The following is a 56,559-nucleotide window of genomic DNA, read 5'->3' on the forward strand; positions in this document are numbered from 1 at the left end:
CACCCATAGACGCCTCCTCCGGCGACCAGGTCCGGCACCGGCTGTCGAGGGCTGGGAACCGGCAGATCAACCGGACGCTGCACATCATGGCCACCGTCCAGCTGCGCAACGACACCGAAGGTCGCGCCTACTTCGACCGCCGCAAGAGCGACGGGAAGACCTCGATGGAAGCCATGCGCGCACTCAAGCGACGGCTCTCGAACATCGTCTACAAGACCATGCTCGACGACGCCGTGAGAGCGAAGGCGACGGGCCCGGGAGGGCAACGAGGTAGCGACTCTGACTCCAGCGCGCCCGGCTCTCAACCTCCACACCGGCTCTTCGGACAAGCCACTCCGGGGCCCGTCGCCGACCAGCCTAGAACGCCCCTGCCAAAGGTGTCTTGACACAGAGGGGAGCCACGACCGAGCTGCGGCAGAAGCGGACGTCAGACGCCGAGCATGAAGGACAGGGTCAGCGCCGCGAAGCACCAAGCAAGCAGAACTCCGAGCCGCCAACCCACTCGGCTCCAATCCTGGGTCCGGTAGGCACTGACAGCCAGCAGCAGGCAGGGCACCGTGAGCGATGCCGACACGATGACGCGGTAGGCAACCTTGGGCCCCGACGGCTGAGCGTCCAAGGCACTCACGTTGCGTGCGACCAAGTACCACGCAAGAAAGCCGATGAGCGCGACTGAGACCGCGACGACCGTTAGATGCCGCCTCCGGTAACTGCTCACCTTGGCAGCATAGAAGCCCACATCTTCGTTCGCTCATCGTCAGATGGGTGCATGCGGTCGCCAATCGGTTGCTCCCTAAAAGCGCTTGTGTCGGCAGCGCTCGAAAGCCTGGGTCACGGTTGGGTCACGACTCCCGGCGGTGGTGTGGATCTGGCTGTTGTGGGGGTCGGAATGTCGGTGGTCTGGTGTGTGCTGAGGTATGGCGGTTCTCGGGCAGCAGCACCCTCTCGACCGGGTGGTCGAGAGGATCGATGCTGCCCTCGATGAGGGTCATGCGGCGTCGTTGATCGGGCTCGATCAGGCCGCGACGGCGAACCTGCTGCGTGGGCTGGCGCAGGTCGCATCCCGGCTCGATGCGTTGACCGCGACGGTGCTGGCGCATGCGACGCAGGTGCGGGTGGAGGAGACCAACGGCGCGACCACGACGGCGACGTGGTGGGCCGACGCCACCCACCGGACGCGGGCGACCGCGCACCGCGACGTGAAGCTGGCGGTCGCGCTGAGCAGGTTCACCGCGCTGGCCGAGGCGTTGGCGGAGGGGCGGGTGAACACCGAGCAGGCGCACGCGATCGCCCGGGCTCTGGGCGACCTGGAGACCGACGGTCCCGTGGACCTGGAGCCGGTGGTGGTCGAGCAGGCGGAGAAGCACCTGGTCGAGTGTGCGGACGGGTTCGACGCCAAGCACCTCAAGGTGCTGGGCCGCCACGTGTTGACGGTGGTGGCACCGGAGGTGGGTGAGGCGCATGAGGCGAAGCTGTTGGAGGACGAGGAGCGCCGTGCCGCGGAGAAGACCAGGCTGACGTTCGCCTCCGATGGGCACGGGATGGTGCACGGACGGTTCTCCATCCCCGCCCTGCATGGCGCGATGCTGGCGAAGGCGATCCAGGCGCTGACCTGGGCGAAGCAGGACCCGGCCGAGGTCCGCCAGTCGAAGCCGACACCGGTGGCGGCGGGGCAGGCGTTCACCGAGCTGCTGGAGCGTCTCGACGCGAAGGACCTGCCCACCGTGGGCGGTGTCGGGGCGACGGTCGTGGTGACGATGACCATCGACTCGTTGATGGGTGGCCTGGCGGCGGCAGCGTTGGACACCGGGGAGGTCATCTCCGCCGGTGCGGCACGCCGGCTCGCGTGTGAGGCCGGGGTCATCCCCATGGTGCTGGGCGGGAAGTCGGAGGTCCTCGACGTCGGTCGGCGGCGACGGTTCCACACCCGGGCCCAGCGGCTCGCGATCGCTCAGCGTGACAAGACCTGCGTCGTCGGTGGTTGTGACGCACCGCCGAGCAGGTGCCACGTCCACCACGTGATTCCGTGGTCAGCAGGTGGCTCGACCAGCGTCAAGGACGGGCGGCTCTACTGCTCGGCCCACCACGCGATGGTCCATGACCCGAAGAGATCCGGACGGCTGCGCACGTAGGCCAGCCGATCTCAGCCCATCTCACGCACCCAGGCGATGACCTGGTCGGCGACCCGCTCCCAGCCGTGGTCGAGCATCACGTCGTGCCCGATGCCGGGGACGATCACGGCCTCGGTGCCCCAGGCGGCCGCGGTGGCCTCGACGTCGGCGACGCGGAAGATCGTGTCGTCGGCGGCGCCCAGCACGCGGACCTCCGTCGCACGCGGGCCACGGCCCGACGCCGGCCGCGGCCGGTCGAGGGCCAGCATGTCGAGGAACGCGCGGAACGACTCGCCGTGCAGTCGCGACCGCACGGCCGCCACGACGGAGTCGTCGGTGTCGGGGGAGAGGAACATCCGGCGTACGTGCTCGGGCTCGACCACCAGCATGCCCAGGTCGCGGCGCACGTTGGCGGCCAGGAACGTCCCGGTGCGCTGCCGCGCGGTGTCGAGGGTGACCCGCCAGACCCCGGCCGGCGGCATGGAGGCCAGCAGCACGGCACCGCTGAGGGCGGGGCGGTCGATCCGGCCGACGAGGTGCTGCACCACGCCGCCGCCCATCGAGTGCCCCACCAGGACCGGAGGCGGACCGCCGGCCGGGAGACCGCGCAGCACCTCCACCACCGAGTCCACGTAGTCCCGCAGCCTCGGCCCGTGCCGCAGCGAGCGCAGCCGGGCGGCGTCCAGGCGCGAGCCGTGCGCCGGCAGGTCGGGCGTCGTGACCTGCAGGCCCGCCGCCTCCAGACGCTGGGTGAACCCGTCGCGCCAGCACCAGGCGCCGTGCCACGCCCCGTGGACCAGGACGACGTGCGGCAAGGGGGTCTCGGTGCTGCTCATGGCTGACATGATGGCGCAGTGATCCAGCACCACCTGCGCGTCCCGCCCGGCCCGGTCGACCTGGGGGAGTGGGCCACCGACGCCACTCCCGGCTTCGACGGCGACAAGGAGGAGGGCAAGGCGACCCTCGAGGAGGTTGGTGCCGAGCTCTCCGAGCTCCAGGAGCGTCTCTACGCCGAGGGTCGTGTCGCCGACGACGCTGACGACGCTGACAGCAAGCCCGGTCGCGGGGTGCTGCTGGTCCTGCAGGGCATGGACACCTCGGGCAAGGGCGGCGTCGTGCGCCACACCGTGGGGCTCGTCGACCCCCAGGGCGTCGACATCACGGCGTTCAAGAAGCCCACCGAGGAAGAGCTGCGCTACCACTTCCTCTGGCGCATCCGCAAGGCACTGCCCGGCATGGGCCGGATCGGCGTCTTCGACCGCTCCCACTACGAGGACGTGCTGATCGCCCGGGTCCGCGAGCTGGCCGAGCCAGACGTGATCGAGCAGCGCTACGACGAGATCAACGACTTCGAGGCCGAGGTGCTCGCCTCGGGCGTCCGGGTGGTCAAGGTGATGCTGCACGTCTCGCCCGAGACCCAGAAGGAGCGGCTGCTCGAGCGCCTGGACCGGCACGACAAGCACTGGAAGTTCAACCCCGGCGACATCGACGAGCGACAGCGGTGGACCGACTACCAGCGGGCCTACGAGATCGCCCTGGAGCGCACCAACACCGAGGTCGCGCCCTGGCACGTCGTGCCCGCGGACCGCAAGTGGTACCGCAACCTCGCGGTCGCGATGCTGCTGCGCCAGACGCTCCAGACCATGGCGCCGGCCTGGCCCCGCGTCGACCTCGACGTCGAGGAGCAACGTCGACGGCTCGAGCAGGAGGACCCGCTGCAGTGAGTGCGTTGGACCGGGTGCGCGTCACCCGCTACGTCACCCCGCTGCGCGAGGGAGGCTCGCTCCCGGGCATCGTCGAGGCCGACGACCTCGGCACCTACGTCTGCAAGTTCCGCGGCGCCGGCCAGGGGCTGCGCGTCCTCGTCGCCGAGGTCATCGCCTCCGAGCTGGCCCGACGTGTCGGGCTGCGCACCCCGCGCCTGGTCGTGCTCGACCTCGACCCCGCCATCGCGCGCTACGAGGCCGACGAGGAGGTGCAGGACCTCCTCAACGCCAGCGCGGGCGACAACCTCGGCATCGACTTCCTGCCCGGGGCCTTCGGGTACGCCGACGGGGAGGCGGGCACCCCCGAGGACGCCGCCCGGGTCCTGTGGCTCGACGCCTTCATCGCCAACGTCGACCGCTCCTGGCGCAACCCCAACCTGTTGGTCTGGCACGGTGACCTCTGGGTCATCGACCACGGCGCCTCGCTGTACTTCCACCACGCCTGGCCGGGTGGCTCGCTGACCCGCGACGGGGCGGCCCAGCGCTTCGCCGACCAACCGTGGGACCCTTCCGACCACGTTGTCGATCCCGCCGAGGTCGACCTGGGCGCCACCGATGCCGCGCTGCGCGCCGACCTCGGGCCCGAGGTGTTCGCCCAGGTCCTCGACCTGGTCCCGGACGCCTGGCTCGAGCCCGTCCCCGGCGCGGAGACGCCGGCGCGGGTGCGGGCGGCGTACGTCGACTTCCTCAGCGCGCGTCTGGCCTCGCGCGCCTGGCTCCCGGGAGGCGCGGGTGCCTGAGCTGCTGCCCTACCAGTACGTCGTCATGCGCTGCGTCCCGCGCGTGGAGCGTGAGGAGTTCGTCAACGTCGGCGTCGTGCTCTACAGCCAGGCTGCCGACCTGCTGGAGGCCGCCTGGCACGTCGACACCGACCGGGTGCGGTCGCTCTTCCCCGCCCTCGACGTCGCCCGCCTCTGCGACGCGCTGACCTTCGTCGAGGGGGTCTGCGCCGGTGACGAGCGCGGTGGATCGGCCGCGGCCCAGTCCCTCGGCCAGCGCTTCGGGTTCCTCAAGGCGCCGCGCAGCACCGTGCTGCAGCCCGGCCCGGTCCACGGCGGACTGACCGTCGACCCCCGGGCCGAGCTGGAGCACCTGCTGGAGCGCCTGGTGCGCTGAGTCCTGGTCGAGCCGGCGTATCGATACGCCGGCTCGACCAGGAAGCGCGGGTCAGACGGTGCAGGTCAGACGGGGACGAGCTCGACGGCGCCGACGGCGTAGCGGGCCAGCACGACCCGCGCGACCTCGGGGTGGGCACCCAGCGGCGCGGAGACCGCGACGGCACCGGCCTCGAGGGCCAGCTCCGCAGCGCGGTCGGGCAGGAAGCCCGGCGCGAGGAAGAGCGAGGCGACCGCGATGTGGCGGCGACCCTCGGCGCGGAAGGCACGCACGGCCTCGCCGGTGGCCGGCGGGGCGGCCGAGGCGTAGGCAGCGGTGACGGGCAGCTTGTGGTGGCTGCCCCACACCCGGGCCAGGCGCGCGACGGCCTGGTTGGCCAGCGGGTCGCTGGTGCCGGCGGCGGCCAGCACCAGGGCGTCGAGCTCGCGGACGCGGGCCGCGCGCAGCGCCTCGCGCAGCCGCTCGTCGAGCACCTGCAGGAAGCAGGTCTCCAGGCCCAGCACGTCGGTGGCCTGGATGCGCACCTGCGGGTGCCGCTCGGTGGCCTCGGCGATGGCGGCGGGCACGTCGACGGTGGCGTGGTGCGCCTCGGTGAGCAGGAGCGGGACGACGACGATCTCGTCGTGGCCGGCCTTCACCAGCCGGTCGACGACCGTCTGGAATCCGGGGCGGGAGAGCTCGAGGAAGGCCGGCTCGACCTTGAGGTCGGGACGGACGGCCCGGACCTCGTCGACGAGGGCGCGGATCGTGGCGGCCGAGCGGGGGTCACGGCTGCCGTGGGCGAGGGCCACGAGGGCGGGAGCTGCCATCGGGTGCCTCCTTCTCTGCGATCTTCACTGCTTCTGTGTGGGGGTCGAGCTCGCGGTGCGACGCTGCACTCGCGGGTGGTGCTGGCGGTCCGGGTGGACCGCCGGGACGGCTCACATGTGGATGCCGCACTCGGTCTTGTTCGTGCCGGCCCAGCGCCCGCTGCGGACGTCCTCGCCGGGGGCGACGCGTCGGGTGCAGGGTGCGCAGCCGATGGAGGGGTAGCCGTCGTAGACCAGCGGGTTGACCAGCACGCCGTTCTCGGCGATGTAGGTCTCGACCTGCTCGTCGGACCAGCGGGCGATGGGGGAGACCTTCACCTTCTGCTTCTTGGCGTCCCACCCGATGACCGGCGCGATGACGCGGTTGCGGGTCTCGGCCCGTCGCAGGCCGGTGGCCCAGGCGTCGTACCCGGACAGCGCCTGCTGCAGCGGCGCGACCTTGCGCAGCGCGCAGCAGCGGTCGGGGTCGGTGCGGAAGAGGTCCTTGCCCTCGGTCGCGTCCTGCTCGGCCACGCTCTGGACGGGCGTGATGGTGAGCAGGTTGACGTCCATCGTGGCCTCGACGGCGTCGCGGGTGCCGATGGTCTCGACGAAGTGGTAGCCGGTGTCGAGGAAGACCACGTCGATGCCGGGGACGACCTTCGCGGCCAGGTGGGCCAGGACGGCGTCACCCATCGAGGAGGTGATGCAGAACCGGTCGCCGAACGTGGCGGCCGCCCACTCGATGATGGTCTCGGCCGGGGCCAGCTCGAGCTCGGCGCCCCAGTGGGACACCAGCTCGCGCAGCTCCTCCGGCGAGCGGCCCTCGGTGTGGGTGGCGCGGTTCTCCCGCGCGGCACGTGTGGTGGCGGACGTCATGAGGCTCCTCCCGACTGCGGCGGCCGGGCCAGGTGCCCGATCAGCCGCAGGGAGAAGGCGCGCCGGCAGGCGTGGCATTCCCACGTGCCGTGCTCCGCGGCGTGGGGACGCAGGTCCTCGTCACCGCAGTAGGGGCAGTGGAAGGGCACGGCGCGCTCGGACATCAGGAACCGCCGCCCGAGGCGGCACCGTCGAGCACCTTGTCGCCCTTGAGAAGGGCCTCGTCGGCACGGTGCACCCAGTCGGCGAAGCTCTCGCCCTCGGTGCGGTCGGCCAGGAAGTTGGTGACCACGACGGTCACGTAGTCGTCGAGGCCGGCGCTGGTGACCTTGTGGGCGCGCAGCTTGCGGCCGAAGTTCGCCTTGAGGCCGGTGGCGCCGCCGAGGTGCACCTGGAAGCCCTCGACCTGCTGTCCCTCGTGCATGACGAGCTGACCCTTGAGGCCGATGTCGGCGACCTGAGTGCGCGCGCAGGCGTTGGGGCAGCCGTTGACGTTGACCGAGATCGGGGTGTCGAGGTCGGGGAACCGGCGCTCGAGCTCTGCGACGAGGTCGCGGGCGCGGTTCTTGGTGTCGACGATCGCGAGCTTGCAGAACTCGATGCCGGTGCAGGCCATCGTGTTGCGGCGCCACTGCGAGGGCCGGGCCGAGAGGCCGATCTCCTCCAGGCGGTCGAGGAGCTCGTCGACACGGGCGGGGTCGGCGCCGATGAGCACGATCTTCTGGTACGCCGTCAGGCGGGCGCCCGCGAGCCCGAACTCCTCGATCAGGCCGGCCAGGTCCAGCAGCAGCGTGCCGGACACGCGGCCCACGACGGGTGCGACGCCGACGTACTTCAGCCCGTCCTTCTGGTCGTGCACGCCGATGTGGTCGCGGAAGCCCACCGGGGACTCGGGGGAGGGGCAGGAGGCGAGCGGAGCACCGAGGTACTCCTTCTCCAGCACCTCGCGGAACTTCTCGATGCCCCAGTCGGCGACGAGGAACTTCAGCCGGGCCCGCGAGCGCAGCCGGCGGTAGCCGTAGTCGCGGAAGATCGAGGCGACGCCGGCCCACACGTCGGGGACCTGGTCCAGCGGGATCCAGACGCCCATCTTGGCGGCCAGCATCGGGTTGGTGGACAGCCCGCCGCCGACCCAGAGGTCGAAGCCGGGGCCGTGCTCGGGGTGGACGGTGCCGACGAAGGACACGTCGTTGGTCTCGGGGGAGACGTCGTGGTCGGGGTGGCCGGTCAGCGCGGTCTTGAACTTGCGGGGCAGGTTCGAGAACTGCTTGTCGCCGATGTAGCGGCGCTTGATCTCCTCCAGCGCGCTGGAGCCGTCGATGATCTCCTCGGCGGCCACGCCGGCCACGGGCGAGCCGAGGAACGGGCGGGGCGAGTCACCGCACGCCTCGATCGAGGACAGGCCGGCGGCGTCGAGCTTCTCCCAGATGGCGGGGACGTCCTCGATCCGGATCCAGTGGTACTGGATGTTCTGCCGGTCGGTGACGTCGGCGGTGTCCTGGGCGAAGTCGCGACCGATCTCACCGAGCGCGCGGACGGCGGCGGCGTCGAGCAGGGCGCCGTCGGAGCGGACCCGCAGCATGAAGTAGCGGTCGTCGAGCTCCTCCTCCTCCATCGAGCCGGTGCGGCCGCCGTCGATGCCGGGCTTGCGCTGGGTGTAGAGCCCCATCCAGCGGAACCGGCCGCGCAGGTCGGCGGGGTCGATGGAGTCGAAGCCGCGCTTGGAGTAGGTGTTGAGGATGCGGTCGCGCACGTTGAGCGCGTCGTCGTCCTTCTTGGACTGCTCGTTCTTGTTCAGCGGCTCGTTGAAGCCCAGGGCCCACTGACCCTCACCGCGCTTGGGGCGCGGGATCTCGGTGTGCTGGGGGCGGGTGCCGTGGAAGCGCAGGTCGGGCATGACTGACTCGGGTGTCCTTCGCTGAGGGCGCGGCCGGCGGGCCGCAGGAGGAGGTGGGTGCTCGGGTGCTCAGCGGGGTCGACACATCGCGCTGCGGGTGCGCCCGAGGTCCACGTGGCGGCGTACCACGAGCCAGGCGTGCGTGGCGGCGAAGGTCATGTCAAGGAGTCTCAGCCCGCGGACCCCGGTCCCGCCACCGTTCATCTCATGAAGTGAGATCACGATCCCGACATCTGGGATACCGGTGGCATGTGGTGAGCGTGGAACGGGTCCTCGGTGCGGCGCACGTCACACCGCTCGCGCGGCGCGGTCCAGCCCACCGACCTCCTGGGCCGAGCCGTAGGCTGTGCGCCATGACCGACGTCTCCCGCCTCACCAGCAGCGCCTACAGCCAGGCCCTGGAGGTCATCGCCTCCGTCGAGCCCCGCATCGCCGAGGCCACCCGTGCCGAGCTCGCCGACCAGCGCGCGTCCCTCAAGCTCATCGCGAGCGAGAACTACGCGTCCCCGGCCGTGCTGATGACGATGGGCACCTGGTTCAGCGACAAGTACGCCGAGGGCACGGTCGGTCACCGCTTCTACGCCGGCTGCCAGAACGTCGACACCGTCGAGTCCCTGGCCGCCGAGCACGCCCGCGAGCTCTTCGGCGCCGAGTACGCGTACGTGCAGCCGCACTCGGGCATCGACGCCAACCTCGTCGCCTTCTGGTCGATCCTCGCCCACCGCGTCGAGGGTCCCTGGCTGGAGAAGGCCGGGTCGAAGAACGTCAACGAGCTGACCGAGGAGGACTGGGAATCGCTGCGCCGCGAGCTGGGCAACCAGCGTCTGCTCGGCATGAGCCTGGACGCCGGCGGTCACCTCACCCACGGCTTCCGCCCCAACATCTCCGGCAAGATGTTCCACCAGCAGCAGTACGGCACGGACCCCGAGACGGGCCTGCTGGACTACGACGCGGTCGCCGCGAAGGCTCGCGAGTTCAAGCCGCTGGTCCTCGTCGCCGGCTACTCGGCGTACCCGCGCCGGGTGGACTTCGCGAAGATGCGCGAGATCGCCGACGAGGTCGGTGCCACGCTCATGGTCGACATGGCCCACTTCGCCGGCCTGGTGGCCGGCAAGGTCTTCACCGGCGACGAGGACCCGGTCCCGCACGCCCACGTCGTCACCACGACCACCCACAAGTCGCTGCGCGGCCCCCGCGGCGGCATGGTGCTGGCGACCGAGGAGTACGCCCCCTCCGTCGACCGCGGCTGCCCGATGGTGCTCGGTGGCCCGCTCTCGCACGTGATGGCCGCCAAGGCCGTCGCCTTCGCCGAGGCCCGCCAGGACGGCTTCCGCGCCTACGCCCAGCAGGTCGCCGACAACGCCCAGTCGCTCGCGCAGGGTTTCCTCTCCCGTGGTGCCGACCTGGTCACCGGCGGCACCGACAACCACCTGGTGCTGCTCGACGTCTCGAAGTTCGGCCTCACCGGTCGCCAGGCCGAGTCCGCGCTGCTCGACGCCGGCGTCGTCACCAACCGCAACTCGGTGCCGAACGACCCCAACGGCGCCTGGTACACCTCCGGCATCCGTCTCGGCACCCCGGCGCTGACCACGCGCGGCTTCGGCCACGACGAGTTCGACACCGTCGCCGACCTCATCGTCACGGTCCTGCAGAACACCGAGGCCGGCACCACCAAGGCCGGGGGGCCCTCCAAGGCCTCCTACGCCCTGGGTGACGGCGTCGCCGACAAGGTGCGGGCCGCCTCGGCCGAGATGCTCGACAAGCACCCGCTCTACCCGGGCCTCGACCTGGCCTGACCTCAGCCTGTCCAAGCGCTTCGGAGGGGCGCGGGCGCTGGCCCAGGTTCCCGAGCGCTCGAGGCCCGCGGGCTCAGACGGTGGGGGTGGTCCGAGTCACCACCGCGCCCAGGTCGCCACCGTCCAGCGCGCCGAAGACGCCCTCGGCCGACGGGCCGAGACGGGATGCGCAGAAGATGTCGGCGACCTCGGCGGGTGCGTGACGCACGAGCAGCGACCCCTGCAGCACGGCTGCCATCCGGCCGGCGAGGCGGCGGGCCTGACGCTCGAGCTGGTCGGGCTCGCCCATCAGAGCACCGATCATCGCGAGCGTGTCCTCGATGGCGCGGTCCAGGCGGGCATCGCCGCCGCGGGCCCTGCCGACCTCGGTGATCCAGGCGTCGAGCACCTCGGGCTCGCGACCCAGCGCCCGCAGCACGTCGAGGGCGTTGACGTTGCCCGAGCCCTCCCACACCGAGTTCAGCGGCGCCTCCCGGTAGAGCAGCGGCATGCCCGACTCCTCGACGTACCCGTTGCCGCCGAGGCACTCCAGGGCCTCGGCGACCATGAAGGGGGTGCGCTTGCAGACCCAGAACTTCGCCAGCGGCAGCGCGATGCGGCGCAGCGCCCGCTCGTGCTCGTCGTGCGGCGCGTCGACGGCCGCGGCCAGGCGCATCGCCAGGGCGGTGGCCGCCTCGGTCTCCACGTGCAGGTCGGCGATGACGTTCTGCATGAGCGGCTTGTCGACCAGGCGCGAGCCGAAGGCCGAGCGGTGGGTGACGTGCCAGGAGGCCTCCGAGACCGCGCGGCGCATCAGGGAGCTGGAGCCCAGGACGCAGTCGAGGCGCGTCGCGGCCACCATCTCGATGATGGTGCGCACCCCGCGGCCCTCGTCGCCCAAGCGGTGGGCGACGGTGCCGTCGAACTCCAGCTCCGAGGAGGCGTTGGAGCGGTTGCCGAGCTTGTCCTTCAGGCGCACGACGTCGAGCTGGTTGCGGGTGCCGTCGGCCAGCACCCGCGGGACGACGAAGCACGTGACGCCGCCCTCGGTCTGTGCCAGGACGAGGAAGACGTCGTTCATCGGGGCGCTGGTGAACCACTTGTGGCCGTGCAGGGTGTAGGTGCCGTCGGCGCCGGGCACCGGGACGGCGCGGGTGACGTTGGCCCGGACGTCGGATCCGCCCTGCTTCTCGGTCATGCCCATGCCGGCCAGCGCACCGACCTTGTCGGTCAGCGCACGGACCCCCGGGTCGTAGCGTCGCGACGCCAGCAACGGCGTCCAATCCTTGGCCAGGGCGTCGTCGGCCCGCAGCGCCGGCACGGCGGCGTATGTCATGGAGATGGGGCACCCGTGGCCGGGCTCGGTGTGCGACCACGCCATGAACCCGGCGGCGCGACGCACGTGGGCGTGGGCAGCGCCGTCGGCCTGCTCCTCCCACGGTGCGGCGGCCAGGCCGTGCCCGACGGCGCGCTCCATCAGCCAGTGCCAGGACGGGTGGAAGCGGACCTCGTCGACGCGGTGGCCGTAGCGGTCGTAGGGGGTGAGCTCGGGGTGGTGCTCGTTGGCGAGCATTCCGTGCTCGCGCGCCTCCGCGGAGCCGGCCTCGGCGCCGAGGTCGACCAGGGAGTCCAGCACCTCCTGGGACCCGTGCCGCAGGACGGCCTCGACGAGGGCTGCGTCGGCGGTGACGACGTTGTAGCCGGCGAGCGGCGGGGCCTGGTTGGACACGACGCGCAGGTCGGCACGAGCGGGGGTGCGGGGCTCCATGTGGCTACCGTAGTTCCATGCCCTCGGTCAGCGGTCGCGCCCTCGACGGCGACCGGGTCCGGGAGGCCTCCCGGCACGTCGCGCACCAGGTGTGGCGCCTGGTCGTGACGACCGTCGCTTCCTGCCTGCGCTACCGGGTCACGGGGCTGGCCGCCGAGGCCGCCTTCTTCGCGGTGCTGTCGGTGCCGCCGCTGGTCTTCGCCCTCGCCGGGGGCATCGGCTACGTGACCGACCAGTTCACCCCCGCGCAGGTCGAGGACGTGCGGGCCGGGGTCCTGGAGTTCTCCTCCCGCGTGCTCACCGACCGCGCGGTGAGCACGGTCATCGAGCCCACCATCGACGACGTGCTCGAGGGCGGTCGGTTCGACGTCATCTCGCTGGGGTTCGTGCTGGCGCTGTGGTCGGGCTCCCGGGCGCTCAACGTCTTCGTCGACACCATCACGGTGATGCACGGCCTGGGCGGGGAGCGCGGGATCGTCCGCACCCGCGCACTGTCCTTCGTGCTCTACGTGCTGGCGATGATCACCGGCATCGTCTCCATCCCGCTGGTGGTCGCGGGGCCGACGCTGGTGCGGCAGGTGCTGCCCAACCGCGTCGACATGCTGATGACGTTCTACTGGCCGCTGGTGGTGGTGCTGAGCATCTGCTTCCTGGCCACGCTCTACCACGTGTCCGTGCCGGTCCGCACGAACTGGTCCTTCAACCTCCCCGGCGCCACCTTCTCGCTGGTGGCCTGGGTGCTCGGCTCCTACGCCCTGCGCTGGGTGCTGACAGTCACCGCCGCGGACTCCCGCTCCATCTACGGCCCGCTCGCCGCACCCATCGCCGTCCTGCTGTGGCTCTACCTGGTGGCCATCGCCGTGCTCATCGGCGCGGCGGTCAACGCGGCCTTCGACACCGTCTTCCCGCAGGCGGCCACCACCCGTGCCCGGGCCCGTCGTACGTCGGAGCGTGCCCGTGTCCAGTAGGTTGCTGCTCCGGTGGTCGGCCCGTCGGGCCGGCGAGCGCGCGGACCGAGACGTGGTGGGGGCATGGTGAACGAGGACGACGGGGTGCCCCGGCGCGTCCCCAACCTCGTCTCGCTGCCCGAGCGCGTCCGGTCGCCGTGGTTCGAGCTGAGCCGTCGACTGCTGCTGGCGCTGGGCATCCTGGTCGGCACCGTCCTGCTGGTCTGGATCGACCGCGACGGCTACGTCGACAACGGCGACCCGGGCTCGGGGGTCAGCCTGATCGACGCCATCTACTACACGACCGTCACGTTGAGCACGACCGGCTACGGCGACATCGCCCCGGTGGAACCGCACGCGCGGCTGATCAACGCCTTCGTCATCACCCCCGCCCGCATCGCCTTCCTGGTCCTGCTGATCGGCACGACCCTGGAGGTGCTGGCCTCCCAGGGCCGTGAGATGTTCCGGGTCGCACGCTGGAGGAAGCGCATGGGCAAGCACGTCGTCGTCATCGGCTACGGCACCAAGGGCCGCAGCGCGGTCGAGACGCTGGTCAACAACGGCACCGAGCTCGAGGACGTCGTGGTCGTCGACCCGAGCCCCGTGGCGATGCAGGACGCCCACGCCGACGGACTGGCCGTCGTCACCGGTGACGCCACCCGGCGCGAGGTGCTGCGTCGCGCGGGGGTCGCCGACGCCGAGCAGGTCATCATCACCACCGACCGTGACGACTCCAACGTGCTGGCGACCCTCACGGTGCGCCAGCTCAACCCCGATGCGTGGATCGTCGCGGCGGTGCGCGAGCAGGAGAACGCGCCACTGATGCGCCAGTCGGGCGCGGACTCGGTCATCACCTCCTCCGACGCCGTCGGTCGCCTGCTGGGTCTCTCGACCGTCTCGCCGACCCTGGGGTCGGTCATGGAGGACCTGCTGACCTACGGCGACGGTCTGGAGGTCGCCGAGCGCGAGCTGCTGGTCTCCGAGGTCGGCCAGCAGCCGCAGCGGCTGCCCGACCAGGTGATCGCCGTGGTGCGCGACGAGAAGGTCTACCGCTACTTCGACCCCGTGGTGACCCAGCTGGCCCGGGGCGACCGGCTCGTCGTCGTACGGCCCGCCAAGGAGCTGCCGTGGGCGCCGCGACCCGGCACGCACGGCGAGGACCTGGCCGAGGACGCCTGACCTGCGTCGACCGAGCCTCTGCTCGAGAGCCGTGGTCGAACAGGTGTTCGAACCTGTGGCACGATGGTCCGGTGGCCGGCGGAATGGTGAAGCGGGGGAGTGGCATCCCCCTGCGTGACCGCGTGCGCACCGGCGGCGTGCCGTCGGGAGCGGCGCCCCTCGGGCCGCGCTGTCCCGCCCGGCACTGCTGGGTCGCCGACGCTGTGGACGGCGACGGGGAGAAGCGGCCGGGCCTACTTCTGGAGTGGCGTCAGCGCGACAGGCGCTGGGAGGGCCTGGTGGTGTACGCCGCACGCATCCGTCCCCACGGCTGGGGCTTCGTGCAGGAGTGGATCCCAGCCGAGCTGCTGACGCCGGTCTGACCCCGGCCCGACGTCGGTGGCGACTTATCTGTGGGACAGGTCACGCCCGCGCAGGTATTTCTATAACCTGTTCTAGTGAGCACCGGGTTCAACCTCTCGTCCGTCTTCGCCACCGTCGCCGCCGCCGTGCCCGAGCAGGAGGTGCTCGTCCACGGCGACCTGCGGCTGACCTACGCGCAGGTGCAGGCGCACGCCGACGGGTTCGCCCGCTTCCTGGCCTCCCGCGGCCTGGGCTGCCACACCGAGCGGGACGACCTAGCCGGGCACGAGTCCGGTCAGGACCACGTGGGGCTCTACCTCTACAACGGGCCGGAGTACCTCGAGGCCATGATCGCCTCCTATCGCGCTCGGGCGGTGCCGATCAACGTCAACTACCGCTACGTCGCCGAGGAGCTGGCCTACCTCCTGGTCGACGCCGGGACCCGGGCGCTGGTCTACCACTCCTGCTTCGCCGAGCAGGTCGCCGCCGTCCGCGCGCAGGTGCCGACCCTCGACGTGCTCGTCCAGGTGCCCGACGAGTCCGGTGCGGACCTGCTGCCCGGGGCAGTGTGGTGGGAGGACGCCGTCGCCACTCCCGAGGACGCGGCCGTGCTGCCGGAACCGACCGGGGACGACCTCTACGTCGTCTACACCGGCGGCACCACCGGCATGCCCAAGGGCGTGCTGTGGCGCCAGGACGACATGTACGTCACCTCGATGGGCGGGACCCCGTTCGGCACGACCGAGCCGTACTCGTCCTACGAGGCAATCGCGGAGAACGCGCGCAACGCCGCGGGTGGCATGACGCTGCTGATGGCGCTGCCGTTCATGCACGGCGCAGCCCAGTGGTCGACGTTCCACATGATCACCAGCGGCGGGAAGATCGTGCTGCCCGAGGACGTGAAGAGCTTCGACGCCGACGCCGTCCTGCGCACCGTGATCCGCGAGGGCTGCGTCTCCCTGCCCGTGGTGGGCGACGCGATGGTGCGCCCGATCATCGCGGCGCTCGAGGCCGGCGACTACGACCTGTCCGGCCTGGCGGCCGTCAACAACGGTGCGGCGCCGCTCTCGCCCGCGGTGCGGGCCCGGCTGATGGAGCTGCTGCCGCACATCCTGGTGATGGACGCGGCCGGCTCCTCGGAGACGGGCCTGCAGATGAGCTCGATGAGCCTGAAGGGCATGGAGGCCGAGGCGGCGACGTTCACCCCGGTCCCGACCACGACGGTGGTGGCCGAGGACCTCTCGCACGTCCTCTCGCCCGACGAGGCGCAGGGGGCGGGCGGCGGCTGGCTGGCTCAGCGCGGCCGGGTGCCGCTGGGCTACCTCGGCGACGCCGAGAAGACCGCGCGTACCTTCCCGATGATCGACGGCGAGCGGTTCTCGGTGCCCGGGGACCGCGCCGAGATGCTCGCCGACGGCCGGATCCGGCTGCTGGGCCGGGACGGGGTGACCATCAACTCCGGCGGGGAGAAGATCTTCGCCGAGGAGGTCGAGCGGGCCGTGGGAGCGCACCCGGCCGTGCGCGACGTCGTGGTCGTGGGGCGACCCTCCGAGCGGTGGGGGAGCGAGCCGGTCGCGATCGTGTCGCTCAGCTCCGACGTACCGGACGACGAGCTGCTCGCCACCGCCGCCGAGCACATCGCCCGTTACAAGCTGCCCAAGGACTTCCTGCGGGTCGACCACGTCGTCCGCTCGCCCAGCGGCAAGGCGGACTACCGCTGGGCCAAGGAGCAGGTCGGCGGCTGACCACCCCCCCGGCCTCGGGAGGTCATGCGTCCCGAAGGAGGGGACGTCCTGTCCGTATGACGTCCCGCCGCTCCCGCGCGCCTCGGCTCAGCCGGCCAGGACGCGGGTCAGGAAGGAGACCTGGTGGGACGAGGCGGCGTCGAACCACTGCTTGCCGGGCCACACGTCGAAGTGGTCGCAGGGGTAGTGACGCACCTCGGCGCGCGCGTTGAAGGCGGCCTTGGCGGCCGCGCGCGGGGGAGCGCTGCGGTCGAAGTCGGCGATCTGGACCAGCATCGGCACCCGCAGCTGCTTGGCGGCCTTCGCGGCGTCGCGCGAGCCCAGCTCGAGGGCCACGTCTGCGTCGACCTCGTTGACCCAGGTCGGGCCCGCGATCGAGAGGTAGTCCTCGTAGCAGCCCTCGAGGGTCAGGGCGCCGACCTCGCCGGGCCGCGCGACGACGGGCATCGTGACCGGCCGGCCACCGCGGGCCCCGCTCACCCTGCTGCGTACGCCGGAGACGGTCGAGCGCAGCATGGTGCTCGGGCGGTGGTGCCCCACGGCGTGGCGGGCGGCGGCGAGGCCGTCGACGAGCGGGGTGAGGCTGACGACCGCGGCCACGTCGTCACGTCCGGCGGCCACCTGCAGCACGTGGCCGCCGGCCAGCGAGACGCCCCAGAGCACGACGCGCGAGGCGTCGACCCCGGGGAGTCGCTGGGCGGCGGTGACCGCGGCGCGGTAGTCGTCGACCTGGTCGGCGACCCGGACCCGCTGGCGGGGAGAGCCCTGGGAGGCGCCGAAGCCGCGGTAGTCGAAGGCGACCACGTCCATCCCCGCCTCGGCCAGCGCCTCGGCGAAGGGAACCAGGCCCGAGTCCACGGTCCCGGCGAGGCCGTGCGCCATCACCACCACCGGACGCCCCGCGTCGGACTCCAGCGCGGAGCCGACCCCGGTCCAGTGCCGGGCCGCGCAGGCGGTGCCGTGGGAGTCGAAGGTGATCTCGTCGTGCTTCATCGCTGCTCCTGGGCGGGGGTCTCGGGGGTCTCGGGGGTGGGGCCGAAGAGCGTGCGCACCCAGATCGCGACGATCGTCTCGACCAGGTCGGAGCGGGGCAGGTCGCCATGGACCAGGCGCTCCAGCGCCCGGTCGTTGAGCTCGAGCAGCATGGTGGCCAGCGCGAGCGCGTCGGGGCCCTCGGTCGCCCGGCCGGCGGACCGTTCGCTGCGGACCAGGTCGGCGACCATCGCGGCGAAGGAGGTGCGGTCGGCGTCCCAGAGCTGCCGCAGGGTCGCGCTCTGGCCCCGCGCCTCCAGCGTGGCGCGGAAGAGGTGGTGGTTCTCCTCCACGGAGTCGAAGAGCGTCTCGACCATGCCGCGGACGCGCTCCTCGGGGGCGAGCACGGGGTCGGCGAGACGCTTCGTGGCGGCCAGCGCACCGACGTACACCTGCTCCATCAGGGCGGCGACCGCGAGGTGCTTGGACTCGAAGTAGAAGTAGAACGCGGAGCGGGTCAGGCCCGCGCGCCGCGAGATGTCGGCGATGTTGATCTCGTCCAGCGAGCTCTCGCGCAGCAGGGTGTCGAGGGACTCCAGCAGCGCGGCGCGCCGCTGGTCGCGGACCTTCACGACGCGGCACCCACGCGGGCGCCGGAGCGGGAGCGAGCGCGGGCCAGACCGGCGGGGATCTCCTTGGCGCGCAGGTCGTGCTCGTAGATGAAGTAGTCCAGCTGCTGGGTGTGTCGCGGACGGTCGAGCACGTGGCCCATGTACTTCTCGTGGTCGGCGTCGATGACCTCCTCCATCTCGGCGGCCGAGGGCGGCTCGTAGGCCCCGACGGCGTACGCCGCCAGCAGGCGGGCCTGCGCCTCGACGAACGGGAAGAGCGTCGGGGTGGCCTGGGCGAAGCCCATGAAGACCGTGTCGCGGCGCTCGGGGAGGAACATCCGCTTGAAGAGCCGGATGTTGTTCTCGGGGGCGGAGATCACGTCCTGGTCGAAGAACGGGAAGGTGATGTTGTAGCCGGTCGCGTAGACAATGGCGTCGAAGTCTGCGCTGGTGCCGTCCTCGAAGTGCACGGTCTCGCCGTCGAGTCGGGCGACGTTCCCCTTGGGGGTGATGTCGCCGGAGCCGAGGCGCAGCGGCAGCTCGACGCTCTGGGTGGGGTGGGCCTCGAAGAACTTGTGGTTGGGCTTGGGCAGGCCGTAGAGCTCGGGGTTGGACCCGGTCATGAACTGCATCTTCTGCACGAACCAGCGCTGCCACTTCAGCGGCAGGTGCGGGGAGGTGACGTAGTACTTGTCGGCCGGGAGGCCGTAGGTGTACTTCGGCACGATCCAGGCGCTGGAGCGGGTCGAGAGGGTGACCTCGTTCTGCAACGACCTGCTGGACAGCTCCACGGAGATGTCGGCGGCGGAGTTGCCGATGCCGACGACGAGGATGCGCTTGCCCTTGAGGTGCAACGGCGTCTCGGGGTCGATGTAGCGGTGGGAGTGGATCGACTCACCCGTGAACTCGCCGGGGAAGTCAGCCATCCGGGGGTCCCAGTGGTGGCCGTTGGCGACCACGAGCAGGTCCACCTCGTCGGTGCTCCCGTCCTGCAGGGCCAGGTGCCAGCCGCCGCCCTCGCGCGGGGTCGCCTTCTCGACGCCGTTCTGGAACGAGATGCGCTCGAGCAGGCCGAAGGCCTCGGCGTAGGAGTCGAGGTAGGCCTTGATCTGGGTGTGGTGCGGGAAGTCGGGGTAGTCCTCGGGCATCGGGAAGTCCTTGAAGGACAGCCGGTGCTTGGAGGTGTCGATGTGCAGCGACCGGTAGGCGCTGGAGTGCCCGTTGGGGTTGCCGAACGCCCAGTTGCCGCCGACCCGGTCCGAGGACTCGTAGCAGGTGTAGTCCACCCCGTAGTCGCTGAGCATCTTGCCGGCGGTCAGGCCGCTGATGCCGGCCCCGATGATCGCTGTGCGCACTGGTCCTCCTGGGGGGCAAGGCTCGGTCCCGGTCGGGCCACGCCCCTTGACGGCGTGACGTGCGGCACACTAGAACGTGTTTTGACACGCGTCAACGAATGAAGGTGGAGCCATCATGAAGACCCGGCTGAGCTGCCCGTGCGGCACGGTGATCAAGGGGACCGACGAGGACGAGCTGGTCGAGAAGACCCAGGAGCACCTCGCGGCGGAGCACCCCGGCATGAGCTACGGCCGGGACGAGATCCTCTTCATCGCCACGTGACCGGCGACGTGACCGGCGACGTGAGCGGGGGCGGCGTGGGCACGCGCCGGGCCGTCGTGGTCGGTGGCGGCTCGGGGATCGGTGCGGCCTGCGCCGTACGCCTGGCGAGCGACGGGTACGCCGTGGTCGTGGCCGACCGGGACCTTGCCGCGGCCGAGTCGGTGGCGGCCGGGCTCGCCGGCGACGGTCACGTGGCCCGTGAGGTCGAGGTGACCAACGAGACGTCGGTGGCCGCGCTGTTCGAGGGCCTGGACGTCGTCCACGCCGTCGTGAACTCCGCCGGCACCAGCACCCTCGGCCAGGTCAAGGACCTCCCGGTCGACCAGTTCCGCGCGGTCGTCGACGTGAACCTGGTCGGCGGGTTCCTGGTCCTCCAGCAGGCCGCCCGGCACCTGGTGCGCGGGGGAGCGGTGGTCAGCCTGACCTCCCTCAACGCCCGGCAGCCCGGCGGCGGCATGGGCGCCTACTGCTCGGCGAAGGCGGGCCTGGCGATGCTCACCGAGGTCGCGGCCCTCGAGCTGGGGCCCGCGGGCATCCGAGTCAACGCCGTCTCGCCCGGCCTCGTGGTCACGCCGCTCACCGCTCCCGCGATGGACATCCCTGGCGTCAAGGACGACTACGTCGCCAACACCCCGCTGGGGCGCCCGGGGACGCCGGAGGAGGTGGCCGCCGCGGTGTCGTGGCTGTGCTCGGAGGAGTCGTCCTGGATGACCGGCGAGGTCATGGACCTCAACGGCGGCGCGCACACCCAGCGCTACCCCGACCTGCTCGGGCACGTGAACCGGATGCTCGGCACGTGAAGGGCCTCTCGTGAGGGGCCCGGACTTCGCCGGCCAGCACGCGATCGTCACCGGTGGTGGCTCCGGGATCGGGGCGGCGCTGTGCCGCGCGTTCGCGGCTGCCGGAGCGAGTGTCGTCGTCGCCGACGTCGACCTCCCGGCCGCGCAGCGGGTCGCGGACTCCCTGGGCGACCGCGGGACGGCCCGACGGCTCGACGTCACCGATGCGGCCGACGTGCAGGCGTGCGTCGACGAGGTCGTGGCCGAGCACGGTCGCCTCGACCTGATGGTCAACAACGCCGGGATCACCTGGGGCTCGCGCACCGAGGAGCTCACGGTCGAGCAGTGGGACCGGATCATCGACGTCAACATCCGTGGCGTCACGCACGGCGTGGCGGCGGCGTACCCGCTGATGGTGCGCCAGCGCGGCGGCCGGATCGTCAACACCGCCTCGATGGGCGGGCTGATGCCGGCGGGCCTGATCACGAGCTACTGCATGACCAAGCACGCGGTCGTGGGCCTGAGCCTGAGCCTGCGCAGCGAGGCCGTCCACCACGGCGTCGGCGTCACCGCCGTGTGCCCCTCGGCGGTGGAGACCCCGATCCTCGACTCCGGCCAGCAAGGTGGCTTCGACGGACGCCGCTACTACCTGACCGGCCAGGGCATGTCGAAGGCCCTGGACCCCGACGAGCTGGCCGGCGCCGTGCTCCGCGGCGTCGCCCGCGACGAGGCCCTGGTGATCGCGCCGTCGCGTTCGAAGGTGACCTACGCCGTGGGGCGCCTGGCCCCCGGCTTCGCCCGTCGGATGACCGCCCGCTTCGTCGGGCAGCAGATGGAGGCCATGAGGTGAGCCCCGTGAGTCCAGGGACGGCAGTGCAGTACCCCGAGCTGGCCGGCTACGGCCTGGCCGGCCACACCGACTCCCCGCGCGACGTGGTCGCCGAGGCGCGGCTCGCCGAGGAGATCGGGCTCGGCTCGCTCTTCCTCTCCGAGCGGTTCAACGTCAAGGACGCCGGGGTCATGGCCGGTGCGGTCGCCGGCGTCACCGAGCGGCTCGGCATCGCGACCGCGGCGACCAACCACGTCACCCGGCACCCGCTGGTCACGGCCACGATGGCCACCACGGCCCACCGGATGAGCGAGGGCCGCTACGCCCTCGGGCTGGGGCGCGGGTTCGACGTGCTCTTCGAGCTGATGGGCCTGCCGCGCATCACCGGCGCCCAGATGGAGGACGCGATCGGCATCTACCGCCGGCTGTGGCGCGGCGAGTCGGTCGTGGGGCACGAGGGCCCGGCGGGCAGCTACCCCTACCTCAACCAGGACAGCAGCTTCGACGAGCGGATCCCGGTGCTGATGATGGCGATCGGCGACAGGTCGCTCGAGCTCGCGGGCCGGGTGGCCGACGGGGTCGTCCTGCACACCTTCCTCACAGACGAGGCGCTCGCCCGGATGGTGCGGGTGGTCCGCGACTCCGCCGAGCGCGCCGGTCGCGACCCGGCGTCGGTGCGGGTCTGGTCGGTGCTCGCGACCGTCGAGGACTCCATCGACGAGCAGGCGCGGCTGCGAAAGCTGGTCGGGCGGCTGGCGACGTACCTCCAGGGCTACGGCGCCGTGCTGGTCAAGGCCAACGGCTGGGACCCCGAGGTGTTCCGCCGCTTCCGGGAGGATCCCTTCGTGACCGGGTACGCCGGTGCGTTCGACGCCATCGGCACCACCGACGACCTGCAGCAGCTCGCGGACCGGCTGCTGCCCGCGGAGTGGCTGGCCGCCTCGGCGACCGGGTCCGCGCAGCAGTGCGCGGCCCGGATCCAGGACCAGCTCGACGCCGGCGCGGACTCCGTGGTGCTCCACGGCGCGACCCCGACCGAGCTGCGCCCGGTCGTCGAGGCGTGGGCGTCGCTGCGCCCGGCCGGCCTCGATGTGCTGCCCGCCAACCCGGGGTGGATGTCGTGAGCGGGGCTCCGTCGTGGGCGGTCTCGACCGCAGAGGACGTCACCCCCGACTGGCTCACCGGCCTCGTCGGGCTGCCGGTGGACTCGCTCGACGTCGCGCAGGTCGGCACGGGACAGATCGGCACCTGCTACCGGATCCGTCCCACCGGCGACCCGGGCCTGCCCCCCAGCCTGCTGCTCAAGCTGCCCGACCCGGGCTCGCGCGAGCTGCTCGCCGGTGCCTACCGGATGGAGTTGATGTTCTACGACCGGATCGCACCGACCCTGGCGTGCCGGGTGCCCTCCGTGCACGGGTCCCGCATCGAGGAGGACACCGGTCACTTCGTGCTGCTGCTCGAGGACCTCGCTCCCCTGGAGCAGGGTGACCAGGTGGCCGGTGCCAGCCCGGCCCAGGTCCGTGACGCGGCGGTCAACCTCGCAGGCCTCCACGGGCCCCGCTGGTGCGACGAGACGCTGCTGGAGCTGCCGGGCCTGACGCTCAACGACGAGGACAGCGTGGCGCTCCTGGAGGAGATGTACCCCGCCACGATGGACCTGTTCCTCGACGGCCTGGGCGACCTGGTCGACGCGGCGACCGTCGAGACGCTGCGTGGGTGCGTGTCCGGGACCCGGGACTGGCTGCTGAGCAGGCCCGGACGCTTCGGCCTCGTCCACGGCGACTACCGCCTCGACAACCTGATGTTCACCCCCGGCGGTGGCCACGGGGAGGTCGCGGCGCTCGACTGGCAGACCCTCTCGCTGGCGCTGCCCGCCAGGGACCTGGCCTACCTCGTGGCCACCTCGCTGGAGCCCGAGGTGCGACGGTCCTGCGAGGAGGCGGTCGTGACGGCGTACCACGCCAGGCTCGTGGAGCTGGGCGTCGAGGACTACGACCTCGCGACGTGCTGGGACGACTACCGCTTCGCCCAGCTGCAGGCGCCGCTGGTCGCCTCCTTCGGCTGCGCCTACGGTCAGCGCACCGAGCGGGGGATGAGGATGTTCGCCGCCATGGTGCGTCGTGCGGCTGCCGCCATCCGCGACCTGGGGACCCTGGACCTGGTCTGAGCAGCGCGAGCCCACCCGCTCACCCCTCCGGGGGTTCGGTCGCCGCAGCGGGCTTCGGAGTCCCCGAGGTGATGAGATGTCCCAGTGAATGCCCACGACGCCGGGGGACCGGCCGGCCCCGACGTCGAGCAGGTCATGTGGCAGCTGGCCGTCGACGCCGCCGGGATCGGCGCCTTCGACTGGGACCTGCGCACCGGCGAGCTGCGCTGGGACGACCGGCTGCTGGCCGTCTTCGGGATGACCCGCGAGCAGTTCGGCGGGACCATCGAGGCCTTCAACGACGCCCTGCACCCCGACGACCTCCCGCACGTGAGCGCTGCGCTCGAGCAGGCGATCGCGACCTGCGGTGAGTACGTCGCGGAGTACCGCATCGTCCCGCCGAGCGGTGAGCAGCGCTGGGTGGCCGCGCGGGGGCGGGCCATCGCGGGGGAGGACGGGGAGGCCGGGCGACTGATCGGGGCGGCGTACGACACCACCGCTTCCGTCGACGCCGAGGCCCGGGTCACCAGGACGCTGGAGTCGATGCCGACCGCGTTCGTCCACCTGGGGCGCGACTGGCGCTTCACGATGGCCAACTCCGAGGCGCTGCGGCTGCTGCAGGTGCCGCGCCACGAGCTGATCGGCTCGGTCATCTGGGAGTCGTTCCCCTCGGCGGTCGACAGCGACTTCGAGCGGCACTACCGCAAGGCCATGGAGTCAGGTGAGCCGGTCGGCTTCGACGCCTACTACCCCGAGCCGCTGGAGGCCTGGTACGAGGTGCGGGCCTGGCCCAGCCCGGACGGGCTGGGTGTCTACTTCAACGACGTCACCGCCCGACACCGCGCGCAACAGCAGATGCGGGTGATCGCCGAGCGCGACGAGCTGCTCGCCCGGGTCACCACCGAGCTCACGGGCACCTTGGACCCCAGCGAGGCGCTGCACCGCCTGGCGCGGCTGCTGGTCCCGCGGCTGGGCGCCGCCGCCGCGGCCGCGCTCGTGGACACCGCCGCGCTCGACGGTCGCTTCGTGGTCCTGCGGCAGGTCGGTGTGTGGCACGTGCAGGACGAGACCGACGTGCGGGGACGCAGCGGTGCCGGCTCGGTCCAGTTCCTGCCCCGCGAGCTGATGGCCTCGCTGGACCGCGACCGCGTCGTCACCGACGTGACCGACCCGACGCTGCGCGCCGCGCTGGTCGCCGACGCACTGCCCGACGTCACCGGCCCCGTCGTCGCTCTGCCGCTGCGCGGCCGCGAGCGGCTGGTCGGGGTGGTCGTGGTCGCGGCGCGACCGGACATGGAGTTCAGCGAGGAGGAGCTCGACACCCTGACCGCGATCGCCTCCCGGGCCGGTCTCGCCATCGACAACGCGCGGCTCTTCGCCGAGCAGCGCGACCTCGCCGAGGGCCTCCAGCGCAGCCTGCTCAGCCGTGCCCCGCACCCCGAGGGCCTCGAGGTCGCGGTCTGCTACGAGGCGGCCGCGCACACCGCGCAGGTCGGCGGCGACTGGTACGACGCCTTCGTGCTCGAGTCCGGCGACACCGTGGTGGTCGTCGGTGACGTGGTCGGGCACGACACCGAGTCCGCGGCGGCGATGGGGCAGATGCGCAGCCTGCTGCGCGGCATCGCCGTGCACTCCGAGGAGGGCCCCGCGGACCTGCTACGCGGTGTCGACAAGGTGCTGCACCGGCTGGGGTCCCAGACGACGGCGACCGCGCTGGTCGCCCGCATCTCCGCCGAGGACGACGAGACCGGGGCGCGGACCGTGCGGTGGTCGAGCGCGGGTCACCCGCCCCCGGCGGTGCGCGGCGCGGACGGGGACTGCCGCCTCCTGGAGAGCGGCGCCGACGACCTGCTGCTCGGGCTGGACCCGACCGCCGAGCGCACCGAGTCCACGGCGGTGCTCGCGCACGGGGCGCTGCTGGTGCTCTACACCGACGGCCTGGTCGAGCGTCGCGGTGAGGACCTCGACGTCGGCCTGGAGCGGTTGTGCGGGACCGCCGGATCGTTGGAGCTCGACGATCGGGTCCCGCTGTCGACGTGGAGCGACGGGCTGGTGGCCGCGATGGTGCCCGCCGACAAGCGCGACGACGACGTCGCCCTCGTGGCCGTGCGGGTGGGGGAGGAGCTGCCCCGGGCGGAGGTCGAGCCCGACCGCGCTCCGGCGCACGAGCACGCCACCGCGGTGATGCTGCCCGCCGACCCGACCAGCGTCGGTCGAGCCCGCCGGGTGGTGCGCGAGGCGATCGCCGAGCAGGGCACCGTGGTGGTCGACCGCTCCGGTGAGGTCCAGCCCGTCGACGACGAGGCGATGCTGGCCACCTCCGAGCTGGTCACCAACGCGCTCGTGCATGCCGGCACCTCCGTGCTGCTGAGGGTCACCGCCGGCCCGCGCGGCGTCCGCGTCGAGGTGCAGGACGGCAGCGCCCACAGCCCGGTGCCGCGCGCCCACTCGGTGACCTCGGCCACCGGTCGCGGGCTGCGGCTGGTCGACTCCGTCGTCGACCGGTGGGACGTGTCGCGGCACCCCGACGGCAAGACGGTGTGGTTCCAGCTCGGGGTGCCCCCGGGTCTCGAGGTCGCCCCCGACGAGCCCGCGACGGGCTCGGTCCCCGGTCGGCGCGTCGTGCTGCAGCGGGTGCCGCTGCTCATGCACTGGGCCTGGCAGGAGCACGCGGCGGCGCTGCTGCGGGAGTACCTCCTCATGGACCTGGCCGAGGACCCCGCGGCCCTGGAGACGCACGCGGCCGCCAGCGACGCGCTCGACCTGCTGCGCGAGGGGGTGCCGGCGCCTCCCTCGGCCGAGGGAGGACCGGACGCCGTGCTGTCCATCGCCGAGGACGGTCCCGAGGCAGCGGCCGAGGTGGTGCTGGAGGTGCCCGAGCACTCGGTGGCCAGCTTCGCCGCGCTGGACCGCACACTGGCAGCGGCCGTCTCCGCCGCCCGTGCCGGCCGGTTGCTGGGGCCGCCCACGCAGCCGGAGATCGAGCAGTTGGGCGAGTGGCTGTGCGGCGAGGTGGCCCGGCAGGCGGTGAACGGCGCCGAGCCGCAGCCCTGGCCCGGGACCGTCGCGCCCAGCGGCGTACGACGGGTGGTGGAGGAGGGCGTGGGCGCCGACCTGCTGGCCGACGCCGGTGCCGCGCTGCTCTCGGACGAGGAGTCGGTGCTGGTGGGCGTGACGCGGGAGGCGCTCGCGCTGCTCGGCTACGCCGACGAGCGCGACCTCCTGGGTCGCCCGGTGCTCGCGGTGGTGCCGCCGAGGTTCCACCAGGCCCACGTCGCAGGCACGACGCTGCATGCCACCAACGGCCGCGACATGCTGATGGACGTGCCGTTGCAGGTGCCGGTGGTGCACGCCGACGGTGAGGAGCGCGTCCTCGGCATCCGGGTGACCGCCCACCGCACGAGCAGCCAGGCCTACTTCCTGGCCAGGCTCAGCCCCGCTGTCGCACCTCCGGGCTGAACCGTCCGCCGAAGGCGCGCAGCGGCAGGTCGGCGCTGGTGATGATGCCGGCGCGTGCCTCGTGGACGGCGCGGATCGAGTGCAGGGCCGGCATGCCTGTGACCGTCATCCCCAGGGACGCGAAGTCCTCGGGCCTGGACAGGTCGTTGCCCGGGCCGGGGAAGACCATGTGCTTGTTGTAGATCTGCGGGTCGCCGGTGACCTGCGTGAGGTAGCACCCCTTGATGTCCCAGCTGGGGTCGGTGTGCGGCGTCATCTGCCACTCCAGGTGGGTCTCCACGCGCGGCACGTCGTCGACGACGCCGACGAACTTGATGTAGCTGCCGCCGAGCGACCCCTTCGGCAGGTGGTACCACCCGAGGTCGACGTCCTTGGTGCAGGCGCCGAGCTCGTACTCGAAGCGCACCTCGTCGAGCTCGAGCCCGAAGCAGTCGGCCATGAGGTGGACCGAATCGGCGAAGACCTCGGTGAACTTCTGCAGCATCGCGGGCAGGGCGGGGTCGTCGACGGGTCGCCCGTAGCCGACCTCGCGCCAGGTGTCGGCGGAGTGGTGGCAGGAGACGTCGACCGACTCGATGGTCGTGACGTTGGTGATGTCGGCGACGTCGGCAGTGCAGACGACGCCGAGGACCTGGTTGAGCCCGGGGTTCATGCCGGTGCCGTAGAACGTCGAGCCGCCTGCCTCGCAGGCCGCCGCGATGACCTCGCTGACCTTGCGCCCCGACGGATGCGGGTGGTTGGTGTCGCGGTGGTAGCCGGTGATCCAGTCGGCGGTGGTCACGACGTCGATGCCGGCCTCGAGCACCGTCACGTAGAGGTCCTCGTCGGGGAAGACGCCGTGGAAGGTGAGCACGTCGGGCCGCGCGGCGATGATCTCCTCGACGGTCCCGGTGGCGATGACGCCGATCGGGTCGCCACCCACGATCTCGCCGGCGTCGCGCCCGATCTTGTCCGGCGTGTAGCAGTGCAGACCGACCAGCTCGAGGTCCGGGTGGCGCTGGATGCGGCCGATCATCTCGCTACCGAGGTTGCCGGTGGCGACCTGGAAGAGGCGGATGGGCTGGCTCATGCGGAGGTCTCCTCGGTGTGCTGCTGGGCGGTGCCGGCAGGTGGGTAGAACTGCTGGGCCCAGCTGCGCAGGGCGGTGAAGCCGGGGTACTCCCCGCGCGACAGGGCGGCGGGGGAGGCGTACTTCTGGTGCGACCAGATGACCAGGTCGGCCTCGACCTGCTCGATGACGCCACGCGCGTGCTTGTCGGCGCGCTCGGAGTGGTCGGTCTCGCCAGGCACGTGCGCCTCGTCGCGGCCGATCCACACGCTGAAGCGGACGTCGCAGGTCGAGTCGTCGACCGGCGTCGTGGCCAGCACGGTGCGGTTGTCGATCATCCCCCAGGACTTGGTGACGGCCAGGCCGACGCCGCAGTTGAGGGCCTCGACGCCGGAGTCGATGTCCTCGATGGAGCCGCCGGCGTCGCGCTCGTCGAAGGTGATGGTGAAGTCGACGAAGGCGATCGGGTCCTCGAACTCCTGGCGGGTGAACTTCGGGACGATCGGGACCTGGTGGACGTACTTGAAGTGGGCGAAGTCCACGCCGTTTTCCAGGACGTACTGCGGGTGCAGCTCGAGGCCGGTGTCGAGCAGACGGGCGTGCTCGCACAGCGGGTAGTAGGCGTCGGGGCCGGCCCCGTCCACCTCGCTGGTCCCGTCGCTGGTCCCGTCGCTGGTCCCGTCGCTGGTCCCGTGGCTGGCCCCGTCGCTGGCGAAGCCGGCGAACACGTCGGGGACGTCGAAGTGCGGCGGGCGGCGGTCGACGTCGTGCCAGACGTAGATCGACTCGTTGCGCTCGACCACCGGCATCGTGTTGATCCGCTTGCCGAGGTTGGGTCGGTCCTCGTAGGGGATGCAGTGGTTGCGCCCCTGCTCGGTCCACTCCCAGCCGTGGAAGGGGCAGCGGATGCGGTCCTCCACGACGGTGCCGCCGTAGCCGAGGTGGGCCCCGAGATGCTCGCAGTAGGCGTCCATCACCGTGACCCGGCCGGAGTGGCCACGCCAGGCGACCAGGTCGCGGCCGAAGTAGCGCATCCGGTGCACCTCCCCGGCCCGGACCTCGTCGGACCAGGCGACCTGGAACCACCCGGTGGGGTTCATCGGGAGCGTGGGCTTCACGGCGGCGTCCTCGTGCTCGTCCTCGTGTGTAGAGTCAACGTTCTGCTGAACAGAACCACTGTTCTGCGCGGGTCGTCAAGGGGTGAGGAGGTCTGTGGTGACGTCGGACGCGACGGCCACGTCGGCCACGTCGGTCGCCGAGGAGCGCGCCGCCCTCTACCGCGAGCGGGTGCTGGACGCCGCCGAGAGGGAGTTCGCACGGGTCGGGTACGCCGACGCACGGATGCCCGACGTCGCCCGGGAGGCCGGGCTGTCGCTCGCCACGGTCTACAAGACCTGCGCCGGCAAGGCCGAGATCTGGGACGAGCTGCAGGGCTCGCGGATGGCCGGGCTGCTCGAGGCGGTCGCGGCGGCCACCGCCGGCCGGGTCGGCCTGGAGCGGCTGCTCGCCGGGGTCGGGTCGACAGCGTCGTACCTCATGGAGCGGCCGGACTACCTCGCGATGAGCCTGAGGGTCGGCACCGCGTGGGCCAGCGCCGAGGGTGTCGGGGTGCAGCGCACGGTGTGGTCGGACGGGCTGCGCACCATCGAGGAGGGGTACGCCGCCGCGGCGCGCGCCGGCGACGTGGCTCCGCTCCGTCCGGCCGTCGCCGCGGGCCTGGTCGTCTCCGCCCTCCAGGTGTGGCTCTCGGACTGGCTGCGCTCGGGGCAGGACCGCCCCGCCGCCGACGTCGTCACCGAGCTGGTCGACCACCTCGAGCGGTCACTGCGTCCCTGAGTCCGCGGCCGACGGCTCGACGTCCAGCAGGTCCAACAGGGCACGGCCGTCGAACAGCACATCGCGACCCCGGGTGGTCGAGCAGCGAGGAGCGCCAGCGACGAGCGGGCGTCGAGACCACGCACCTCAACGACGCGGCGTCGTGGTCCGGTGGTTGAGGAGGAGCGCGGCGCCGTCTCGAAACCCGATCCCCTACCGGAGGTCACAGTCCGGAGCAGGTGCCGCCCAGGACCTCCAGATCAGGCTGGGCGATTCGCGGCGCCGTCCGTCAGCACCGCCCGCATCGCTCGGTCGAGCCGGCGTATTGATACACCGGCTCGGCGGAAGGTCAGGGGCGGTCGGCGCGGATCGCGCAGGCGATGCACAGGGCCGCGGCCGGTCGGGCGCGCAGACGGCCAGGAGCGATCGCCTCACCGCAGGCGGTGCAGACCCCGTACGTGCCGGCGGCGACGCGGGTGAGGGCGGCGTCGACCTCGGCGATGCGCTGCAGGAGCTGGCGGGACATCGAGCTCAGCTGCGAGCGCTCGAAGGCGATCGTGGCGCCCTCGGGGTCGTGCTCGTCGTCGGCGTTGGAGTCCAGCGACGCCGCGACGGTGTCGTCGAACTCCGATGCCAACCCGGCCAGTCGTCGCTGCAGGACGCGTCGTTCCTCCCGCAGGGCGGCGTCGGGAGGGACCGAGGAAGGGCGGTCCGAGGAAGGGGAGGGCATCATCTGATGGTGCATCGAGGGCCGGTCCCGCCCCTCACCCGGGCGTGTCTTGTCTTGATCTGTTCAAGAAAAGGTGGCATGGTGCGAGCCATGACCCACCACGACCACGAGACGATGCTCCGGGACGCGCAGCTGCGCGTGACCAAGCCCCGACTCGCGGTCATGGCGGCGGTGGCCCAGCGACCCCACCTCGACACCGATGCGGTGATCAAGGCGGTCCGTGACGACCTCGGCATGGTCTCGCACCAGGCGGTGTACGACGTCCTGCGCGCGTTGACCGAGGCAGGCCTGCTCCGACGCATCCAGCCGTCGGGGTCGGTGGCCCGCTACGAGGCACGGGTCGGCGACAACCACCACCACGTGGTGTGCCGCGGTTGCGGCGTGATCGCCGACGTCGACTGTGCCACCGGAGAGGCCCCGTGCCTCACCGCGTCCGACGACCACGGCTTCTCCATCGACGAGGCCGAGGTCGTCTACTGGGGCACCTGCCCCAGCTGTGCAGCGTCCTGAACTCCGACACCTCTCGAAAGGCAGAGAATTGAGCGACAACGAGCTGCGGTGCCCCGTCGACCACGCCGGCAGCGGCGTGACCGGCGAGGGCAGTGAGAGCGAGAACCCGGGGATCCCCACTCCGGAGCCCGCGGTGGACAACCCCCGCACCAACAACGACTGGTGGCCCAACCGCCTCGACCTCTCCCCGCTGCGCCTGCACTCCTCGAAGGGTGACCCGCTCGGCGGTGAGTTCGACTACGCCGAGGCCTTCGCCGGTCTCGACGTCGACGCGCTGAAGGCCGACGTCGTCGAGGTCCTGCGCACCTCCCAGGACTGGTGGCCCGCCGACTTCGGTCACTACGGCGGCCTGATGATCCGCCTGAGCTGGCACGCTGCCGGCACCTACCGGCTCTTCGACGGCCGCGGCGGCGCCGGCCAGGGCATGCAGCGCTACGCCCCGCTCAACTCCTGGCCCGACAACGCCAACCTCGACAAGGCCCGCCGCCTGCTGTGGCCGGTCAAGAAGAAGTACGGCCAGAAGATCTCCTGGGCCGACCTGCTCGTCCTCGCCGGCAACGTCGCGCTCGAGGACATGGGCTTCGAGACCTTCGGGTTCGGCTTCGGCCGCGCCGACGTCTGGGAGCCCGAGGAGGTCGTGTGGGGCTTCGAGCAGGAGTGGCTCGGCGACGGTCGCTACACCGCCGACGGCACCATGGTCGAGGATCTGGGCGCCACCGAGATGGGCCTGATCTACGTCAACCCCGAGGGGCCGGCCGGCCAGCCCGACCCGGTCAAGGCGGCGTACTTCATCCGCGAGACCTTCGGCCGGATGGCGATGAACGACGAGGAGACCGTCGCCCTCATCGCCGGTGGCCACACGTTCGGCAAGACCCACGGTGCGGCCAACGCCGAGGACCACGTGGGCCCCGAGCCGGAGGCGGCCGACCTGGCCGAGCAGGGCTTCGGCTGGACCAGCACCTACGGCACCGGCAAGGGCAAGGACGCCATCACCTCGGGTCTCGAGGTCACCTGGACCCGCACCCCGACGCAGTGGAGCAACGACTTCTTCGAGCTGCTCTACGGCTACGAGTGGGAGCTCGTGAAGAGCCCCGGCGGCGCCTGGCAGTGGGAGGCCAAGGACGCCGAGGCGATCATCCCCGGGCCCACCCCGGACTCGCCGAAGCGCAAGCCCACCATGCTCACCACCGACCTGGCTCTGCGCATGGACCCGGAGTACGACAAGGTCTCGCGGCGCTTCCTGGAGAACCCCGACCAGTTCGCCGACGCCTTCGCGCGTGCCTGGTACAAGCTGCTGCACCGCGACATGGGCCCGGTCGACCGCTTCCTCGGTCCCTGGGTCCCCGAGGCGCAGCTGTGGCAGGACCCGGTGCCGGCCGTCGACCACCCGCTGGTCGACGAGTCCGACATCGCCTCGCTCAAGACCACCCTGCTCGACTCGGGCCTCACCGGCGCCCAGCTGGTGAAGACCGCGTGGGCCTCGGCAGCGTCGTTCCGCAAGACCGACCTGCGCGGCGGCGCCAACGGTGCCCGCATCCGCCTGGAGCCCATGAAGGACTGGGAGGTCAACGAGCCGGCCGAGCTCGCGACCGTCCTGGAGAAGCTCGAGGCGATCAAGGCCGACTTCGACGGTTCTCAGGAGAAGCAGGGGAGCGAGAAGAAGATCAGCCTGGCCGACCTCATCGTGCTCGGCGGCGTCGCGGCGATCGAGAAGGCTGCCAAGGACGGCGGCGTCGAGGTCACCGTGCCGTTCCGCCCGGGCCGCACCGACGCGTCGATCGAGCAGACCGACGTGGACTCCTTCCGGTTCCTCGAGCCCCGCGCCGACGCCTTCCGCGGCTACCTGCGCTCGGGGGAGAAGAACCGTCCCGAGGAGCTCATGGTCGACCGTGCCTACATGCTCGACCTCACCGCTCCGGAGATGACCGTGCTGCTCGGCGGCATGCGCACCCTCGGTGCGACCTTCGGCGGGTCCAAGCACGGCGTGCTCACCGAGCGGCCGGGCGTGCTCTCGACCGACTTCTTCGTCAACCTGCTCACCCCGGGCAACACGGTCAAGGCGTCGAAGGACGAGGAGAACGTCTACGAGATCGTCGACCCCAGCGGTGCCACCGCCTGGACGGCGACCGCGGCCGAGCTGATCTTCGGCTCCAACTCCGAGCTGCGGGCGTTGGCCGAGGTCTACGCCAGCGACGACGCCACGGAGAAGTTCGTCCACGACTTCGTCGCCGCGTGGGACAAGGTCATGGAGGCCGACCGGTTCGACCGCTGAGCCCGAGCCCCGTGGCTCACGCTCGGCCCTGACCGGCCCTGACTGGCCCGTCGTCGCCCCTGCTCCGCGAGGATCAGGAGGCGGCGGCGGGCCAGCGTCGTTCCACGGCCTCCCACGGGTCGGCGTGGGTGCGGCCCGTGCCGGCGTACGGCGACCGGCGCACGGCCAGCGCATGCATCGGTGGGCCCACCAGGCGCAGCAGGTAGCGCTTCCAGCCGATCTGCTCGCGGATCTCCTCGAGCAGCTGTGGCCAGCTGACCCGCTGGAAGTCCAGCGCCTCCTGGGCGCGAGCGGTGTCCATCCAGTCGGTGGCGAACCACGCCGCGTCGTCGTCGGGGTCGCCGGGCAGACCCTCGGGCACCGCTCCGTCCATGCCCAACGCCTCGGTGTAGCCCACGGCGATGTCGCGCTGCACCAGCCGGTGGCTGGCGTCCCCTCCGATCATCAGGATCTCCCCGGCCACGTCGGCGTCGACGGCCGCGGCGAAGGCACGGGCCACGTCGCGCACGTCGACGGTCTGGATGCGCCCGTCGTCGGGCAGCGAGGCGGAGAAGTAGGACGTGTCGCGGTCGTTGCCCGCGCTGCTCACGTCGGTCGTCATCACGCCGCCCAACCGGAGCACGGTCCAGGGTGTCTCGATGGCCCGCACGATCTCCTCCGCGGCCGCCTTGTGCCGGCCGTAGAGGTCGCTGGGCGCCAGCCGGGTGTCCGCGCCGAGCAGGCCCAGGCCGCGGTGCGGGTTGCGCGAGCCGTGCACGGCCACGCTCGAGGCGTGCACGAAGCGAGCCTGCGGGGCGTGGTCGACGACCGCCTCGGTGAGGTTCCGGGTGCCGCCGACGTTCACCGCCTCGGCGACCCCGGGGTTCGCGTAGCAGGCGGGTGGGATGACGGCGGCGAGGTGGACGACGGCGCGCGGGGCACTGGCTTTGACGAGACCGCGCGCCTGCTCCGGCGACGTCAGGTCCGCCCAGCGCCACGCCAGGTCGCGGTCGGCCGGCAGCGAGGCGGCGTGCTCGCGGTTGGCCTTGGACCCGAGGTCGGTGGCCACGACGGGAAGTCCGCGGGTCCGCAGGGCGGCGATCGTGGCACGGCCCACCAGCCCGCAGGCGCCGGTGACGAGGACAGGTGCTTCGGAGAGCAGGGTCACGGGGTCAGGGTAGGAGAGGTCTCGGGATGCTGGGGCGATGCCCGCGTCACACCGGGAAGATCGGCAGCGACCGGCGCGGCTCGAACTCGAACGCCGAGCCACTGCTGAATCGGGTGACGGCCACCTCGTCGGCCTCCTTGGCCGGGGCACCCACCACCAGGCGCGCGGTCCACTCCTCCTGCGTGCCCTCGACCTCGACGTCGAAGCGGTCGTCGACGGCCCGCACCGCCGCCTGCAGGGCGGTGACCTCGCCGGGCCCGCACAGCGAGATCCAGGCGCCGTCGGCGTGCGCGTCGCTCGGCAGCACGTCGAGACGGCCACCCTCCGGGTCGACCGACGCGACGACGTACGCCGCGGGGTTGAGCAGCGGGTGGAGCGCCAGCACCTGCAGGGCGCCGGCCTCGGTGGAGGGCAGGCCGAGCAGCCGGTGCAGCCGTTCGGCGGCGATCCCGGAGATCCCCACGAGCTGCTTGCGGCAGATCTCCCGCGTCTGCTCCTCGGACTCGCTGCGGGCCCGCACGGCCAGCACGAAGGAGAGGTTGAGCAGGTGCATCTGCACGCAGACCTCGTCGGCCATCCGCACCAGCGCGGAGTGGCTGAAGTCGGCGAAGTCCAGGTCCGAGAGCAGCGGACCGGTGTAGTCGCCCAGGCCCTCGTCGTCCGGGACGATCGGCGCCAGCTCCAACGAGGCGGCGCGCGTCCGCACGATCTCGAAGTACGGCGCCAGCGGCTCGACCGGCGGGTGGGACTCGTCGATCGTGACGGTCCAGGCGCAGTGGGGGTTGCGGTCCGCGGGGACCCGCGGCGGGCGGTGGATCGGTCGCACCTGGGCGCGGGCGTTCGTGGCGACCGCCGTCGCGTCGAAGGTCGGGTCCTCGATGTCGTGGCACATGGCCTTGACGTAGTCGGGGCCCATCGGCTCGACGTCCATCAGGGCGCCGCAGTGGTCGAGGCGGAACTCGCCGTGCCACGGGTCGTGGACGGTGTAGCGGAAGTCCATGAACTGCGGGGGAGCGCCGATGTCGAGCTGCAGCCCCTTGAAGATGGTGACGACGTCGCCCTGCCCCTCGACCTCGGGGGCGTAGCCGAGCGCACGCTGCATGCGGCGGGTGTAGATGGGGGAGGACCCCGCCCACTCCTCGATCGCGATGTCGGTCATCATCTGGCGCCCGAAGGACTGGATGCACCAGGCCATGCCGGAGCGGTCGATCAGCTGGCCGATGAGCAGCAGCTCGGGCAGCAGCCGGGCCAGCTCCTCGCGGCTGAGCGCGGCGTACCTGCTCGTGCCGGTGTGGCTGCCGGGTCGGTCGGTGGGGCTCATCAGCCACCTACTCCTGAGTTGATGAGGGAACCGCACATGAAGTCCCCGGGGGAGGTCTGCGACCACGAGCCGCCCTTGAGCTGGAACATCTTGACGCAGCCGGGCGTGGTCTTCGCGCCGATCGCCATCGGGGCGTGGATGCCGTTGGAGTCCCAGTCCTTGACGCCCTTGAGCGCCTGGACCAGGGCGGGCCGGGTAAGGGCACCGCCGAGCTCGGTCGCCTTCTGGACGAAGAGCCGGGCCGCGGACCAGGCGAAGAGCCCGTAGTAGTTGGGGGTCGAGCCGGGCGCGACCCGCTCGAGCCACTGCCGGTAGAGCACCATCTCGGGGATCGAGGTGTCCTCGAAGCGCTGGATCACCGAGTAGACGTAGGTGCCGTCGACGGTGCTGCCGCCCTGCTCGACGTAGTTGCGGTCGTAGACGGTCGGGTCGGTGAGGAACACCGCGTCCACGCCCTGCTGCTCCATCGCCTCCTGCAGGCGGATCGTGAACTGGAGCGGGCCGTAGTACATGACGAAGCCGATGCCCTCGGACTTCATCTGCTGCGCGTACGGCGCGTAGTTGAACTCGGCGGTGTCGATGCCCTGGACCCGGGTCACCTTGGAGCCGTTCTTCTCGAACGCCGCCGCGATGCTCTTGGCGTTGACCTCGGCGGCCGGGACGTTGACGTAGTAGATCCCGATGTTCTGGGTCGCCCGGGGCTCCTTCTTCTTCCAGTGGTCCAGGTTCGCCTTCGGGATGAGGTTGGGCGCGATGGAGTAGGCGGAGAAGCACGTCACGCAGCCCGACCGCTGGGGCGTCACGGTGAAGGCACGCAGGTCGGGGATCCCGCAGCTCTCGGCGGTGCCCGCTCCACCCTGGTCCTGGGAGGAGACGGACCCGACGGCCGCGAACGCCTCGTCGCAGGCCCGCGTGTAGGCCTGCTGGTCGCCTGCGGAGTCCGAGCGGGTGTCGAGGGCGGACAACTTCAACGAGCGTCCGCAGATGCCGTCGGGGTTGGAGGCGTTGTAGTAGGCGACGAAGGCCTTGGTCGCGTCCTGGGCGGACTGGAAGAGGCCGGGCACCGGCCCGGAGATGTCGGCGATGTTGGCGACGGTGATCTCGGAGTCGGTGATGCCGGTGGAGTTCTTGAAGCCGTCGCACGACCCGGCCTTCACGCCGCCGTCGGCCGAGGTCTTGCCGTTCCCGCTCGGGCCGCTGCCGCTGCCGCCCCCGCTGCCCCCGTCACCACCGGTCGAGCCGCTGCCGCCGGACGAGCCGCGGCGCCCACCGCGACGCCAGCCTGGCCGTTGAGCCTGGCCATCGTGTCGGGGTCGACCTGGGAGCCGCATGCGCTCAGCGCCAGGGCGGCGACGAGGGCCGCCACCCGCACGGACAGGTGGCCGGGAGGGCGCCCGAGGCGCTCGGGACGCCCGGTGGGACGGGGCCGGAGGGTGCGGGTCATGCGGACTCCGTGGGTGACGGTGGGGGACCGGGTGGTGCCTGTGACAACGAGCACAATGAGGCCGGGTCACGGCTCGTGTCAACAGTGTTGACACCCCGGGTCGTCCGGGTCCGTCGCGGTCGCCGAGGTGCGGCTACGCGTGACTCGGAGGGTCCACCAGCGCCTGGATCGCCGCGCCGTAGGTGCGCGCGAGGAGGGCGGGATCGACCGAGACCAGCACCGGGTCCTCCACCAGGGACATCTGGTCCAGCAGGCCCGCCACCTGGGCGCCGATGAGGCGGGCACGGAGCTCGGCGTCGGGGCCGGGCAGGCGGGGGGTCAGTGGTCCGACGAACATCTCCTCGAGCGCGTCGAGCAGCCGCGCCCGCACCAGCTCGGAGTCCGAGGCGCGCACCATCGCGCGGTACGCCGAGAAGCGCACGTCGCGCCCGGGCCCGATCAGCGTGGCGACCAGCCGCTCGCCGAGCTCGTCGAGGGGGCCCAGGGTGGCGCCGCCGAAGTGGCCCTGCAGGTCCATGGTGTCGAGGAAGAGCTTCTCCTTGGATCCGAAGTGCCGGATGACCAGGGCCGGGTCGACGCCGGCCTCCGCGGCCACCGCGCGCACCGAGGTGCCGGTGTAGCCGTGCTGCTCGAAGAGCTGGCCCGCGGCGCGGGCGATCGCCTCGCGCGTGGTGAGGGTGACGGTCACGCGGGGCAGTCCACAGTGTTGACCCCGTCTGGTCAAGGTGCTTGCGCTCGGCTGGAACACGTTCTAAGTTGGACACGTGTCCAGTCAGGTGTCCATGGTCGCGCGTCAGGCCGTCGACGGTCGTCGCGCGGAGACCCTCGAGAAGCTGCTCGAGGCAGGTGCCGAGGAGCTGCGCGCCGTCGGCCACGAGGCTCTGACGGTCCGCTCGGTGGCCGCGCGCGCCGGGGTGTCGCCGGCGACGGCGTACACCTACGTCGCCAGCAAGAACCACCTCTTCGCGGAGCTGTTCTGGCGCTACCTCGACTCCGGACGTCCCGAGGCCGCCGGCTCCGGGGCCCTGGAGCGGCTGCGGGCGACGACGCGGGGGATGGCCACCCAGCTCGCCGAGGCCCCCGAGCTCTCGGCCGCCGTCACCCCGGCGCTGCTCAGCTCCGACCCCGACGTGGAGCGGCTGCGGTTGCGGATCGGTGCCGAGTTCCTCCAGCGCTTCGCCGACGCGATCGGCGACGACATCCCGGCCGAGCGCCTCGACGGCGTCCTCGACGCGCTCGTCCTCGCCTTCTCCGGCGCCCTGCTGCAGGCCGGCATGGGCCTGATCACCTACACCGACCTCGGCGACCGTCTCGACTCGGTCGTCGCCGCCATCGTGGAGGGCCACCTGTGAATCCCGCCGTCAGCCCCACCGTCAGCCCCACCGCCAGCACCGCCGTCAGCCCCGGTCTCGACCTGGCCGGCTTCGACATCTACGACCACGCGGTCCAGGACGACCCACTGCCGTGGTACGCCGCGCTGCGGGAGCAGGCGCCGCTGTTCCACAACGTCGAGCACGACTACTGGGTGCTCAGCCGCCACGAGGACGTGCACTGGGCGACCCGGGAGGACGCCGGGCTGTCGAACCGGATGGGCGTGACGCTGGACGCCAGCGCCTGGAACGAGCACGCGCACCTGGTGATGAGCTTCCTGGCGATGGACCCGCCGGAGACCACCCGGCTGCGACGACTGGTGAGCCGCGCATTCACGCCCAAGCGGGTGCGGGAGCTGGCGCCCACGGTCGAGGCGCTGACCGAGCGCTACCTCGACGAGGCGCTCGCGGAGGGTGGGTCCTTCGACTGGATCTCCGAGGTCGCCGGACGCATCCCGATGGACGTCATCAGCGACATGATGGGCGTGCCCGAGGCCGACCGCGCCGAGGTGCGCCGGCTCTCGGACCTGCTGGTCCACCGGGAGGACGGCCTGCGTGACGTCCCGGCGGTCGGCATCGAGGCGTCGATGAAGCTCTTCGAGTACTACGCCGGGATGCTCGCCGACCGCCGCAGGCAGCCGTCCGACGACCTCACCAGCGCGCTGCTCAACGCCGAGGACGAGTCGGGGCGCATGACCGACGCCGAGATCACGGCGTTCCTCTTCCTCATGGTCGTGGCGGGCAACGAGACCACCACCAAGCTCCTCGGCAACTCCCTGTTCCACCTCTCCCGGCACCCCGATCAGCTCGCGGAGGTCCTCGCCGACCCCGAGGGCGGGCTGGTCGACGCCTGGGTGGAGGAGACGCTGCGCTACGACGCGTCCACCCAGTACGTCGCCCGGCTGGTTACCGAGCCGTTGACCCGGCACGGGGTGACCGCGCCCGTGGGCAGCAAGCTGCTGCTGGCGCTGGGGGCGGCCAACCACGACGAGCGGGTCTTCACCGACCCCGACCGGTTCGACGTGCACCGCAGCGCCGACGAGCTCGGCGACCACCTCAGCTTCGGCGGCGGCCGGCACTTCTGCCTGGGCGCCAACCTGGCCCGGCTGGAGGCACGGCTGGTCCTCAGGGCGCTGGTCCGTCGGGCCCGGCACCTCGAGGTCGACCACGCGGGAGCCGTGCGCTTCTACTCCGCCAACGTGCGCGGCTTCGCGCACCTCCCGATCACCGTCACCGAGCGCTGAGGAGCACCCCTGCGATGGGACGCGAGAAGTACGCCCGGCCCGACCGTCGCCCGGCGGTCGTCACCGGTGCCTCGTCCGGCATCGGCGAGGCGACCGCGCTCACCCTGGCCGCCGGTGGCTACCCCGTCGCCGTGGGAGCCCGCCGCGAGGACCGGCTCACCGCACTGGTGCAGCGCATCCGCGACGCCGGCGGCGAGGCCGTCGGCCACGTCCTCGACGTGTCCTCCACCGAGTCCGTCGAGGAGTTCGCCGCCAAGGTCACCGCCGACCTCGGCGACGTCGAGGTCGTCGTCTCCGCGGCAGCGCAGCTGGCCCCCGGCACGATCCACGAGATCGACAGCGACCGCATCGCCCGCGAGCTCGACGTCAACGTCGTCGGGACCCACCGGCTGGTCCGCGCGTTCGTCCCCGGCATGGTCGAGCGCCGCCGCGGCGACCTCGTCATCGTCTCCAGCGACGTCGCGGTGCGGGCCCGCCCCTTCATGGGCGCCTACACCGCCGGCAAGTGGGGCCTGGAGGGCCTCGCCCACGCCATGCAGATGGAGCTCGAGGGCACCGGTGTGCGCTGCTCGATCGTGCGGCCCGGTCCGACCTGGAGCGAGATGGGCATGGACTGGGACCCCGACGACGCGGCGAAGGTGCTCACCGGCTGGGGCAAGTTCGGCCATGCGCGACACAGCCACTTCCTGCAGCCCAAGCCGCACGCCGACGCCATCAAGGCCATCGTCGACGCCCCGCGCGGCGTCCACCTCAACCTCATCGAGGTCTCGCCCGAGGCCCCTGTCACGGATCCTGCGGAGGACTGACCCATGACCGTCACCCACGAGCGCCCCGACGCGATCGCCGACATCCCGGAGGTGTCCATCGCGGTCCCGGACGACAACGACTGGGGCCACCTGGCCGAGCTGCGCACCGACCCGGTCGCCCTGCTCGACCGCGTCCACGCCGAGTGCGGCGAGATCGGTCGCTTCCGGCTGGTCGACAAGGACGTCGTGATGGTCACCGGCGCCGAGGTCAACGAGCAGTTCTTCAAGGCTCCGGACTCCACGCTCGACCAGGCGGCGGCGTACCCCTTCATGACGCCGATCTTCGGGCAGGGCGTGGTCTTCGACGCCTCGCCCGAGGAGCGCCAGCAGGCGCTGAAGAACCAGGCGCTTCGCGGCGACCAGATGCGCGGTCACGCCACCACCATCGAGCACGAGATCAACCGGATGGTCGCGGAGTGGGGTGACGAGGGCGAGGTCGACCTGCTCGACTTCTTCGCCGAGCTGACGATCTACAACACCGCCGCCTGCCTGGTGGGGCTGCCGTTCCGCGAGGAGATCGACGCCCGCTTCGCCGAGGCCTACCACGGCCTGGAGCGCGGCACCGACGCGCTGGCCTACGTCGACCCCTACATGGAGGGCGTGGAGTCCTTCGAGATCCGCGACCGCTCCCGCGAGACGCTCGTCGCGCTCGTGCAGGACATCATCGACCGCCGCAAGCAGCGAGGGAAGGTGGCGCGGGAGGAGCGCGACCTCCTCGACGTCCTCATCTCGCTGGACATGAGCGCCGACTACATCACCGGCGTCTTCATCTCGATGCTCTTCGCGGGGCACCACACCTCCTCGGGCACGTCGGCCTGGACGCTCATCGAGCTGATGCGCCACCCGGACTGGATGGCGAAGGTCGTCACCGAGCTCGACGAGCTGTACGCCGATGGCTCGGAGATCTCCTTCCAGGCGCTGCGCTCGATCCCGCAACTGGAGTCGGTGATCAAGGAGACCCTGCGCCTGCACCCGCCGCTGATCATCCTGATGCGTCAGGTCCAGGAGGAGATCGAGCTCGCCGGCCACCTGATCCCGCCCGGCACGATCGTCGCCGCGTCGCCCCGCGTGTCCAACCGGCTGGCCGAGGACTTCCCCGACCCGGACGTCTTCGACCCCGGCCGCTACCTCGACGGTCGCCAGGCCGACCTGCAGAACCGCTGGACCTGGATCCCCTTCGGTGCCGGCAAGCACCGCTGCGTGGGCAACGCGTTCGCGATGATGCAGATCAAGGCGATCTTCTCGGTGCTGCTGCGCGACTTCGAGTTCGAGCTCGTCCAGCCGTCCGAGACCTACCGCGACGACTACTCCAAGATGGTCATCCAGCTCCAGCGCGCCTGCCGGGCGCGCTACCGCCGTCGCGCGAAGGCCGACGGCTGATGGGGTTCAAGGTCGTCGCGGACCGCGACATCTGCCAGGGCCACCAGATGTGCCAGGCCGAGGCGCCCGACGTCTTCGGCTTCGACGAGGACGCCGACGTGGTCGAGGTCCTGGACGAGCACCCCGAGGACTCCCTGCGCCCGCAGGTCGAGTCGGCCGTGACGTACTGCCCGGCGTTCGCGCTGAGCATCGAAGAGAACCAGGAAGAGGACTGATGAGTGACCTGACCAGGGCTGAGATGGAGGCCTTCTGGGCCGAGTGGCTCGACGTCAACCGCGAGGCCGAGCGCTCCGGCGACTGGCGCGTGATGGCCGAGATGTACGCCCAGGACGCGACGTACGGCTGGATGTACGCCCCCGACGAGCACTTCATGGCCGTCGGGCGCGACCAGATCCGCGACTGGGCGATCGGCATCGAGATGGACGGCCTGGACGGCTGGCACTACGACTACCAGTGCGCGGTCATGGACGAGCAGAAGGGCATGGTGGTCGGCTTCTGGAAGCAGAAGTCGGGCATCACCGACGACGCGACCGGCCAGGAGTACGAGATCCTCGGCATCGGTGGCTCGTGGTTCGGGATCGAGCGCCAGGGGCCGGGACCGGACGAGGGCCTGGTCAGGATCGCCTGGCAGCGCGACTGGTTCGACATGCCGTCGACGGCGCACACGTTCATGGAGATCATCAAGGCCGACAAGGCCCCCGACACCCTGCTCAAGCGGATGTCGGTCGCCGGCCACGGTGTCCCCGGGCACTACCACTACAAGGACATGCCCTCGACGGTGTGGCCGCCGCCGGTCGAGGCGGGGGAGTACATCACCGAGGCCGCGACGGAGGCCCAGGCATGAGCCGCCTGACGATCTCGTTGCCGCCGGCCCAGCAGCTGGTGGACGGCAAGCTCACCGGGGCCTCCGACGGCGCGACGTACCCGATCCTCGACCCGGCCACCGGCCAGGAGATCGGCGTGGCCCCCGACAGCACCGACGCCGACGTCGACGCCGCGATCGCCGCGGCCCGCCGCGCCTTCGACGAGTCCGCGTGGGCCACCGACCGCGACCTGCGGGTGCGCTGCCTGCGCCAGCTGCACGCGGCGCTGACCGAGGAGGCCGAGGAGTTCAAGGCGCTGACCACCGCCGAGGTCGGCATGCCCGGGTTCATGATGACGGCCGCCGGCTTCGACGTCCCGGTCGAGGGGCTGCGGTGGGTCACCGACCTGCTGGAGTCCTACGAGTTCGAGACCGACCTCGGGGAGGCGCAGCCGATGGGCATCCCCACGCGGCGCACGGTGCGGCGCGAACCGGTCGGCGTGGTCGCGGCGATCTCGCCCTGGAACGTGCCGACCCAGATCAACCTCGCCAAGATCGGCCCCGCGCTCGCGGCCGGCTGCACCGTGGTGCTCAAGCCGGCTCCGGACACCCCCTGGATCGCGGCCGAGCTCGGGCGCCTCGTCGCCGAGCGGACCGACATGCCGGCCGGCGTGCTCAACGTCGTGACGCCGCGCTCCAACGAGGTGGCCTCCCAGCTGACCTCCGACCCCCGCGTCGACATGGTCTCCTTCACCGGCTCGACGAACACCGGCCGGGCGATCATGGCCGCGGCGGCCCCGACGTTGAAGAAGGTCTTCCTCGAGCTGGGCGGCAAGTCCGCCTCGATCGTGCTGGACGACACCGACGTGGCCGCGGCAGCGGCGGGCACCGCCTTCACGGTGTGCATCCACGCCGGACAGGGGTGCGCGCTCACCACGCGGCTCGTGGTGCCGCGCGAGAAGTACGACGAGGCCGTGCAGTCCGCCGCGGACACGATGGCCGCGATCGGCACCGCCGACCCCGCGGACCCCTCGGCGATCTGCGGCCCGGTGATCTCGAAGGTTCAACGGGACCGCGTCGAGGCGTACCTCCGGCTGGCCGAGGAGGAGGGCGGGACGTTCGCCACCGGTGGCAGGGTCCAGGTCAAGGAGGGCGACCTGGCCGGCGGGTTCTGGGTCGAGCCGACCGTCATCGCGGGGCTGGACAACTCCTCGCGCCTGGCGCAGGAGGAGATCTTCGGACCCGTCCTCGTCGTCATCCCCCACGACGGCGACGACGACGCGGTCCGGATCGCCAACGACTCCGAGTTCGGTCTCTCCGGCTCGGTCACCGGTGGCGACCTCGAGCGCGCCACGGCGGTCGCGCACCGCATCCGCACCGGCACCATCGCCGTCAACGGCGGCGTGTGGTTCAGCCCCGACGCACCCTTCGGCGGCTACAAGCAGTCCGGCCTGGGCCGGGAGATGGGTGTCGCCGGCTTCGAGGAGTACCTCGAGACGAAGACCCTCGCCTTCCCCGCCTGAGACCGCCTGGGCGTGAGCCTGCGAACGCCCAGGGACGAGGTCGAAGGTTGAGGAGCGTCGGCGCTGACCGAGCTTGCGAGGGACGCGCGACGCGTCTCGAAACCCAGTCAGAACCACAGAGACAGTGAGAGAGCCAGCAATGAGATTCCAGGACAAGGTCGCCGTCGTCACCGGCGCGGCGCAGGGCATCGGCGAGGCCTACGCGAAGGCGCTGGCGGCCGAGGGGGCCGCGGTCGTCGTGGCCGACCTCAACGCGGACGCCGGCGAGCAGGTCGCCGAGCAGATCGAGGCCGACGGCGGCCGCGCGATCTTCGTGTCCACCGACGTGTCCAGCCACGAGTCGGCGGCCGCGATGGTGGAGGCGGCCGTGGCGGCGTACGGCGGCATCGACCTGCTGGTCAACAACGCCGCGATCTACGGCGACATGGCCTTCGACCTGCTGATCAGCGTCGACTGGGACTACTACAAGAAGTTCATGAGCGTGAACATGGACGGCGCGCTGGTGATGACCCGCGCGGTCTACCCCGAGATCGCCAAGCGCGGCGGTGGCGCGATCGTCAACCAGTCCTCGACCGCGGCCTACCTCTACTCCGGCTTCTACGGCCTGGCGAAGGTCGGCGTGAACGGGCTGACCCAGCAGCTGGCCCACGAGCTCGGCGGCCAGAAGATCCGCGTCAACGCGATCGCCCCGGGCCCGACCGACACCCAGGCCACGCGCACCCAGGCCGGCGACGCCGCCAAGGACATCGTGCGCAACAGCCTGGCGCTGAAGCGGATGGGCTCGGTCGACGACATGGTCGGCGCCTGCCTCTACCTGCTCTCCGACGACGCGTCCTGGGTGACCGGGCAGATCCTGGCCGTCGACGGCGGCCAGACGTTCCGACTGTGACCGGGACAGGGAGTGAGCCGGTGAGCGCGCCCGTGAAGGTCGGCTTCGTCGGTCTCGGCAACATCGGCAAGCCGATGGCGCTGCGGCTGGCGGCCGCCGACGGCATCGACCTGGGGGTCTACGACGTCGCGACCGTCCCGCTCGAAGAGCTGGCCGCCGCCGGGGCCCACGTGGCCTCGTCGGTGGCCGACCTGGCCGCCGGCGTCGACGTGCTGTGCGTGATGGTGCGCGACGACGACCAGGTCCGCGACGTGATGGGGCAGGTGCTCGGCGTGGCTGGTGACCGGCTGACGGTCGTGGTCCACTCCACCGTCGCACCCGACACCCCGCGCCAGCTGGAGATGAGTGCGTCACGGCACGGGGTGAAGGTGCTCGACGCCCCGGTCTCCGGCGGCGGTATGGGCGCAGCCGAGGGCACGCTGGCGATCCTCGTCGGCGGCTCGGACGAGGCCTTCGCCGCGGCGCGTCCGGTGCTCGACGCGATGAGCACCAAGGTCGTCCACGCCGGTGCCATCGGTGCGGGCACGAAGCTCAAGCTGGCCCGCAACCTGATGCACTTCGTCGCGTTCACCGCCGCCACGGAGGCCCAGCGCCTCGCCGAGGCGGCCGGGCTGGACCTGCGGGCGCTGGGTGACGTGGTCCGTCACACCGACGCCGTCACCGGTGGCCCCGGCGCGATCATGCACCGCGAGACCACGGCGCCGATCGCGCCCGACGACTTCTGGTTCGGCGTCTTCGAGCACGTGGTGGCGCTGGGGGAGAAGGACCTGACCTTCGCGACCGCGCTCGCCGACGAGCTTGGCGTCGACACTCCCTTGGCCAGGCTCGCCCTGGAGCGCCTCGCTCCCGGGTTGGGCATGCCCCACTCCGCACTCGTGAGCGAGGAGAACGCATGAGCAAGTTCGAGGGTCTCCCCGAGATCCGCCGCAAGGGCCTGGAGAAGATGGAGCAGGTCTACGGCTTCGAGATGTCCGACGGCGAGGGCGACTTCTTCCGCTACACCGCCGACCACCTCTTCGGTGACGTGTGGAACCGCCCCGGCCTCTCCGACCGCGACCGCCGACTGCTGCTGATCGGCCTGCTGGCCGGCAAGGGGTACGCCGACGTGCTGGGCATCCAGGTGCCGGCCGCCCTGGCCAACGACGAGCTCGACGCGCAGGCGCTGCGCGAGATCGTCATCATGGTCTGCCACTACGCCGGCTGGCCCGACGGCGCCAAGCTGAACGCGGTCGTCGAGGACGCCATCGGCAAGGCGGAGCGGGCCAAGGCGAAGGCGGCTGCCGCGGAGTGAGGACTGCCGATCTCGAGCCGATCCCGGCCGGTGACCACCGGCTCCACGGAGCGCGGGCGCCCCTCGACCTGGCCGCAGCGGGCTGGGACGAGGAGGAGTGGACCGCCTCGGGAACGGCCGCGTCCCCGAGCGGGGCCGAAGCGGCGTACGCCGTCAGGGTGCTCGTACGCCGACCCGCCGCAGCCTCCGCGAGCGGGACACTGTGCGCGGAGTGGCTCAACGTCAGCTCCGGCGCTGAGGCGGCGCCGGAGTGGACCTACCTCGCTGAGGAGCTGGTGCGCGCGGGGCATGCCTGGGCCGGTGTCTCGGCGCAGGTCGTCGGTGTCTCCGGGGGCGCCGGCTCGGTGGCCGTCGACGGGGGCGCGCCGCCGGCCGCCCCGGGGTTGGTCGGCGCGGACCCGGAGCGCTACGGCCACCTCGTCCACCCGGGTGACGCCTGGTGCCACGACATCTACGTGCAGGTCTCCCGTGCCGTGCGGGACCTGGTCTCGGCCAGCCTGGTGCTGGCGGTCGGCGAGTCGCAGTCGGCCTGCATGCTGGCGCGGCACCTGGTGTCCGTGCACGGACTGGAGTCGCCGTTCGGGGGGTACCTCGTGCACTCCCGCGCCGGGTCGATCCCACGCCGGGTGCCGGAGGCGACGCAGCACACGATGGCCGACGTGCTGGCACAGCGGCCGGGCCGGCTGCCCGACGACCTGGTGCCGACCCTGGTGGTGCAGACCGAGACCGACGTGATCGGGCGGATGCGCTCCCTCCCGGCCCGGCAGCTCGACGGGCCGATGCTGCGGACCTGGGAGGTCGCCGGCACCGCGCACGCCGACAAGTTCCAGATCGACGCCTTCGAGGACCTGCTCGGCTGTCCCACGCCGGTCAACCGGGGGCAGCAGGTCTACGTGCTCCGCGCCGGGTTGCGTGCGCTGGAGGAGTGGGCGCGTGACGGCGCCCCGCCGCCCGCGGCGCAGCCGCTGGTGGTGGAGGGGGGCAAGGGTGCTGAGTCCTACGCCGTCGACGACCTCGGCAACGTGCTCGGTGGCGTGCGCACACCGGCGGTCGACGCGGCGGTCGAGCGGCTCAGCGGGTTCGCCCCGGAGGGCGCGTCCCTGATCTGCCAGCTCTTCGGGTCGACGACGCCGCTGCCGGTCGAGTCGCTGCGGTCGCGGTGGGGGACCGCGGAGCAGTACCTCGCGGCGTACGCGCGGGCGACGGAGGCGATGATCGCGGCCGGGTTCGCCTGTCCGGAGGATCGACAGGCGATCCTGTCCGAGGCGCGGCCCGGGGCCTTGACCGGCAACCAAGACCCTTCTTGAATCGCCGGGTGAGCGCTGTGACCTACGACACCATCTTCCGCGGCGGCCTGTGGTTCGACGGCACGGGTGCCGAGCCGGCCGTGCGCGACCTCGGCATCCTCGACGGCCGCGTCGCCGCCGTGTCCGCGACCCCCCTCGAGGCAGGGCCCGACACCGAGGTGGTGGAGGCCGCCGGGCGCTGGGTGATGCCGGGCATGGTGGACATCCACACCCACTACGACGTCGAGGTCCTCGAGGGTCCGGGTCTCTCGGAGTCGCTGCGGCACGGGGTGACCACGCTGCTCCTCGGGTCGTGCTCGCTCTCGACGGTGCACGTCGACCCGGTCGATGCCGGTGACCTGTTCGGCCGGGTCGAGGCGATTCCGCGCCAGCACGTCATCGGCGCGTTGCAGCGCATCCGCGAGTCCGGCGAGGGCTGGGACGGCCCGTCGTCGTACGTCGCCGCGCTGGAGCGCCGGGCGCTCGGCCCCAACCTGGCGGCGTTCGTCGGCCACTCCGACCTGCGCACCGCGGTGATGGGGCTGGACCGGGCGACCCGCAAGCAGGTGCGGCCCAGCCGCGCCGAGCAGCGGCGGATGGAGCAGATGCTCACCGACGCGCTGGACTCCGGGTTCGTGGGGATGTCGGCCCAGCAGCTGCTCTTCGACAAGCTCGACGGCGACCTGTGCCGCTCGCGCACGTTGCCCTCGACGTACGCGAAGGGCCGCGAGATGCGACCGCTGCGCTCGATCCTGCGTCGGCGCGGTCGGGTGCTGCAGGCCGGACCCGACGCCAGCCACCCGCACACCATCGTCACCCAGGCGCTCGGGTCGATCGGTTGGGGCAAGCAGAAGCCGCTGCGCACCAGCCTGCTCTCAGCCGCCGACATCAAGGCGATCCCGTTCATCATCCACCTGATGAACCTGCTGGGCGGCGTCGTCAACCGCCTCGGCGCCGACTTCCGCTGGCAGCACCTGCCGGTGCCCTTCGAGGTCTACGCCGACGGCATCGACCTGGTGATCTTCGAGGAGTTCGGGTCCGGGGCCACCGCGCTGCACCTGCAGGAGCAGGCGGCCCGTGAGGAGCTCTTCCGCTCCGAGGACTACCGGCGCGCCTTCCGCAAGGACTACGAGTCGAAGTACGGCCCCCGCGTGTGGCACCGCGACTTCTTCGACGCCGAGATCGTCGCGTGCCCCGACGCCTCGGTGATCGGCAAGTCCTTCGGGCAGGTCGGCCTGGAGCGCGGGGGGCTGCACCCCGTCGACGCGTTCCTCGACCTGGTGATCGAGCACGGCACGGCGATGCGCTGGCGCACCACGATCTCCAACCACCGCCCGCGGATCCTGCAGAAGATAGCCCAGAGCCCGCACGTGCAGATGGGCTTCTCCGACGCCGGCGCGCACCTGCGCAACATGGCGTTCTACAACTTCGGTCTCCGGCTGCTCAAGCACGTCCGGGACGCCGAGCGCGCCGGTCGTCCGTTCCTCACCGTCGCCCAGGCCGTGCACCGGGTCACCGGCGAGCTGGCCGAGTTCTACGACATCGACGCCGGGCACCTGCGCGTCGGTGACCGCGCCGACGTGCTCGTCGTCGACCCCGAGCGGCTCGACGCCTCTCTGGAGAAGTACGCCGAGGAGCCGGTCGCCCAGTACGGCGGGCTGTCACGGATGGTCAACCGCAACGACGCCACCGTGCCGTTGGTGATGGTGGCCGGTCAGGTCGTCGTCCGCGACGGCGTACCGACCTCGCTGGTCGGGACTCAGCGGACCGGGTCGTTCCTCCGGGCCGGGCAGCGCTCGAGCATCCCGGCGAGAGCGGAGGCCTCGGGGTCGTCCACGGCCAGCGACCAGGCGTCCTTGACCGCGACCCAGGTCAGCGCGTAGTCGCACTGGAGCTCCTGCTTCGGGAGCCAGGCGGCGGGGTCGTCGTCGCCCTTGGACTGGTTGACCGCGCCGTCGGAGGCGACCAGCACGCCCAGGTCGTTGGCGTAGCGCTCGCGTCGGGCGTCGCTCCACCCGCTCGCCCCTGAGCGCCAGGCCTCCGCCAGCGGCACGACGTGGTCGATCTGCACGGCCTGGGCCTGCGCCGGGTCCTTCATGTCGGTCATGACCAGGCGGGCCCCGGTGTAGGGGTCGACCCAGGTGCCGGCCAGCACGTCGTGGTTGCACGCACCCTGCGGTGCGGTCTCGACGGTGCCGGGCTCGGCGTCGCGCAGCAGCACGTCGTCGCGCTGGTTGCAGCCGTTGCCGTCCACGTCGGCCCATGCCTCGCCGAAGGCGTCGCGGTCGTAGTCGGGGCCGTCGGGCCATCGCTCCACCCGCGGCAACCGCTCCAGCGCCGCCAGCGCCTCGGTGGGGGAGAGCTGCACGACCTCGGGTGCGCCTGGTGCCGGGGTGCCGCCGAGACCGGGTCCGCTGCCGGTCCACGAGTTGATGCCGGCGACGGCCACCACGACGAGCACCGCGACGACGACGATCCCCGGCAGCCTCTTCACGCCCCGAAGGCTCCCACGCACCACCGACACCGGAGCCCGCCGCCCGGGACGTCATGCACCCCGCAGCAGTGGACGTCCCGTCCGTATGACGTCCCACGGCGCCGGCCGCAGATGGTCCGGGAACGACTCAGGCCCCGGTCGGGGGGACCGGGGCCTGGATGCTGGTGGGCGATACTGGGTTTGAACCAGTCTTTTCGCTCGGTGGTCGGTACTGGACTGACCTGCTGAAACACGCCTCTGACCTGCGTTGTTGCGACACAGTATCGCGGCATCCACCGGAACTCAACGGAATCGAATAGGGTGTGTTTTGTCCACGTTGAGTCCACGAACGGATCCCTCATGCCCCGTCCGAAGACCGGTAGGCCGTCCTCCGGCACCGTCGAGAAGCTGCCCTCAGGGCGCTACCGGGTCCGCTTCACCGGCCCCGACGGTGCGCGCCACAAGGCCCCGGTGACGTTCGAGGACGTGAAGGCCGCGCGGCTCTGGCTCGACCGTGAGATGAAGTCGATCGAGAACGACCCCGAGGGTTGGCAGTCGCCCGAGCAGCGGCAGGCCGGACGGAAGGTCCAGGCGCTCACGTTCGGTGAGTACGCCGAGCAGTGGCTGGCCGGTCGCAAGGTCCGAGGTCGCCCGCTGGCCGATCGCACCCGCGATCACTACCGGGACCTGCTTGACCGTCACATCCTGCCGGCGTTCGGCGAGCGAGCCTTGACCTCGATCACGCACGAGCACGTCGACCACTGGTACGAGCGCACGCTGATCGAGCGGCCGACCATGCGGGCCCATGCCTACTCGCTCCTGCGGACCATCCTCGGCACCGCCGTCGACCGCGGGCTGCTCAAGACCGCCAACCCCGCGAAGGTGCGCGGCGCCGGCAACGTCGAGCGATCGCACCGCCCGCGCCCCGCGACCCTGGCCCAGCTCGAGACCATCGCCGCCGAGATGCCCGAGCGGCGTCGGCTGATGATCCTGCTGGCCGCGTGGTGTGCCCTCCGGTTCGGCGAGCTGGCCGAGCTGCGCCGTGGCGACGTCGACACCAAGGCCGGGGTGATCCGGGTACGCCGGGGGGTCGTGCGCGTCAAGGCCACCGAGGAGGACGGGACCACGAGGATGGTCAGGAAGGTGAAGGCCCCGAAGTCGGCGGCCGGTGTCCGTGACGTGGCGATCCCGCCCCACCTCCTGCCCGCCGTGCGCGCGCACCTCCTCGAGCACGCCGCCCCCGGGAAGGACGGACTGCTGTTCCCCGGCCGCATCGAGCACGACGCCGACGGCAAGGTGGTGGCCGTCCATCACCTGTCCTCGACCGCGTTCTACGGCCGCGAGGCGATCCTGACCAAGGACGGTGCGGTGAAGCGGAAGGGGACCGGCTACTACGAGGCCAGGCGGGTCGCAGGCCGCACCGACCTGAAGTTCCACGACCTCCGGCACACCGGGGCCACGCTCGCCGCGCAGACCGGTGCGACGCTGGCCGAACTGATGAACCGGCTAGGGCACTCCACGCCCGGGGCCGCGATGCGCTACCAGCACGCGGCGGCCGAGCGGGACGCCGAGATCGCGCGGCGTCTCTCTGCAATGGTCGAGGTGGCGGGCGAGTGACCCGCGACGACGTTCCCACGGAGGAGTTGGGGCACGACGGTCGCGTCGATCGTCGGCGCCGGAACCCTCAGGGACGCGATGCATTCGGCGCAACGGCGGCCCCCGCCACTGCGGTCGAGCTTCGGTGTGGAGCGCTGACGGGACGCAGCAAGGTCTGCGCCCGCGAGTTGGGCAAGGTCTGGAACGACGACGGCGAGACCACCATCAGCCTGGCGCTGCTCGGACACACTGGTCAGTGGCCGCTAGGCGAGGTGGTGCGCCAGGACGACCGCACTGTGGGAGTCCATTGTCCTCAGCACGGAGCCGCAAGGGTTCATGAGCGGGTGCTCGTCGCCGCTGCGGGATCGACGCGCCGTTTCCTGCGCTTAGACGTGACTGCCGGTCTGATCGGGCTACCCTCGTAGTAGCCAGGCGCGCAGCGCCGGTCAGCCCAGGCGGACACCGCCCCTTCCCGGTAGGGCCCGGACCAACTTCGCATCCCCGAAGAGGTCCACATGACAACCGGAAGGCCCTGGCTCAGCCAGCAGGACGCTGCTGCATATCTCGGCGTCACCGATCGCACCATCAGGAACTACATCGCCCGCGGGCTCCTGCCCGCGCATCGCATCCGCGGCTCGAGGTCCATCAGAATCGCTCGCGCCGACCTCGAGGCGCTTCTACGTCCCATCCCGGCCGGAGGTGGCCCGGATGCTGCCTGAGTACGACGACAGAGCCCGCCCGGTGACCACTCCGGACGGGCTCACGATGTCGACCATCACCGACGACGCACTCAGTCTTCCACGTTCGACCGACACTCCTCTCGTCGCGCGCTGCGGTGCTTGCGGGCACGCGATCTGGGCGCCCGAGAGTGTCGGGGTCGGCCTAGGCAGGAGGTGCCGCCGCGGCCGCTCACGCGCCGTTCGTGAGACACGGGTGGCGGCATGACGTTCACCAAGGTCGCCGACGACTTCAACGATCGCCCAGACCTGCTCCTGTGCTCGAGATCGGCCCGGTTGTTGCACATCGAGGCCCTGGTCTACTGCAACCGCCACCTGACCGACGGCCGGCTCCCGGCCGCGGTGCTCGGCCGGATCTCTGACGCCGACGACCCCGTCGCCGACGCGCAAGAGCTCGAGGCCGCAGGCGTCTGGGAGCGGGTCGACGACCGATCGTGGTCGATCGACTGGCGCGACCAGGAGCCGAGCGAGGACGTGCGGATCCGCAGGGACAACAGCGCCCAGCGGTCACGCCGCTACCGCCGTCACGTCGCCGGCAACCACGACCTGTGCGACCCGAAGCGATGCAGGGAAGCAGCAGCCGTCACGCGTGACGAACAGCGTGTCGTACACAGTGACGCAACGCGTCGCGACACGGTGTACGACACGCCCTCCCTCCCTTCCCGGCCCCCCAGGCCGAGGAAGGGAGTAGGTGGCGGTGGCGAGCGGCCCGAGGGGCGCTGCCCACACCTCTACCCGCTCGACGACGACGGGGACACCGGGTGCCCGAAGTGCACCGCCGCCTCCTACGCGAGGGCGGCTCAATGAGCTGGTGGCCGGTGGACTCCGACGACGCACGTGAGTACGCCGAGCGCGACCAGACCGCGCACCGCCCTGACTGCGAAGGCGGATGGCTGCCCGATCACCCGGACGGCCGCCCGCGTCCTTGCCTCGAATGCCGCCCGCACCTGGCCGCCGCTGATGACGGCCACGTCACGCACCGCGCCACCCTCACCAGCCGCCAGCGAGAGGACCAGCACCAGTGACCACCGCGCCCCTGCCCGGCCGCCCCTGCTGCCCGCACTGCGCGCACGGACACCCAGGAGGCGGCAGGTGACAGCCGAAGTCGTCGACCGGCTCGCGGTCATCCTCGACGGAGGGAACATCATCCTCACGCCCAGTGCCTGCGCCCTTCTCGCGCGGTGCCTCGATCGGCTCGAGTCCCACGAGCGGCGCACCGTCGGCGCACGTCTGGGGCGCACCACCTCACTGCTTCGCACCACCTTGCGAGACGCCGGCCGCGCTGCCATGTCCGACCCGGGACCAGCGGACGTCCGCGACCGCCAAGACGCCCCATGGTCGAAACCACATGACCACGCAGGAACCGACGAGGTGCTCGTGAACACCAAGACCGCCGCCGAACGGCTCGGCGTCTCCGAGAGGCACGTCAGGCGTCTCATCGCCGACGACCAGCTCGGCCGGCCGCTGAGGGCCGGCACGGTCCTGTTCGTGACCGCGTCCGCCGTCGACGACCTGCGCATCACACGCCAGCTCAGGAAGTAGGACCCCTCATGCCCAGCACCAGCCCCGGGAACCCCACCCTCAACGGTCAGCAGGTCACCCTGCACCACCTCATGAACGCGCCGCTGGTCATCCAGCGGCGTCTGAACGAGCTCGTCCACCGGCGCATGGTGGGCGGCCGGCTCCTCACCGGCCGCGTCGACGCCACCGGCTCCGGCTCGGCAATCTTCCAGGCCTCTCAGCCGATCTTCGCCAACGACAACGCCCAGCGCCTCACCGAGCTCTCCGAGTACCCGCTCACCGACGACAGCGAGGCCGCCCCCTCCATCGTGTCCACCGACAAGTGGGGTCTGGCCGGCATCATCTCCGACGAGGCCATCGCACGGAACCGCCTCGACGCCTTCAACCAGAAGATGTCGCGACTGGCCAACACCGTCGTCTGGGGCTTCGACAGCATCGCCCTCTCAGCGATCGCCACGACCGTCCTCGAGTCCACCGACGCCGCCGCCGTCTGGGGGACCGCCAGCGCCGACCCCCTGCTCGACGTCATGCTCGCCAAGGCCGCCATCGACGAAGAGGACGCCGGCTACGAGGCAGACACCATCGTCGCCACCCCCACGAAGTGGGCCCAGCTCGTCGCCGCGACCAAGGTCCTGGAGGCATCGCCCCGCGAGGCCGCCGACTCCAACGTCCTGTCCGGCAACATGATCCGCTTCGCCGGCCTGAACATCCTCAAGACCAACCATCTCCCCGGCGGCAAGGAGGTCATGGTCCTGGACTCCCAGGCCCTCGGCTCGGTCGTCTGGGAGGACCGCGGGGGTCGCGGCGGCCCGGCTGGATGGATGGGTGACCCGTCGTCCGTCGCCGGCTGCGAGACGCGCGTCTTCCGCCCTGAGGGCATCGACGGGTACCGCATCGAGGTCCGTAAGGTCCAGGTGCCGTGGGTCCAGGAGCCCAGCGCCGCCCGCTTCATCGACGGCGTCTCCGCGTGACGATCCCGACGCCGTCCGACCCAGAGCCCGAGGAGCAGCTCGGCCCCCGTTACCCCACGGCGCCGACAAGCCGGACGAGGTACGGGCAGCTGCGCCAGGGCCCTGACGGCACCGCGGAGCTCATCGTGCTCGACGCGGACGGGGTCACGCAGAAGCGGATGGTGCCCACCCCTGACGGCAACGGATGGATGCCAGCACCCACCACCCCATGAGCTCGACGACGACGCACTGGGATCGGCCCGGGCGGCACTTCCGTGTCGGTGGAGTCTTGGTCGCCAACCAGTGCGCCGTCGTCGATCGCCCCTGTGGCCGGCGAGCGGGCGGACGACCCTCGCCGGCCACAGGCCACTAGGAATCCGGACCCGCGCGGGTCGCGGGGGGCAAAAAATTCAGCGCGTCAACAGCGCGGAGGGCAAGCCCGCCGCGTCTCTCCCCCCGACCGTTCGATGTCACGCTAAGGAAGCAGGCAGGTCATGGCTGACGAGGAGATCGGCCTTCGGGCCACACTGAAGGACCGCCGCGAGACCCTCGCCGGGCTCGAGCAGATCGAGCGCGGCGTCGGTGACGTCGGCCGCGAGGCCGAGATCGCCGGCAGGCGGGCGGGGTCCGGAGCTCGCGGGTTCGAGCGCGCCGGCCGTGCCGGGCGGGTCATGGTCCGCGGTCTCGCCGTCGGTGCCGCGGCCCTCACCGGCGCGTCCTACGTGGCCTTCCGGTTCTCCCAGGACGCCGTCAGCAAGGCGTCGGACCTCTCGGAGACCATCAACAAGTCGAACGTGATCTTCGGCCGCAACGCTGCCGCGATGCGGAAGTGGGCCCGCTCCGCCGACACCGACCTCGGCCTCGCGAAGAACGCTGCGCTCGGCACCGCCGCGACCTTCGGCGACATGTTCTCTCAGATCGGGTTCACCTCCGACGCCTCCGCGCGCATGTCCCGCGACGTGGTGCAGATGGCCGCCGACTTCGGGTCCTTCAACAACCTCGAGACCGAGGACGTCCTCGACAGGATCTCTGCGTCCTTCCGGGGCGAGTTCGACTCCCTGCAGGCCATCATCCCGAACATCAACGCCGCCCGCGTCCAGCAGGAGGCGCTGAACCGGACCGGCAAGGAGAGCGTCGACCAGCTCACCGCCCAGGACAAGGCGCTCGCCACCCTCGCGATCCTCCACAAGGACGGCGCCCGCGCCATGGGCGACTTCGAGCGCACCAGCGACGGCCTCGCGAACACCCAGAAGATCGTCAACGCCCAGTACGAGAACGCCACCGCCAAGCTCGGCCGCGAACTCCTCCCGCTGCAGCTGGAGTTCACCCGGTGGCTCTCCCGCGAGGGCATCCCCACCCTCGACCGGTTCGCCACCTGGTTCCGCGACGAGGGCGTGCCGGCCATCGGCGACTTCGCCGACGACATGCGCCCGCTCGCAGAGGAAGTCATCCCTGCCGCCGGGTCGGCGCTCGGCACCGTCCGTGACGCCCTCAAGGACGCTGCGCCCTACGCGAAGGACCTCGTCGGGTTCTTCAACGACATGCCCGACTGGGCCAAGAAGGGCGCCGTCCTCGGCGGCGCCGGGCTGCTGCTCGGCCGCAAGCTCCGCAGCGGCAACCCCTCAGGCGGCCTGACCGGCATCGTGTCCAAGGCCTCACCAGTGCCCGTGTACGTCGT

56 protein-coding genes and 1 pseudogene (1 of these 57 only partly in view) are annotated in these 56,559 nt (G+C 71.6%); 39 read left to right on the forward strand and 18 right to left on the reverse strand.

The window, feature by feature from the left end:
* Nucleotides 1-386 (forward strand): transposase (locus tag A6R01_RS03305; protein WP_292603549.1); only part of this gene is annotated, 386 nt, incomplete at its 5' end.
* A gap of 41 nt (nt 387-427) precedes the next feature.
* On the opposite strand, the gene A6R01_RS03310 is transcribed toward A6R01_RS03305, so the two are convergent.
* A complete protein-coding gene (locus A6R01_RS03310; protein ID WP_292603551.1) occupies nt 428-718 on the reverse strand; it encodes a hypothetical protein in 291 nt (96 codons plus the stop codon).
* Between the two features lie 235 nt (nt 719-953).
* On the opposite strand from A6R01_RS03310, the gene A6R01_RS03315 reads away from it, so the two are divergent.
* The gene (locus tag A6R01_RS03315; protein ID WP_292603553.1) at nt 954-2,132 is read left to right on the forward strand and encodes an HNH endonuclease signature motif containing protein; all 1,179 of its coding nucleotides are present in this window, start codon (nt 954-956) and stop codon (nt 2,130-2,132) included.
* A gap of 11 nt (nt 2,133-2,143) precedes the next feature.
* On the opposite strand, the gene A6R01_RS03320 is transcribed toward A6R01_RS03315, so the two are convergent.
* Nucleotides 2,144-2,947 (reverse strand): alpha/beta fold hydrolase, encoded by an 804-nt coding sequence (locus A6R01_RS03320; RefSeq protein ID WP_292603555.1) that lies wholly within the window; start codon nt 2,945-2,947, stop codon nt 2,144-2,146.
* Nucleotides 2,948-2,965: 18 nt separating this feature from the next.
* Here A6R01_RS03320 and A6R01_RS03325 point away from each other — a divergent pair, with 18 nt between their 5' ends.
* Genes A6R01_RS03325 through A6R01_RS03335 form a run of 3 tightly spaced genes read left to right on the forward strand, consistent with a single transcriptional unit; the run spans nt 2,966 to nt 4,993 of the window.
* Nucleotides 2,966-3,835, forward strand: a complete 870-nt coding sequence (locus A6R01_RS03325; protein WP_292603557.1) for a PPK2 family polyphosphate kinase — start codon at nt 2,966-2,968, stop codon at nt 3,833-3,835.
* A complete protein-coding gene (locus tag A6R01_RS03330; RefSeq protein WP_292603559.1) occupies nt 3,832-4,617 on the forward strand; it encodes a HipA family kinase in 786 nt (261 codons plus the stop codon). Before A6R01_RS03325 ends, A6R01_RS03330 begins: the two co-directional genes overlap by 4 nt.
* Nucleotides 4,610-4,993: a DUF3037 domain-containing protein gene (locus A6R01_RS03335; protein WP_292603561.1), complete on the forward strand. Its 384-nt coding sequence runs from the start codon at nt 4,610-4,612 to the stop codon at nt 4,991-4,993. Before A6R01_RS03330 ends, A6R01_RS03335 begins: the two co-directional genes overlap by 8 nt.
* Nucleotides 4,994-5,058: 65 nt before the next feature.
* On the opposite strand, the gene A6R01_RS03340 is transcribed toward A6R01_RS03335, so the two are convergent.
* The 4 genes from A6R01_RS03340 to A6R01_RS03355 all read right to left on the reverse strand — a co-directional run bounded on the left by A6R01_RS03340 (nt 5,059) and on the right by A6R01_RS03355 (nt 8,557).
* Nucleotides 5,059-5,802, reverse strand: a complete 744-nt coding sequence (locus A6R01_RS03340) for a sirohydrochlorin chelatase (protein WP_292603563.1) — start codon at nt 5,800-5,802, stop codon at nt 5,059-5,061.
* Nucleotides 5,803-5,913: 111 nt separating this feature from the next.
* Nucleotides 5,914-6,660 (reverse strand): phosphoadenylyl-sulfate reductase, encoded by a 747-nt coding sequence (locus A6R01_RS03345; protein WP_292603565.1) that lies wholly within the window; start codon nt 6,658-6,660, stop codon nt 5,914-5,916.
* Nucleotides 6,657-6,824: a hypothetical protein gene (locus tag A6R01_RS03350; RefSeq protein WP_292603567.1), complete on the reverse strand. Its 168-nt coding sequence runs from the start codon at nt 6,822-6,824 to the stop codon at nt 6,657-6,659. Before A6R01_RS03350 ends, A6R01_RS03345 begins: the two co-directional genes overlap by 4 nt.
* Nucleotides 6,824-8,557, reverse strand: a complete 1,734-nt coding sequence (locus A6R01_RS03355) for a nitrite/sulfite reductase (protein WP_292603569.1) — start codon at nt 8,555-8,557, stop codon at nt 6,824-6,826. The genes A6R01_RS03350 and A6R01_RS03355 overlap by 1 nt, the downstream gene beginning before the upstream one ends.
* A gap of 353 nt (nt 8,558-8,910) precedes the next feature.
* On the opposite strand from A6R01_RS03355, the gene A6R01_RS03360 reads away from it, so the two are divergent.
* Nucleotides 8,911-10,353: a glycine hydroxymethyltransferase gene (locus A6R01_RS03360; protein WP_292603571.1), complete on the forward strand. Its 1,443-nt coding sequence runs from the start codon at nt 8,911-8,913 to the stop codon at nt 10,351-10,353.
* Nucleotides 10,354-10,426: 73 nt separating this feature from the next.
* Here the strand turns inward: A6R01_RS03360 and A6R01_RS03365 are convergent, their stop codons facing one another.
* The gene (locus tag A6R01_RS03365) at nt 10,427-12,100 is read right to left on the reverse strand and encodes an acyl-CoA dehydrogenase family protein (protein ID WP_292603573.1); all 1,674 of its coding nucleotides are present in this window, start codon (nt 12,098-12,100) and stop codon (nt 10,427-10,429) included.
* Nucleotides 12,101-12,117: 17 nt separating this feature from the next.
* On the opposite strand from A6R01_RS03365, the gene A6R01_RS03370 reads away from it, so the two are divergent.
* The 4 genes from A6R01_RS03370 (at nt 12,118) to A6R01_RS03385 (ending at nt 16,313) form a co-directional block, all read left to right on the forward strand.
* Complete coding sequence (locus tag A6R01_RS03370) at nt 12,118-13,068, forward strand: YihY/virulence factor BrkB family protein (RefSeq protein ID WP_292603575.1); 951 nt, start codon at nt 12,118-12,120, stop codon at nt 13,066-13,068.
* A gap of 63 nt (nt 13,069-13,131) precedes the next feature.
* The gene (locus A6R01_RS03375) at nt 13,132-14,226 is read left to right on the forward strand and encodes a TrkA family potassium uptake protein (RefSeq protein WP_292603577.1); all 1,095 of its coding nucleotides are present in this window, start codon (nt 13,132-13,134) and stop codon (nt 14,224-14,226) included.
* A 71-nt stretch (nt 14,227-14,297) separates the two neighbouring features.
* Nucleotides 14,298-14,588, forward strand: a complete 291-nt coding sequence (locus A6R01_RS03380; protein WP_292603579.1) for a hypothetical protein — start codon at nt 14,298-14,300, stop codon at nt 14,586-14,588.
* A gap of 75 nt (nt 14,589-14,663) precedes the next feature.
* Nucleotides 14,664-16,313 (forward strand): acyl-CoA synthetase, encoded by a 1,650-nt coding sequence (locus A6R01_RS03385; RefSeq protein ID WP_292603581.1) that lies wholly within the window; start codon nt 14,664-14,666, stop codon nt 16,311-16,313.
* Between the two features lie 87 nt (nt 16,314-16,400).
* On the opposite strand, the gene A6R01_RS03390 is transcribed toward A6R01_RS03385, so the two are convergent.
* The 3 genes from A6R01_RS03390 to A6R01_RS03400 are packed head-to-tail and all read right to left on the reverse strand — an operon-like array spanning nt 16,401 to nt 19,251.
* Complete coding sequence (locus A6R01_RS03390; protein WP_292603583.1) at nt 16,401-17,306, reverse strand: alpha/beta fold hydrolase; 906 nt, start codon at nt 17,304-17,306, stop codon at nt 16,401-16,403.
* Nucleotides 17,303-17,917, reverse strand: a complete 615-nt coding sequence (locus tag A6R01_RS03395) for a TetR/AcrR family transcriptional regulator (protein WP_292603585.1) — start codon at nt 17,915-17,917, stop codon at nt 17,303-17,305. Before A6R01_RS03395 ends, A6R01_RS03390 begins: the two co-directional genes overlap by 4 nt.
* Nucleotides 17,914-19,251 carry an NAD(P)-binding domain-containing protein gene (locus A6R01_RS03400; protein WP_292603587.1) on the reverse strand — a complete coding sequence of 446 codons (1,338 nt, stop codon included), beginning with the start codon at nt 19,249-19,251 and terminating at the stop codon, nt 17,914-17,916. Before A6R01_RS03400 ends, A6R01_RS03395 begins: the two co-directional genes overlap by 4 nt.
* A 115-nt stretch (nt 19,252-19,366) precedes the next feature.
* Between A6R01_RS03400 and A6R01_RS03405 the strand changes: the two genes are divergently transcribed.
* From A6R01_RS03405 to A6R01_RS03430, 6 genes are all read left to right on the forward strand, one after another.
* Nucleotides 19,367-19,513 (forward strand): DUF1059 domain-containing protein, encoded by a 147-nt coding sequence (locus A6R01_RS03405; RefSeq protein WP_292603589.1) that lies wholly within the window; start codon nt 19,367-19,369, stop codon nt 19,511-19,513.
* On the forward strand, nt 19,510-20,313 hold the full coding sequence (locus tag A6R01_RS03410) for an SDR family NAD(P)-dependent oxidoreductase (RefSeq protein WP_292603591.1): 804 nt from the start codon (nt 19,510-19,512) through the stop codon (nt 20,311-20,313). The genes A6R01_RS03405 and A6R01_RS03410 overlap by 4 nt, the downstream gene beginning before the upstream one ends.
* Before the next feature lie 10 nt (nt 20,314-20,323).
* The gene (locus A6R01_RS03415; protein ID WP_292603594.1) at nt 20,324-21,142 is read left to right on the forward strand and encodes an SDR family oxidoreductase; all 819 of its coding nucleotides are present in this window, start codon (nt 20,324-20,326) and stop codon (nt 21,140-21,142) included.
* A 5-nt stretch (nt 21,143-21,147) separates the two neighbouring features.
* Nucleotides 21,148-22,245, forward strand: a complete 1,098-nt coding sequence (locus A6R01_RS03420) for a TIGR03857 family LLM class F420-dependent oxidoreductase (protein ID WP_292603596.1) — start codon at nt 21,148-21,150, stop codon at nt 22,243-22,245.
* Nucleotides 22,242-23,288, forward strand: coding sequence for a phosphotransferase (locus tag A6R01_RS03425; protein WP_292603598.1), 1,047 nt, complete (start codon nt 22,242-22,244; stop codon nt 23,286-23,288). Before A6R01_RS03420 ends, A6R01_RS03425 begins: the two co-directional genes overlap by 4 nt.
* Nucleotides 23,289-23,372: 84 nt before the next feature.
* The gene (locus tag A6R01_RS03430) at nt 23,373-26,726 is read left to right on the forward strand and encodes a SpoIIE family protein phosphatase (RefSeq protein ID WP_292603600.1); all 3,354 of its coding nucleotides are present in this window, start codon (nt 23,373-23,375) and stop codon (nt 26,724-26,726) included.
* On the opposite strand, the gene A6R01_RS03435 is transcribed toward A6R01_RS03430, so the two are convergent.
* Both A6R01_RS03435 and A6R01_RS03440 read right to left on the reverse strand, forming a co-directional pair.
* Nucleotides 26,698-27,795 carry a hypothetical protein gene (locus A6R01_RS03435; RefSeq protein ID WP_292603601.1) on the reverse strand — a complete coding sequence of 366 codons (1,098 nt, stop codon included), beginning with the start codon at nt 27,793-27,795 and terminating at the stop codon, nt 26,698-26,700. The two genes, A6R01_RS03430 and A6R01_RS03435, sit on opposite strands and share 29 nt — an antisense overlap.
* Nucleotides 27,792-28,892 carry a Rieske 2Fe-2S domain-containing protein gene (locus A6R01_RS03440; RefSeq protein ID WP_292603603.1) on the reverse strand — a complete coding sequence of 367 codons (1,101 nt, stop codon included), beginning with the start codon at nt 28,890-28,892 and terminating at the stop codon, nt 27,792-27,794. Before A6R01_RS03440 ends, A6R01_RS03435 begins: the two co-directional genes overlap by 4 nt.
* A 97-nt stretch (nt 28,893-28,989) precedes the next feature.
* On the opposite strand from A6R01_RS03440, the gene A6R01_RS03445 reads away from it, so the two are divergent.
* Nucleotides 28,990-29,610, forward strand: coding sequence for a TetR/AcrR family transcriptional regulator (locus A6R01_RS03445; RefSeq protein WP_292603605.1), 621 nt, complete (start codon nt 28,990-28,992; stop codon nt 29,608-29,610).
* A 328-nt stretch (nt 29,611-29,938) separates the two neighbouring features.
* Here the strand turns inward: A6R01_RS03445 and A6R01_RS03450 are convergent, their stop codons facing one another.
* Nucleotides 29,939-30,319: a TraR/DksA C4-type zinc finger protein gene (locus A6R01_RS03450; RefSeq protein ID WP_292603607.1), complete on the reverse strand. Its 381-nt coding sequence runs from the start codon at nt 30,317-30,319 to the stop codon at nt 29,939-29,941.
* A 90-nt stretch (nt 30,320-30,409) separates the two neighbouring features.
* Here A6R01_RS03450 and A6R01_RS03455 point away from each other — a divergent pair, with 90 nt between their 5' ends.
* Nucleotides 30,410-30,829 carry a Fur family transcriptional regulator gene (locus A6R01_RS03455; protein ID WP_292603609.1) on the forward strand — a complete coding sequence of 140 codons (420 nt, stop codon included), beginning with the start codon at nt 30,410-30,412 and terminating at the stop codon, nt 30,827-30,829.
* Nucleotides 30,830-30,857: 28 nt separating this feature from the next.
* Entirely contained in the window at nt 30,858-33,101 is a 2,244-nt protein-coding gene (gene katG, locus A6R01_RS03460; RefSeq protein WP_292603611.1) for a catalase/peroxidase HPI, read from the forward strand.
* A 73-nt stretch (nt 33,102-33,174) separates the two neighbouring features.
* Here the strand turns inward: katG and A6R01_RS03465 are convergent, their stop codons facing one another.
* The 4 genes from A6R01_RS03465 to A6R01_RS03480 form a co-directional block, all read right to left on the reverse strand.
* A complete protein-coding gene (locus tag A6R01_RS03465) occupies nt 33,175-34,248 on the reverse strand; it encodes an NAD(P)-dependent oxidoreductase (protein ID WP_292603613.1) in 1,074 nt (357 codons plus the stop codon).
* Between the two features lie 46 nt (nt 34,249-34,294).
* Nucleotides 34,295-35,569 carry a hypothetical protein gene (locus A6R01_RS03470; RefSeq protein WP_292603615.1) on the reverse strand — a complete coding sequence of 425 codons (1,275 nt, stop codon included), beginning with the start codon at nt 35,567-35,569 and terminating at the stop codon, nt 34,295-34,297.
* Nucleotides 35,569-36,726 carry an ABC transporter substrate-binding protein gene (locus A6R01_RS03475; RefSeq protein WP_292603617.1) on the reverse strand — a complete coding sequence of 386 codons (1,158 nt, stop codon included), beginning with the start codon at nt 36,724-36,726 and terminating at the stop codon, nt 35,569-35,571. Before A6R01_RS03475 ends, A6R01_RS03470 begins: the two co-directional genes overlap by 1 nt.
* A 420-nt stretch (nt 36,727-37,146) precedes the next feature.
* Nucleotides 37,147-37,701: a TetR family transcriptional regulator gene (locus A6R01_RS03480; protein ID WP_292603619.1), complete on the reverse strand. Its 555-nt coding sequence runs from the start codon at nt 37,699-37,701 to the stop codon at nt 37,147-37,149.
* Nucleotides 37,702-37,777: 76 nt separating this feature from the next.
* Between A6R01_RS03480 and A6R01_RS03485 the strand changes: the two genes are divergently transcribed.
* From A6R01_RS03485 to A6R01_RS03540, 12 genes are all read left to right on the forward strand, one after another.
* Nucleotides 37,778-38,365: a TetR/AcrR family transcriptional regulator gene (locus tag A6R01_RS03485; RefSeq protein WP_292603621.1), complete on the forward strand. Its 588-nt coding sequence runs from the start codon at nt 37,778-37,780 to the stop codon at nt 38,363-38,365.
* The gene (locus A6R01_RS03490) at nt 38,362-39,627 is read left to right on the forward strand and encodes a cytochrome P450 (RefSeq protein WP_292603623.1); all 1,266 of its coding nucleotides are present in this window, start codon (nt 38,362-38,364) and stop codon (nt 39,625-39,627) included. The genes A6R01_RS03485 and A6R01_RS03490 overlap by 4 nt, the downstream gene beginning before the upstream one ends.
* 14 nt (nt 39,628-39,641) lie before the next feature.
* Nucleotides 39,642-40,433 (forward strand): SDR family oxidoreductase, encoded by a 792-nt coding sequence (locus A6R01_RS03495; RefSeq protein ID WP_292603625.1) that lies wholly within the window; start codon nt 39,642-39,644, stop codon nt 40,431-40,433.
* Between the two features lie 3 nt (nt 40,434-40,436).
* Nucleotides 40,437-41,813: a cytochrome P450 gene (locus A6R01_RS03500; protein WP_292603627.1), complete on the forward strand. Its 1,377-nt coding sequence runs from the start codon at nt 40,437-40,439 to the stop codon at nt 41,811-41,813.
* Nucleotides 41,813-42,028, forward strand: coding sequence for a ferredoxin (locus A6R01_RS03505; protein ID WP_292603629.1), 216 nt, complete (start codon nt 41,813-41,815; stop codon nt 42,026-42,028). The genes A6R01_RS03500 and A6R01_RS03505 overlap by 1 nt, the downstream gene beginning before the upstream one ends.
* Nucleotides 42,028-42,657: a hypothetical protein gene (locus A6R01_RS03510; protein WP_292603631.1), complete on the forward strand. Its 630-nt coding sequence runs from the start codon at nt 42,028-42,030 to the stop codon at nt 42,655-42,657. The genes A6R01_RS03505 and A6R01_RS03510 overlap by 1 nt, the downstream gene beginning before the upstream one ends.
* Nucleotides 42,654-44,138, forward strand: coding sequence for an aldehyde dehydrogenase (locus A6R01_RS03515; RefSeq protein WP_292603634.1), 1,485 nt, complete (start codon nt 42,654-42,656; stop codon nt 44,136-44,138). Before A6R01_RS03510 ends, A6R01_RS03515 begins: the two co-directional genes overlap by 4 nt.
* 139 nt (nt 44,139-44,277) lie before the next feature.
* Nucleotides 44,278-45,027, forward strand: coding sequence for an SDR family oxidoreductase (locus A6R01_RS03520; protein WP_292603636.1), 750 nt, complete (start codon nt 44,278-44,280; stop codon nt 45,025-45,027).
* A 20-nt stretch (nt 45,028-45,047) separates the two neighbouring features.
* The gene (locus tag A6R01_RS03525) at nt 45,048-45,923 is read left to right on the forward strand and encodes an NAD(P)-dependent oxidoreductase (protein WP_292603638.1); all 876 of its coding nucleotides are present in this window, start codon (nt 45,048-45,050) and stop codon (nt 45,921-45,923) included.
* Entirely contained in the window at nt 45,920-46,318 is a 399-nt protein-coding gene (locus A6R01_RS03530) for a carboxymuconolactone decarboxylase family protein (RefSeq protein WP_292603640.1), read from the forward strand. The genes A6R01_RS03525 and A6R01_RS03530 overlap by 4 nt, the downstream gene beginning before the upstream one ends.
* A complete protein-coding gene (locus tag A6R01_RS03535; RefSeq protein ID WP_292603642.1) occupies nt 46,315-47,625 on the forward strand; it encodes an alpha/beta hydrolase domain-containing protein in 1,311 nt (436 codons plus the stop codon). The genes A6R01_RS03530 and A6R01_RS03535 overlap by 4 nt, the downstream gene beginning before the upstream one ends.
* An 8-nt stretch (nt 47,626-47,633) precedes the next feature.
* Nucleotides 47,634-49,487: an amidohydrolase family protein gene (locus A6R01_RS03540; protein WP_292603644.1), complete on the forward strand. Its 1,854-nt coding sequence runs from the start codon at nt 47,634-47,636 to the stop codon at nt 49,485-49,487.
* On the opposite strand, the pseudogene A6R01_RS03545 reads toward A6R01_RS03540, so the two are convergent.
* Nucleotides 49,472-49,711: pseudogene (locus A6R01_RS03545) on the reverse strand (HNH endonuclease family protein); the annotation flags it as partial. The gene A6R01_RS03540 and the pseudogene A6R01_RS03545 overlap by 16 nt on opposite strands.
* A gap of 726 nt (nt 49,712-50,437) precedes the next feature.
* Between A6R01_RS03545 and A6R01_RS03550 the strand changes: the two are divergent.
* The 8 genes from A6R01_RS03550 to A6R01_RS03580 form a co-directional block, all read left to right on the forward strand.
* Nucleotides 50,438-51,694, forward strand: coding sequence for a site-specific integrase (locus A6R01_RS03550; protein ID WP_292603646.1), 1,257 nt, complete (start codon nt 50,438-50,440; stop codon nt 51,692-51,694).
* 494 nt (nt 51,695-52,188) lie between these two features.
* Nucleotides 52,189-52,392 carry a helix-turn-helix domain-containing protein gene (locus tag A6R01_RS18230; protein ID WP_366925085.1) on the forward strand — a complete coding sequence of 68 codons (204 nt, stop codon included), beginning with the start codon at nt 52,189-52,191 and terminating at the stop codon, nt 52,390-52,392.
* Between the two features lie 222 nt (nt 52,393-52,614).
* Entirely contained in the window at nt 52,615-53,217 is a 603-nt protein-coding gene (locus A6R01_RS03555) for a hypothetical protein (RefSeq protein WP_292603648.1), read from the forward strand.
* A gap of 11 nt (nt 53,218-53,228) precedes the next feature.
* On the forward strand, nt 53,229-53,435 hold the full coding sequence (locus tag A6R01_RS03560) for a hypothetical protein (RefSeq protein WP_292603650.1): 207 nt from the start codon (nt 53,229-53,231) through the stop codon (nt 53,433-53,435).
* A 352-nt stretch (nt 53,436-53,787) separates the two neighbouring features.
* Complete coding sequence (locus A6R01_RS03565) at nt 53,788-53,952, forward strand: hypothetical protein (protein ID WP_292603652.1); 165 nt, start codon at nt 53,788-53,790, stop codon at nt 53,950-53,952.
* Between the two features lie 8 nt (nt 53,953-53,960).
* Nucleotides 53,961-54,902: a hypothetical protein gene (locus tag A6R01_RS03570; RefSeq protein ID WP_292603654.1), complete on the forward strand. Its 942-nt coding sequence runs from the start codon at nt 53,961-53,963 to the stop codon at nt 54,900-54,902.
* Nucleotides 54,899-55,114, forward strand: coding sequence for a hypothetical protein (locus tag A6R01_RS03575; RefSeq protein WP_292603656.1), 216 nt, complete (start codon nt 54,899-54,901; stop codon nt 55,112-55,114). Before A6R01_RS03570 ends, A6R01_RS03575 begins: the two co-directional genes overlap by 4 nt.
* A gap of 261 nt (nt 55,115-55,375) precedes the next feature.
* Nucleotides 55,376-56,559, forward strand: partial view of a hypothetical protein gene (locus A6R01_RS03580; protein ID WP_292603658.1) — the 5' portion only. 808 nt of this gene lie beyond the right edge of the window; only the first 1,184 of its 1,992 coding nucleotides appear in the window; its start codon is at nt 55,376-55,378; its stop codon lies beyond the right edge, outside the window.

Origin of the sequence: Nocardioides sp. REDSEA-S30_B4 (genome assembly GCF_001627265.1) — a bacterium.
Classification (GTDB): domain Bacteria; phylum Actinomycetota; class Actinomycetes; order Propionibacteriales; family Nocardioidaceae; genus Nocardioides.

What these genes read in the sequence shown, in the direction of transcription:
- A6R01_RS03320 (WP_292603555.1), bottom strand. Translation starts at nt 2,947, where the DNA reads ATGAGCAGCACCGAGACCCCCTTGCCGCACGTCGTCCTGGTCCACGGG.
- A6R01_RS03340 (WP_292603563.1), bottom strand. Translation starts at nt 5,802, where the DNA reads ATGGCAGCTCCCGCCCTCGTGGCCCTCGCCCACGGCAGCCGTGACCCC.
- A6R01_RS03345 (WP_292603565.1), bottom strand. Translation starts at nt 6,660, where the DNA reads ATGACGTCCGCCACCACACGTGCCGCGCGGGAGAACCGCGCCACCCAC.
- A6R01_RS03350 (WP_292603567.1), bottom strand. Translation starts at nt 6,824, where the DNA reads ATGTCCGAGCGCGCCGTGCCCTTCCACTGCCCCTACTGCGGTGACGAG.
- A6R01_RS03355 (WP_292603569.1), bottom strand. Translation starts at nt 8,557, where the DNA reads ATGCCCGACCTGCGCTTCCACGGCACCCGCCCCCAGCACACCGAGATC.
- A6R01_RS03360 (WP_292603571.1), top strand. Translation starts at nt 8,911, where the DNA reads ATGACCGACGTCTCCCGCCTCACCAGCAGCGCCTACAGCCAGGCCCTG.
- A6R01_RS03365 (WP_292603573.1), bottom strand. Translation starts at nt 12,100, where the DNA reads ATGGAGCCCCGCACCCCCGCTCGTGCCGACCTGCGCGTCGTGTCCAAC.
- A6R01_RS03370 (WP_292603575.1), top strand. Translation starts at nt 12,118, where the DNA reads ATGCCCTCGGTCAGCGGTCGCGCCCTCGACGGCGACCGGGTCCGGGAG.
- A6R01_RS03375 (WP_292603577.1), top strand. Translation starts at nt 13,132, where the DNA reads ATGGTGAACGAGGACGACGGGGTGCCCCGGCGCGTCCCCAACCTCGTC.
- A6R01_RS03390 (WP_292603583.1), bottom strand. Translation starts at nt 17,306, where the DNA reads ATGAAGCACGACGAGATCACCTTCGACTCCCACGGCACCGCCTGCGCG.
- A6R01_RS03405 (WP_292603589.1), top strand. Translation starts at nt 19,367, where the DNA reads ATGAAGACCCGGCTGAGCTGCCCGTGCGGCACGGTGATCAAGGGGACC.
- A6R01_RS03435 (WP_292603601.1), bottom strand. Translation starts at nt 27,795, where the DNA reads ATGAGCCAGCCCATCCGCCTCTTCCAGGTCGCCACCGGCAACCTCGGT.
- A6R01_RS03450 (WP_292603607.1), bottom strand. Translation starts at nt 30,319, where the DNA reads ATGCCCTCCCCTTCCTCGGACCGCCCTTCCTCGGTCCCTCCCGACGCC.
- A6R01_RS03455 (WP_292603609.1), top strand. Translation starts at nt 30,410, where the DNA reads ATGACCCACCACGACCACGAGACGATGCTCCGGGACGCGCAGCTGCGC.
- A6R01_RS03470 (WP_292603615.1), bottom strand. Translation starts at nt 35,569, where the DNA reads ATGAGCCCCACCGACCGACCCGGCAGCCACACCGGCACGAGCAGGTAC.
- A6R01_RS03495 (WP_292603625.1), top strand. Translation starts at nt 39,642, where the DNA reads ATGGGACGCGAGAAGTACGCCCGGCCCGACCGTCGCCCGGCGGTCGTC.
- A6R01_RS03500 (WP_292603627.1), top strand. Translation starts at nt 40,437, where the DNA reads ATGACCGTCACCCACGAGCGCCCCGACGCGATCGCCGACATCCCGGAG.
- A6R01_RS03505 (WP_292603629.1), top strand. Translation starts at nt 41,813, where the DNA reads ATGGGGTTCAAGGTCGTCGCGGACCGCGACATCTGCCAGGGCCACCAG.
- A6R01_RS03510 (WP_292603631.1), top strand. Translation starts at nt 42,028, where the DNA reads ATGAGTGACCTGACCAGGGCTGAGATGGAGGCCTTCTGGGCCGAGTGG.
- A6R01_RS03515 (WP_292603634.1), top strand. Translation starts at nt 42,654, where the DNA reads ATGAGCCGCCTGACGATCTCGTTGCCGCCGGCCCAGCAGCTGGTGGAC.
- A6R01_RS03520 (WP_292603636.1), top strand. Translation starts at nt 44,278, where the DNA reads ATGAGATTCCAGGACAAGGTCGCCGTCGTCACCGGCGCGGCGCAGGGC.
- A6R01_RS03530 (WP_292603640.1), top strand. Translation starts at nt 45,920, where the DNA reads ATGAGCAAGTTCGAGGGTCTCCCCGAGATCCGCCGCAAGGGCCTGGAG.
- A6R01_RS03550 (WP_292603646.1), top strand. Translation starts at nt 50,438, where the DNA reads ATGCCCCGTCCGAAGACCGGTAGGCCGTCCTCCGGCACCGTCGAGAAG.
- A6R01_RS18230 (WP_366925085.1), top strand. Translation starts at nt 52,189, where the DNA reads ATGACAACCGGAAGGCCCTGGCTCAGCCAGCAGGACGCTGCTGCATAT.
- A6R01_RS03555 (WP_292603648.1), top strand. Translation starts at nt 52,615, where the DNA reads ATGACGTTCACCAAGGTCGCCGACGACTTCAACGATCGCCCAGACCTG.
- A6R01_RS03570 (WP_292603654.1), top strand. Translation starts at nt 53,961, where the DNA reads ATGCCCAGCACCAGCCCCGGGAACCCCACCCTCAACGGTCAGCAGGTC.